This is a genomic window from Shewanella maritima, assembly GCF_004295345.1.
In the GTDB taxonomy this organism is placed as follows: Bacteria; Pseudomonadota; Gammaproteobacteria; order Enterobacterales; family Shewanellaceae; genus Shewanella; species Shewanella maritima.
This window is the reverse complement of record NZ_CP036200.1, coordinates 115,343-173,013: the sequence shown is the minus strand read 5'-3', so window position 1 is coordinate 173,013 and position 57,671 is coordinate 115,343. Positions and strand designations below refer to the sequence as shown.

42 protein-coding genes and 3 pseudogenes (2 of these 45 running past the window's edge) are annotated in these 57,671 nt (G+C 43.9%); 38 read left to right on the top strand and 7 right to left on the bottom strand.

Features of this window, described 5'->3' with window-relative positions; genetic code table 11:
• The 4 genes from EXU30_RS00855 to yqfB form a co-directional block, all read left to right on the top strand.
• A protein-coding gene (locus EXU30_RS00855; RefSeq protein WP_165398941.1) for an ATP-binding protein crosses the window boundary here: on the top strand, positions 1-1,914 show its 3' end. It extends 2,004 nt beyond the left edge of the window; 1,914 of the gene's 3,918 nt are visible here — the last part of the coding sequence; the start codon falls outside the window, past its left edge; its stop codon occupies positions 1,912-1,914.
• Entirely contained in the window at positions 1,911-2,975 is a 1,065-nt protein-coding gene (locus EXU30_RS00850; RefSeq protein WP_130597383.1) for an HD domain-containing phosphohydrolase, read from the top strand. Before EXU30_RS00855 ends, EXU30_RS00850 begins: the two co-directional genes overlap by 4 nt.
• An 18-nt stretch (positions 2,976-2,993) precedes the next feature.
• The gene (locus EXU30_RS00845) at positions 2,994-3,362 is read left to right on the top strand and encodes a hypothetical protein (protein WP_130597382.1); all 369 of its coding nucleotides are present in this window, start codon (positions 2,994-2,996) and stop codon (positions 3,360-3,362) included.
• A gap of 187 nt (positions 3,363-3,549) precedes the next feature.
• Positions 3,550-3,864 carry a N(4)-acetylcytidine aminohydrolase gene (yqfB, locus tag EXU30_RS00840; RefSeq protein ID WP_130597381.1) on the top strand — a complete coding sequence of 105 codons (315 nt, stop codon included), beginning with the start codon at positions 3,550-3,552 and terminating at the stop codon, positions 3,862-3,864.
• Between the two features lie 870 nt (positions 3,865-4,734).
• On the opposite strand, the gene EXU30_RS00835 is transcribed toward yqfB, so the two are convergent.
• Positions 4,735-6,021: a citrate synthase gene (locus EXU30_RS00835; protein ID WP_130597380.1), complete on the bottom strand. Its 1,287-nt coding sequence runs from the start codon at positions 6,019-6,021 to the stop codon at positions 4,735-4,737.
• Between the two features lie 428 nt (positions 6,022-6,449).
• Here EXU30_RS00835 and sdhC point away from each other — a divergent pair, with 428 nt between their 5' ends.
• The 8 genes from sdhC to sucD all read left to right on the top strand — a co-directional run bounded on the left by sdhC (position 6,450) and on the right by sucD (position 16,026).
• Positions 6,450-6,845, top strand: a complete 396-nt coding sequence (gene sdhC / locus EXU30_RS00830; RefSeq protein WP_130597379.1) for a succinate dehydrogenase cytochrome b556 subunit — start codon at positions 6,450-6,452, stop codon at positions 6,843-6,845.
• Complete coding sequence (gene sdhD / locus EXU30_RS00825; RefSeq protein WP_130597378.1) at positions 6,839-7,186, top strand: succinate dehydrogenase, hydrophobic membrane anchor protein; 348 nt, start codon at positions 6,839-6,841, stop codon at positions 7,184-7,186. Before sdhC ends, sdhD begins: the two co-directional genes overlap by 7 nt.
• Positions 7,187-8,953 (top strand): succinate dehydrogenase flavoprotein subunit, encoded by a 1,767-nt coding sequence (gene sdhA / locus EXU30_RS00820; protein ID WP_130597377.1) that lies wholly within the window; start codon positions 7,187-7,189, stop codon positions 8,951-8,953.
• 15 nt (positions 8,954-8,968) lie between these two features.
• Positions 8,969-9,676: a succinate dehydrogenase iron-sulfur subunit gene (locus EXU30_RS00815; RefSeq protein ID WP_130597376.1), complete on the top strand. Its 708-nt coding sequence runs from the start codon at positions 8,969-8,971 to the stop codon at positions 9,674-9,676.
• Between the two features lie 195 nt (positions 9,677-9,871).
• A complete protein-coding gene (gene sucA, locus EXU30_RS00810) occupies positions 9,872-12,697 on the top strand; it encodes a 2-oxoglutarate dehydrogenase E1 component (protein ID WP_130597375.1) in 2,826 nt (941 codons plus the stop codon).
• A 25-nt stretch (positions 12,698-12,722) separates the two neighbouring features.
• The gene (gene odhB, locus EXU30_RS00805; protein WP_130597374.1) at positions 12,723-13,913 is read left to right on the top strand and encodes a 2-oxoglutarate dehydrogenase complex dihydrolipoyllysine-residue succinyltransferase; all 1,191 of its coding nucleotides are present in this window, start codon (positions 12,723-12,725) and stop codon (positions 13,911-13,913) included.
• Positions 13,914-13,987: 74 nt separating this feature from the next.
• A complete protein-coding gene (sucC, locus tag EXU30_RS00800) occupies positions 13,988-15,154 on the top strand; it encodes an ADP-forming succinate--CoA ligase subunit beta (protein ID WP_130597373.1) in 1,167 nt (388 codons plus the stop codon).
• A complete protein-coding gene (sucD, locus tag EXU30_RS00795; protein ID WP_130597372.1) occupies positions 15,154-16,026 on the top strand; it encodes a succinate--CoA ligase subunit alpha in 873 nt (290 codons plus the stop codon). The genes sucC and sucD overlap by 1 nt, the downstream gene beginning before the upstream one ends.
• A 75-nt stretch (positions 16,027-16,101) precedes the next feature.
• On the opposite strand, the gene pepE is transcribed toward sucD, so the two are convergent.
• Entirely contained in the window at positions 16,102-16,812 is a 711-nt protein-coding gene (gene pepE, locus EXU30_RS00790) for a dipeptidase PepE (protein ID WP_130597371.1), read from the bottom strand.
• Positions 16,813-17,083: 271 nt separating this feature from the next.
• On the opposite strand from pepE, the gene htpX reads away from it, so the two are divergent.
• The 15 genes and pseudogenes from htpX (at position 17,084) to EXU30_RS00720 (ending at position 36,239) form a co-directional block, all read left to right on the top strand.
• Entirely contained in the window at positions 17,084-17,947 is an 864-nt protein-coding gene (gene htpX / locus EXU30_RS00785) for a protease HtpX (protein ID WP_130597370.1), read from the top strand.
• 240 nt (positions 17,948-18,187) lie between these two features.
• A complete protein-coding gene (locus EXU30_RS00780; RefSeq protein WP_165398940.1) occupies positions 18,188-18,538 on the top strand; it encodes a cytochrome c3 family protein in 351 nt (116 codons plus the stop codon).
• 260 nt (positions 18,539-18,798) lie between these two features.
• The gene (locus EXU30_RS00775; protein ID WP_130597369.1) at positions 18,799-21,591 is read left to right on the top strand and encodes a nitrate reductase; all 2,793 of its coding nucleotides are present in this window, start codon (positions 18,799-18,801) and stop codon (positions 21,589-21,591) included.
• Positions 21,591-22,460 (top strand): uroporphyrinogen-III C-methyltransferase, encoded by an 870-nt coding sequence (gene cobA, locus EXU30_RS00770; RefSeq protein WP_130597368.1) that lies wholly within the window; start codon positions 21,591-21,593, stop codon positions 22,458-22,460. The genes EXU30_RS00775 and cobA overlap by 1 nt, the downstream gene beginning before the upstream one ends.
• A gap of 72 nt (positions 22,461-22,532) precedes the next feature.
• Positions 22,533-23,852 carry a glycosyl transferase gene (locus EXU30_RS00765; protein WP_165398939.1) on the top strand — a complete coding sequence of 440 codons (1,320 nt, stop codon included), beginning with the start codon at positions 22,533-22,535 and terminating at the stop codon, positions 23,850-23,852.
• A 636-nt stretch (positions 23,853-24,488) separates the two neighbouring features.
• The gene (gene nirB, locus EXU30_RS00760; RefSeq protein ID WP_130597366.1) at positions 24,489-27,149 is read left to right on the top strand and encodes a nitrite reductase large subunit NirB; all 2,661 of its coding nucleotides are present in this window, start codon (positions 24,489-24,491) and stop codon (positions 27,147-27,149) included.
• Entirely contained in the window at positions 27,146-27,484 is a 339-nt protein-coding gene (gene nirD, locus EXU30_RS00755) for a nitrite reductase small subunit NirD (RefSeq protein ID WP_130597365.1), read from the top strand. The genes nirB and nirD overlap by 4 nt, the downstream gene beginning before the upstream one ends.
• Entirely contained in the window at positions 27,481-28,947 is a 1,467-nt protein-coding gene (locus EXU30_RS00750; protein ID WP_130597364.1) for a NarK family nitrate/nitrite MFS transporter, read from the top strand. Before nirD ends, EXU30_RS00750 begins: the two co-directional genes overlap by 4 nt.
• A gap of 9 nt (positions 28,948-28,956) precedes the next feature.
• The gene (locus EXU30_RS00745) at positions 28,957-30,873 is read left to right on the top strand and encodes a bifunctional protein-serine/threonine kinase/phosphatase (protein ID WP_130597363.1); all 1,917 of its coding nucleotides are present in this window, start codon (positions 28,957-28,959) and stop codon (positions 30,871-30,873) included.
• Between the two features lie 437 nt (positions 30,874-31,310).
• Entirely contained in the window at positions 31,311-31,850 is a 540-nt protein-coding gene (locus tag EXU30_RS00740) for a curlin (RefSeq protein ID WP_130603147.1), read from the top strand.
• A gap of 18 nt (positions 31,851-31,868) precedes the next feature.
• Positions 31,869-33,653, top strand: a complete 1,785-nt coding sequence (locus EXU30_RS00735) for a beta strand repeat-containing protein (protein WP_130597362.1) — start codon at positions 31,869-31,871, stop codon at positions 33,651-33,653.
• Between the two features lie 144 nt (positions 33,654-33,797).
• Positions 33,798-34,430, top strand: a complete 633-nt coding sequence (locus EXU30_RS00730; RefSeq protein ID WP_130597361.1) for a response regulator transcription factor — start codon at positions 33,798-33,800, stop codon at positions 34,428-34,430.
• Complete coding sequence (locus EXU30_RS00725) at positions 34,427-34,945, top strand: curli production assembly/transport protein CsgE (protein WP_130597360.1); 519 nt, start codon at positions 34,427-34,429, stop codon at positions 34,943-34,945. The genes EXU30_RS00730 and EXU30_RS00725 overlap by 4 nt, the downstream gene beginning before the upstream one ends.
• 13 nt (positions 34,946-34,958) lie before the next feature.
• A pseudogene (locus tag EXU30_RS20335) lies at positions 34,959-35,285 on the top strand (curli assembly protein CsgF); the annotation flags it as partial.
• 96 nt (positions 35,286-35,381) lie between these two features.
• Positions 35,382-36,239, top strand: coding sequence for a CsgG/HfaB family protein (locus EXU30_RS00720; protein ID WP_167869343.1), 858 nt, complete (start codon positions 35,382-35,384; stop codon positions 36,237-36,239).
• 187 nt (positions 36,240-36,426) lie between these two features.
• On the opposite strand, the gene dacB is transcribed toward EXU30_RS00720, so the two are convergent.
• Positions 36,427-38,142, bottom strand: a complete 1,716-nt coding sequence (gene dacB / locus EXU30_RS00715; RefSeq protein WP_130597358.1) for a D-alanyl-D-alanine carboxypeptidase/D-alanyl-D-alanine endopeptidase — start codon at positions 38,140-38,142, stop codon at positions 36,427-36,429.
• Positions 38,143-38,481: 339 nt separating this feature from the next.
• Between dacB and pssA the strand changes: the two are divergent.
• The 5 genes and pseudogenes from pssA (at position 38,482) to EXU30_RS00690 (ending at position 43,405) form a co-directional block, all read left to right on the top strand.
• Positions 38,482-39,793: pseudogene (gene pssA / locus EXU30_RS00710) on the top strand (CDP-diacylglycerol--serine O-phosphatidyltransferase).
• Positions 39,793-40,620, top strand: coding sequence for a tRNA-uridine aminocarboxypropyltransferase (locus EXU30_RS00705; RefSeq protein ID WP_130597357.1), 828 nt, complete (start codon positions 39,793-39,795; stop codon positions 40,618-40,620). Before pssA ends, EXU30_RS00705 begins: the two are co-directional and overlap by 1 nt.
• Positions 40,621-40,682: 62 nt before the next feature.
• A complete protein-coding gene (locus EXU30_RS00700) occupies positions 40,683-41,015 on the top strand; it encodes a hypothetical protein (protein WP_130597356.1) in 333 nt (110 codons plus the stop codon).
• Positions 41,016-41,098: 83 nt separating this feature from the next.
• Positions 41,099-43,072, top strand: a complete 1,974-nt coding sequence (locus EXU30_RS00695) for a RecQ family ATP-dependent DNA helicase (protein WP_130597355.1) — start codon at positions 41,099-41,101, stop codon at positions 43,070-43,072.
• 57 nt (positions 43,073-43,129) lie between these two features.
• The gene (locus EXU30_RS00690) at positions 43,130-43,405 is read left to right on the top strand and encodes a hypothetical protein (protein ID WP_130597354.1); all 276 of its coding nucleotides are present in this window, start codon (positions 43,130-43,132) and stop codon (positions 43,403-43,405) included.
• 150 nt (positions 43,406-43,555) lie between these two features.
• Here EXU30_RS00690 and EXU30_RS00685 read toward each other — a convergent pair.
• Positions 43,556-43,893: pseudogene (locus EXU30_RS00685) on the bottom strand (ecotin family protein).
• A 524-nt stretch (positions 43,894-44,417) separates the two neighbouring features.
• Between EXU30_RS00685 and EXU30_RS00675 the strand changes: the two are divergent.
• Positions 44,418-45,437, top strand: a complete 1,020-nt coding sequence (locus EXU30_RS00675) for a GGDEF domain-containing protein (protein WP_130597351.1) — start codon at positions 44,418-44,420, stop codon at positions 45,435-45,437.
• A gap of 117 nt (positions 45,438-45,554) precedes the next feature.
• Here the strand turns inward: EXU30_RS00675 and EXU30_RS00670 are convergent, their stop codons facing one another.
• From EXU30_RS00670 to EXU30_RS00660, 3 genes are all read right to left on the bottom strand, one after another.
• Entirely contained in the window at positions 45,555-48,272 is a 2,718-nt protein-coding gene (locus EXU30_RS00670) for a bifunctional acetate--CoA ligase family protein/GNAT family N-acetyltransferase (protein WP_130597350.1), read from the bottom strand.
• Positions 48,273-48,472: 200 nt separating this feature from the next.
• Complete coding sequence (locus tag EXU30_RS00665) at positions 48,473-51,649, bottom strand: efflux RND transporter permease subunit (protein WP_130597349.1); 3,177 nt, start codon at positions 51,647-51,649, stop codon at positions 48,473-48,475.
• A gap of 5 nt (positions 51,650-51,654) precedes the next feature.
• The gene (locus EXU30_RS00660) at positions 51,655-52,845 is read right to left on the bottom strand and encodes an efflux RND transporter periplasmic adaptor subunit (protein ID WP_130597348.1); all 1,191 of its coding nucleotides are present in this window, start codon (positions 52,843-52,845) and stop codon (positions 51,655-51,657) included.
• 359 nt (positions 52,846-53,204) lie between these two features.
• On the opposite strand from EXU30_RS00660, the gene EXU30_RS00655 reads away from it, so the two are divergent.
• The 5 genes from EXU30_RS00655 to EXU30_RS00635 all read left to right on the top strand — a co-directional run.
• Positions 53,205-54,989: a DUF885 domain-containing protein gene (locus tag EXU30_RS00655; protein ID WP_130597347.1), complete on the top strand. Its 1,785-nt coding sequence runs from the start codon at positions 53,205-53,207 to the stop codon at positions 54,987-54,989.
• Positions 54,990-55,297: 308 nt separating this feature from the next.
• The gene (locus tag EXU30_RS00650) at positions 55,298-55,969 is read left to right on the top strand and encodes a response regulator transcription factor (RefSeq protein WP_130597346.1); all 672 of its coding nucleotides are present in this window, start codon (positions 55,298-55,300) and stop codon (positions 55,967-55,969) included.
• A gap of 106 nt (positions 55,970-56,075) precedes the next feature.
• Positions 56,076-57,200, top strand: a complete 1,125-nt coding sequence (locus EXU30_RS00645; RefSeq protein ID WP_130597345.1) for a M14 family metallopeptidase — start codon at positions 56,076-56,078, stop codon at positions 57,198-57,200.
• Between the two features lie 29 nt (positions 57,201-57,229).
• A complete protein-coding gene (locus EXU30_RS00640) occupies positions 57,230-57,547 on the top strand; it encodes a zinc-ribbon domain-containing protein (protein ID WP_130597344.1) in 318 nt (105 codons plus the stop codon).
• A protein-coding gene (locus tag EXU30_RS00635) for a YeaC family protein (protein WP_130597343.1) crosses the window boundary here: on the top strand, positions 57,544-57,671 show its start. 154 nt of this gene lie beyond the right edge of the window; the window shows 128 of its 282 coding nt (coding positions 1-128); its start codon is at positions 57,544-57,546; its stop codon lies off the right edge, out of view. The genes EXU30_RS00640 and EXU30_RS00635 overlap by 4 nt, the downstream gene beginning before the upstream one ends.

Here is a 57,671-nt window from a genome sequence, read left to right as displayed (position 1 = left end):
GTAAACTCTATTGCCACCGTGCCGTTGACTGATGGTACGGAAAAGGTATTTAACTATCAGCGAAATGTGATCAAGTTTAACGGCAATAAGATGTTGGTGTGTTCATTTGCTGAGTTAACTTCTGAAGTTAAAGCCAAACAAGAAACTGAAACAGCGCTTAGTTATGCCAATCAAATGTTCAACATGGCACCTGACGCCATGATTATTACCAACAAACACGGCATCATTATCCAAGTAAATAAGGCCGCGGTTGCACTGTTTGGTTATGGTGAAAAGGAATTGCTGTTTGAACCCATTGAGTTGCTTGTGCCTACATCATTGCATCAGCAGCACCGTAAAAGTCGACGCAGTTTTATGGTTGAAGGTCAAACGCGTGAGATCACGGCAAGTCGCTCAGTCATTGCAGTGGGCAAGCATGGTAAAGAGCTGCATGTTGAGATCAGTTTAAGCCCAATTGATACTAAGGATGGCGTTCACGTTGTTGCATCGGTGCGTGATGTTTCGCAACGTAAAGCTTATGAGGCTGCAATTAATCTCGCTAAAAGCGAGGCAGAAAAAGCTAACCAAGCTAAGTCTGAGTTTTTAGCTAATATGAGTCATGAGTTGCGCACACCGATGAATGCGATTATTGGTTACACTCATTTGGTCAAACAAGGTGTACAAGACAGCGAGCATCAAAAATATGTTGAGAAAATCAGTTCGTCAGCCAGTACGCTATTAGCCATTATTAACGATATTCTTGACTATTCAAAAATCGAAGCCAATCAGCTTACATTAGAATCTACTCCGTTTTATCTCTATGACAATGTTATCAATACCGTGTCGAGTGTTTGCTATAACCAGGCAACTGAAAAAGGTTTGTCGTTTACGGTAAGCACGCCATTTGATATGCCGTTTAAACTGCAAGGAGATGCGCTAAGGATCAATCAGGTGTTAAGTAACTTGCTTGGCAATGCCATCAAATTCACTGAAGCAGGCTCAATAGAGCTAAACATTAACCTTATCGATGAAACATCTAGCTCGATATTAGTCACGTTTGAAGTAAAAGATACTGGTATAGGCATGAGTACCGATGTAGTAGAAAACCTGTTTGTTCCGTTTACACAGGGCGATGCTTCAGCAACCAGAGCCTATGGTGGCACCGGTCTTGGGTTGTCAATTTGTCATAAAATTTTGCGTATGATGGGCAGCGAATTACACGTAAGCTCAACTTTTGGTTTAGGCAGCACCTTTAGTTTCACCATAGAGCTCGCTAAGGCTGCGCAAGCAAACCTAATAACATCCCCAAACCAAGACGATGAAAATAGTAAATTGGTGACATCATTAGGCCAGATTGGTTTAAAGACAGATAACGCATTAGAAAGGCTTAATGAGCAACAGGAGCTATATCTAAAGCTTATTCGTAAGTTTAAAGCTCAACTTCCGAGTCGGATCAAAGGGCTTAACAGTGATAGAGATCAGGATTATCCCACAGCCGAACTCAGGTTTGAATTGCATAGCTTAAAAGGGCTATTGGCTAACGTTGGTGCAGAAACATTATCTGCTGACTGCCAGCAGCTAGAGATCGATCTTCACAATCAAGTGCTCGATATAAGTAGATTAGAACGTTTCAAGAAACAACTGCTTCAGTTAAATATCGCCCTTGAAAAATGCCTGCCTTTACAAAGTGACAAGCACGCGAAAGCCAGTTCTAAATTTGAGTCTAAACGGGTGAGTGATATACAACTCACGCGCTTACGCCAGTTGCTGCAAGATAATGATACCGAAGCAATTGAGCTCCTAGAGCAATTAATATCTGAAAATGTTGCGCCTATCGAGCGGTGGCAAAAGCTGTTGTTACTGTGCGAGCGTTATGATTTTGAACAAGCTTTATTTGAGCTTGGCGCAATTGATAATACGAGTGAACTAGCATGACATGTGATGTAACAGTACCAACAAAACATACTATTTTGGTCGTTGATGACCAGCCAGAAAATATCGATATATTACGAAATATCTTAAAGCACCAGTATAAGGTCATCGCAGCCACCGATGGTCAAGCGGCCTTGAAGCTAGCGCGCAGGGCAAAGCCTGATCTTATCTTGCTGGATATTATGATGCCAGGGATTGATGGCTATTGTGTGTGCAAACGGCTAAAAGAGCACGAGCAAACTGCTGAGATCCCGGTGATTTTCGTGACAGCGTTAGGCGAGGAGCGTGACGAAAGCCGTGGGCTTGAAGTTGGCGCCGTTGATTACCTAGTCAAACCTATTAGCGCGAATATTGCACTTAAGCGTATTAAAGCGCATTTGGCGCTGCACTATCAGCAGCAATTGCTTGAGCTTGAAGTAGACAAGCGCACGTCAGAGCTAGCTCATACTCAACTAGAGGTTGTAAAGCGTCTAGGTCGTGCTGCCGAATATAAAGACAATGAAACCGGTATGCACGTGCAGCGTATGAGTCGTTATTCACATGCCCTTGCTTTAAAAGCAGGCTTCAGCCAAAAACAAGCTCAATTGATTTTAACTGCAGCGCCGATGCACGATGTCGGTAAAATTGGTATACCCGATCATATTTTATTAAAGCCAGGAAAATTAACCCCGGAAGAGTGGAAAATCATGCAAGCGCATGTGGATATCGGGTTAGATATTCTGTCCGGCGCTTGTTCTGAATTACTAGCGCTAGCAGCCGTCATTGTCGCAACACATCACGAGAAGTGGGATGGCACCGGTTACCCAAAACAGCTTAAAGGGGAGCAAATCCCGTTGGTTGGTAGAATTGTAGCCATTGCAGATGTTTTCGATGCGCTCACCGCTGATAGGCCTTATAAAAAGGCGTGGGCAACTGAAGATGCAATCGCCTTTATCAATGAACAAAGTGGTAAGCACTTTGACCCGCATATTGTTAGGTTATTCAACGAATCTATTGAAGATATATTGCAAATCAAAGAGCAGTTTAAAGATGAACCTGATATCGTTATTGCGACAGACGGTTAAAGAACTAAGAAGGTAGCGGTGAAGCGGCTTAAATTGTGGCAAAAAGTGTTGCTTGTAAGCCTATTGATACTAATCGGTATATTCATACTGCTAGTTAGCGCTACGCCAAAAGTGTCCGTTATTAATCTGTCAAAGCATCAAGTGAATGCTGTAGTTACACTGCCTTCAAGCCGACTTGACTTTGGCGTCATTGACTCTGAGCAAAGCAATAGCATCTATTATGATGTAAACCAAGCTGATGGCGTACTTGCCTACAAGGTGCTGTTTGTAGATAGCAAGTCTCAGGGTGTAGGGAATTGTGGCTATATTACCCACAGCATGTACTTTGAACATTGGCAAATCATAGTTTCTGGTAGTGATAAGCTTAAAGTGATCTGTACTCAATAACGCATGCGACTAGATAATCAATAAACTAACCAACATTATTCGTCATCAACAAAAACTATTAATTTCAATCATTCATAAGCTGCATTCAGTTATAACTTTGATTATGGCTCACATACATAGCGTGTCATCCCATGTATGCTCAGGCGTAAACTTATCAATTTGAGCAGCGCTTAATATAGGATTTTCCGTGTCACATCCCACTAAAATAACCTTCTTCAAACGTTTTATGACCGATATCCAAAACGGTGCTAAGACAATAACCATACGTGATTTTTCAGAGTCTCACTATCGTGTTTCAAGTATCGTTGATGTTTACGCATTAGAAGATCAATCCTATATCGGCAAGATTAAAGTATTGGCTGTGAAACCGATAAATTTCGATGAATTGAATGAAAAGCATGCACTACAAGAAAACATGACTTTGTGTGAGCTACAGTCAGTAATTAGAGATATTTACCCAGGGATAGAACAATTATTTGTGATTGAATTTGAGTTAGTGTAAGTCATTTTTGATAAATGAATAGATATTCAATGGTCTTTTTGCGTGGAACGGAGCGAAGTTTTTTATCGAATTGTTAGGGAGAGAAGATTTTTGATTCGTTTTAGCGAATCAATAGCGCTTCAGTTGATGAATTATATTCAAGTAAACATGCACTGAACTAGTGCAAGCTAAGTAATTTGTGTCGCAGATGAATGTGATTTTGCGTGTTAAATTCACTCTTTTTGGTTTTTTATGCGTTATTTTTATAATTAAAAGATTTTACTTATAGCGATAATGTAGGAAGTTTTAGTAAAAATTTACCTAGTAAATATGCTTGGCTGGGTCAGGGTGCCTAGTCGCTGTTATTCATTGCGCCGTCTTCCTTTGCTGGTTGAACGCTAGGATTGTAAGGCTTAAGCGGGGCTAGGTTAGGGATGAGGAAGTGAGACAGAGCTTTAGTAACGATTGCAGTGAGCCTTAATGTGAATGCCTGTTATAAGCCACGCGGGCCCAAAGTAACTACGCTTCTTGGAATCTCCTGATGCTTATACCTTAAGTTAGACAGTAAATAATCCACCTTTTGAAGAAGGTAGCTTTGTATTCTCAAAAACATCTATTAGTACTGATGTATAAAGCCTTTGAAAACATGGGCTTTTCGTTGAGTCTACTAATAAAACTAAGGGTGATGCGCTTGCTGTGTGCTTTAAATATCTTTACATAGCAGGCTCAACCTAACATGTCATGTAAACAGAAATACAGGCAAAGCCTATATGATGATCACCATCTACTGAAGTAGATGGTTTAGGGGAAAATAAAAAAGCGCCTAACGGCGCTTTTTTTATTTGAGATTATTTACACGCACGATAGCGCCAACTCATATCATTAAGCCTTTTATCGCTTGTCTAAGTCCACAAAGTCTCTGTCTTCAGAACCTGTGTAAAGCTGACGAGGGCGGCTAATACGATGGCCAGGCTGATCTAGCATTTCTTTCCAGTGGGCAATCCAACCAACTGTGCGTGAAAGCGCAAACAGTACGGTGAACATGCTCGTAGGAATACCGATAGCCTTCATGATAATGCCTGAGTAAAAGTCTACGTTTGGATAGAGCTTCTTCGATACAAAATACTCATCTTCAAGCGCGATACGCTCAAGCTCCATCGCTACGTCTAGCAGTGGATCTTGAATGTTTAGCTCTTCGAGTACTTCGTGACAAGTTTCACGCATTACCTTGGCTCGTGGGTCAAAGTTCTTGTAAACGCGGTGACCAAAGCCCATTAAGCGGAATGGATCTTCTTTGTCTTTAGCGCGATCGATAAACTCAGGAATACGATCTACCGAACCAATCTCTTCTAGCATGTTTAAACATGCTTCGTTTGCACCACCGTGAGCAGGGCCCCAAAGAGAAGCGATACCAGCTGCGATACAAGCGAATGGGTTAGCGCCAGATGAACCGGCTAAACGAACCGTAGACGTTGATGCATTTTGCTCGTGGTCCGCATGAAGAACAAAGATACGATCCATTGCTTTTTCAACAACAGGATTAACTTTGTACTCTTCGCAAGGAACAGCAAACATCATTGACAGGAAATTGCCCGCATAGCTAAGGTCATTACGTGGGTAAATAAACGGTTGGCCAACCGAATACTTGTAGCACATAGCTGCTAACGTAGGCATTTTGGAAATTAGGCGGAAAGCCGCAATTTCGCGGTGTTTTTCATCATTAACATCAAGGGAATCTTGATAGAAAGCTGAAAGGGCACCGGTAACACCACAAAGCATCGCCATTGGATGCGCGTCACGACGGAAACCGCGGAAAAATGCAGTTAACTGATCGTGGATCATGGTGTGGTTTTTAACCATTGATTCGAATTCTTCTGACTGCTGTTTATTTGGCAGTTCGCCATCTAGCAGTAGGTAACACACGTCTAAGTAGCTTGATTGCGTAGCTAGCTCGTAGATTGGGTAACCTCGATGAGTAAGAATACCTTTTGCACCGTCGATATATGTAATGGCAGACTCGCAAGAAGCAGTAGCTAGAAAGCCTGGGTCAAAGGTGAAATAACCTTTTGAGCCAAGTTTGCTGATGTCGATGACATCATGTCCAGCAGTGCCTTGTTTGACTGGTAATTCAATTGAGTCGTTATTTGGTAACTCTAATTTGGCTATTTGATCAGCCATACCCCGTTCTCCTTACTTCATTCTTATCTTATGAGTGCGGCATGTTAAGCGGTCATTACTTTACAGCGAAATCAGTTTACATTTCAATTCAAATAAGCGTTTAAATTGCTTAGACCATGGTATATATCTTGCTAGAAGCCAGTTGCTGTGCGGTTTACAGCTGAATTTGAATAATTTTTTTCTAAAAAATTAGAATTTGCATTATGTGATGTTTGTATTTGACAAGTCGCCCGAGTATACTTGCAGTCGCCCGCAAGGGAGACAGACATCACAGTTTAAGAATAATTTTTTTACTTGGCTAAATTAGTTAATTCTCAAACATTTAGGTGTTTGGTAGTCATCAGTAATTAGTGGATCATTTTGTTAACAATTTTAACGTTTCCGGAACTGGTCAAATTAACTACTGACAATAACAAAAATAATGCTCAATGGAGCTGAGTGAGCAGAACGTGAAAAAGCAAAGACCTGTCCATCTAGACCTGCAGACGATTCGCTTTCCTGCAACAGCAATCGTGTCGATCCTACACCGTATTTCCGGTGTCATTATGTTATTTGCTACCGGTATTCTTCTGTGGTTGTTAAATTCATCTTTAACTTCTGCTGAAGGTTTCGCTAGCGTCCAATCTCTTTTTGATACTTTCATTATGAAGTTCATTTTATGGGGCATCTTAACCGCACTGGGTTATCACATTTTAGGTGGCTTACGTCACTTAGTGATGGATACCGGTCGTTGGGAAGAGTTAGCTTCAGGTGCAGCTTCTGCTAAAGCCGTATTCGTTTTAGCGATTGTATTTTCAGTACTAGCGGGGATTTGGGTATGGTAACCAATGCAGCAAGTTTTGGACGCAGTGGTGTTCATGACTTTATCTTAATTCGTGCAAGCGCAGTTATCTTAGCTTGCTATGCCATTTTCTTAGTGGCATTCATTGCGTGTAGTGCACCTTTAACTTTCGAAATTTGGCAAGGCTTATTTAAATCATTGCCAATGAAAGTTTTCACACTTGTCGCTTTATTTGCTTTGCTCGTCCACGCGTGGATTGGTATTTGGCAAGTTCTGACTGACTATGTAAAACAAACAGCTTTACGCGGCGTTTTACAGTTTACCTTTGTCGTGACCGCACTTAGTTACCTTGCGGCAGGCATCATCATTGTGTGGGGTGTATAAGTGAGTATTCCAGTTCGCGAATTTGACGCAATCGTAATTGGTGCTGGTGGTGCAGGTATGCGCGCAGCACTGCAGATTTCTAAAGAAGGTAAGAGCTGTGCGCTTTTATCTAAAGTATTCCCAACTCGTTCTCATACAGTATCTGCTCAGGGCGGTATCACGGTTGCATTAGGTAATGCCCATGAAGACCACTGGGAACAGCACATGTATGACACTGTTAAAGGCTCAGACTTTATTGGTGATCAGGACGCAATTGAATTCATGTGTCAAACCGGCCCTGAAGCCATTATTGAGCTTGAGCACATGGGTTTACCTTTCTCACGTTTTGACAATGGTAAGATTTATCAACGTCCATTCGGTGGTCAGTCTAAAAACTTTGGTGGCGAACAGGCTGCTCGTACTGCAGCGGCTGCTGACCGTACTGGTCACGCTTTACTTCACTGTCTTTACCAGCAAAACGTAAAGCATAAAACCGAAGTGTTTTCAGAATGGTACGCGCTAGATTTAGTAAAAAATGAAGACGGCGTAATCGTAGGTTGTACCGCGATCGAAATCGAAACGGGTGAGATCGTTTACTTCAAAGCTAAAGCTACAGTATTAGCAACTGGTGGTGCAGGGCGTATCTACGCTTCTACTACTAACGCTCACATTAACACTGGTGACGGTGTCGGTATGGCGATGCGCGCTGGCGTGCAAATGCAAGACATGGAAATGTGGCAGTTCCACCCAACGGGTATTGCTGGTGCTGGTGTACTTGTTACCGAAGGTTGTCGTGGTGAAGGTGGTTATCTACTAAATAAAGATGGCGAGCGTTTCATGGAGCGTTACGCACCAAATGCTAAAGACTTAGCATCGCGTGACGTTGTAGCTCGTTCGATGATGACAGAAATCCGCGAAGGTCGCGGCTTAGATGGCCCATTAGGCCCACACTGTCTGCTTAAACTTGACCACCTAGGTAAAGAAACGCTTGAAGCTCGTCTTCCTGGTGTTTGTGAACTTTCTCGTACGTTTGCTCATATTGACCCTGCAGACGGTCCAATTCCTGTACTTCCTACCTGTCACTACATGATGGGTGGCTTACCATCTAAGGTAAGCGGTCAGGTTATCCGTCAAAATGAAGATGGCAGCGAGCAAGATGTGACTGGTTTATTCGCAGTAGGTGAGATTGCCTGTGTATCAGTGCACGGTGCTAACCGCCTAGGTGGTAACTCACTGCTTGACCTTGTGGTATTTGGACGAGCAGCTGGTCAGCACTTAGGTAAAGCGTTAGATGAAACGCCAACGCCTAAAGATGCAACGGCTGAAAACATTGAAGCTTCTTTAGCACGTTTAAATCGTTGGGAGTCAAACCAAGACGGTGAAGACCCGGCTGAAATTCGTAAAGATCTGCAACTTTGTATGCAGCTAAACTTCTCAGTATTCCGTACTGGTGAAGCGATGGCTGAAGGTCTTAAGCAGCTAAAAGCGATTCAAAAGCGTCTAGACAACGCTAAGTTATCTGACAACTCTCGCGAGTTTAACACTCAACGTATCGAGTGTTTAGAGTTAGACAACTTGATGGCGACAGCACTCGCAACGGCATACGCTGCTAACTTCCGTACTGAAAGTCGTGGTGCGCATTCACGTGAAGACTTCTTAGAGCGTGACGATGACAACTGGTTATGTCACTCAATCTTTGACCCAGCATCTGAGTCAATGAAGAAGCGCGATGTGAACATGGAGCCAAAGCTTCGCGAAGCTTTCCCTCCTAAGAAACGTACCTACTAAGGCAGGAGTTGCACAATGAATTTAACATTTTCAGTGTATCGCTATAATCCTGATGTAGACACTAAACCTTACATGAAGGATTACACCCTCGAAGTGCAAGAAGGCACAGACATGATGGTGTTAGACGCGTTACTTAAACTAAAAGAACAAGATCCAGCATTGGCGTTCCGTCGTTCATGCCGCGAAGGTGTTTGCGGTAGTGACGGTATTAATATGAATGGTAAAAACGGTTTAGCGTGTATCACGCCTGTTTCTACTTTTAAAGGCAAAAAGATTGTTATTCGTCCATTGCCTGGTATGCCAGTAGTTCGTGATTTAGTGGTTGATTTAACTCAGTTCTATAAACAGTACGAAAAAATCAAACCTTACCTAATTAACGACGACAAAACACCTGCACGAGAGCATTTACAATCACCTGAAGAGCGTGAGCATTTAGACGGTCTGTACGAATGTATTATGTGTGCGTGTTGTTCAACCGCTTGTCCTTCTTTCTGGTGGAACCCAGATAAGTTTGTGGGTCCAAGTGGTCTACTGCATGCGTATCGCTTCTTGATTGATAGCCGTGATACAGCAACAGAAGAACGTCTATCTGAACTAGACGACGCTTACAGCGTATTCCGTTGCCATGGCATCATGAACTGTGTTGACGTATGTCCTAAAGGTTTGAATCCGACTAAAGCAATTGGTCATATCAAATCAATGTTATTGAAGCGAGCGGTTTAATGCACATAATTTTGTTAGTTTCTCACTCAAACTAGCTCTGTTTAAGAGTCACTTTCTCATTGAAGGTGACTCTTTTGTGTGTTTAAGGAAGTCCCTGTAACAATTCGTTTTTCTTGTTGCAGTTTCACTGTGATAGCGCATACTGTCACGGTAGTATTTGGCTAAATACGTGTACCCAGTTTGAAAGGAATAATAATGCACCAAGGCATCATGAAAGCCTGGCTCGAGTCGTCCCATTTGAGTGGCGCAAACTCGACCTATGTAGAAGAGATGTATGAAGCCTATCAAGAAGATCCGCAATCAGTGTCTGCTGATTGGCAAGTCGTTTTTGATAATCTCCCTCCTGTCAACGAAGCATCAGCGAGTGCTCCTGAAGCTGCCCACTCTAAAGTCCGTGATTACTTCCGAAGTTTGGCCTTAGAAACCCGAGGTAAGGGTGCTAGTCGCGTAAGTGATCCTGAACTTGATGCTAAGCAGGTTAAGGTATTGCAGCTTATTAACGCTCACCGTTTTCGTGGCCATCAAAACGCTAACTTAGACCCTCTAGGGCTTTGGAAGCGAGATGAAGTTAAAGAGCTTAATCCTGCGCATCACGGTCTAACTAGCGAAGATATGGAGCGCGAGTTTAACACTGGCTCATTCGCCCACGGCGGCGAGACCATGAAACTAGGTGATATCGTACACGCACTTAAGAGCACATATTGTGGCTCTATTGGTGCTGAGTACATGCACATCACTGATACCGAGGAAAAACGTTGGATTCAGCAACGCCTAGAACCAACCCTCGGTAAAGCAAGCTTTAACTCTGATGAGAAACTTCGCATTTTAGAAGGCCTAAACTCAGCTGAAGGTATGGAAAAATACCTAGGTGCTAAGTTCCCAGGTGCAAAACGTTTCTCGTTAGAAGGTGGCGATTCGCTTGTTCCTATGATGCGCGAAATTATTTATCGTGCAGGTGAAGCAGGTACCAAAGAAATTGTTGTGGGCATGGCTCACCGCGGTCGCTTAAACGTGCTAGTGAATATATTAGGTAAGCGCCCAGCTGAGCTGTTTGACGAGTTTGCGGGTAAGCATGCCGATGTTAATGGTTCTGGTGACGTCAAGTACCACCAAGGTTTTTCATCTGATTTCGAAACGCCAGGTGGGAACGTTCATCTAGCGTTAGCATTTAACCCATCTCACCTTGAAATTGTTAACCCTGTGGTAATTGGTAGTGTACGTGCACGTCAAGACCGCCGTGGTTGTCAAGATGGCTTGCAGGTAATGCCAGTTACTATTCACGGTGATTCAGCTATTACCGGCCAAGGTATTGTGCAAGAGACATTTAACATGTCTCAAGCTCGTGGTTTTAAAGTTGGCGGCAGTATTCGTATCGTTGTTAACAATCAGGTCGGTTTTACCACGTCTCACCATGCTGATGTGCGTTCAACTGAGTACTGTACCGACATCGCTAAAATGGTTCAGGCACCTATTTTCCACGTGAATGCTGATGATCCAGAAGCGGTTGCCTTTATTTCACAATTAGCTGTTGATTACCGTAATCAGTTTAAGCGTGATGTTGTGATTGATTTAGTGTGTTATCGCCGTCATGGCCATAACGAAGCTGATGAGCCGAGTGCAACTCAGCCGCTAATGTATTCAAAAATTAAAAAGCATCCTACACCACGTAAGATTTATGCCGACAAGCTGATTGCAGAAGAAACAGTGTCAGCCAATGATGTTACCGGTTTAGTTAATACTTACCGTGACTCATTAGATGCCGGCGACTGTGTAGTGAAAGAGTGGCGACCAATGACGCTACACACAGTTGATTGGACGCCTTTCTTAAATAAAGAATGGGATGAAGATTACGATGCAAGTTTGCCAATTGAAAAACTAAAAGAGTTAGCTGATAAATTAGTTGATCTGCCTGAAAACCATAAGCTGCAATCTCGTGTCGCTAAGATTTATGGCGACCGCAAGACCATGGCTGCGGGCGAAAAAATGCTCGACTGGGGTATGGCTGAAACACTAGCTTATGCCACCATTCTAGAAGATCAAAAACGTGTTCGTATCACGGGTCAAGATTCTGGTCGCGGCACTTTCTTCCACCGTCACGCTGTATTGCATAACCAGAACGATGCGACTACCTATTTGCCGCTGCGTAATGTTGCAGACGAGCAAGGCCCAATTGACATTACAGACTCAGTATTGTCTGAAGCGTCAGTACTTGCGTTTGAATATGGCTATGCAACTGCAGAGCCGGGTGGTTTAACCATCTGGGAAGCGCAGTTTGGTGACTTTGTTAACTGTGCTCAGGTTGTGATTGACCAATTCTTATCATCAGGGGAGCAAAAGTGGGGCCGTTTATGCGGTTTAACTATGCTGCTTCCGCATGGTTATGAAGGCCAAGGTCCTGAGCATTCATCAGCACGTCTTGAGCGTTTCTTACAGCTTTGTGCTAACCACAACATGCAGGTGTGTGTTCCATCGACGCCTGCTCAGGTTTACCACATGCTTCGCCGTCAGGTAGTACGCCCAATGCGTCGTCCATTGGTGGTAATGTCGCCTAAGTCGCTTTTACGTCACCCGTTAGCTGTTTCAAGCATGGAAGAGTTAGCAGATGGTCAATTCCATAACGTAATTGGCGAAACAGATGACTTAGATCCTAAACAAGTCGATCGCGTGGTTTTCTGTAGCGGTAAGGTTTACTTCGAGCTATTGGAAAAACGTCGCAAACAAGAAATCAACAATATTGCTATTGTTCGTATTGAGCAGCTCTATCCTTTCCCTGAAGCGGAAATGAAGCAAGTGCTTGAACAATACCAACATGTAAAAGATTTTGTATGGTGCCAAGAAGAGCCACAGAACCAAGGTGCTTGGTACTGTAGTCAGCATCATTTCTGGGCCAATATCCCAGCAGGTGCACAACTAACCTATGCAGGTCGCGAGGCATCAGCTGCGCCAGCATGTGGTTACCCTGGCTTGCATTTACGCCAACAAGAATCGTTATTAAACAGCGCACTAAAACTGTCGCAATAGATAATTTATAAAAGGAATGTGTTCCATGAGTATCGAAATTAAGGTACCTGTTTTGCCAGAATCTGTTGCTGATGCAACCATCGCGACTTGGCATGTTCAACCTGGTGAAGCTGTAGAGCGTGATCAAAACCTAGTTGATATTGAAACTGATAAAGTGGTTTTAGAAGTTGTTGCGCCAGAAGATGGTTCAATTAGTGAATTATTATTCCAAGAAGGCGACACAGTTCTTGGGGAGCAAGTGATTGCAAACTTCGTTGCTGGCGCTGTTGCCGGTCAAGAAGTAACCAAGGAAGAAGCAAGCGCGCCAGCTCCTGAAGCAGCAGAATCTGAAGAGTCAAACGACGCGCTAAGCCCATCTGTTCGTCGTCTGATTGCTGAGCACAATGTTGATGCTAGCCAAATCAAAGGCACAGGTGTAGGCGGTCGCATTACTAAAGAAGACGTTGAAGCTTTCGTTAAAGCCGCTCCTGCTGCTAAGAGTGCTGCCGCACCAGCACCGGTAGCTCCGCTTGAAGGTCGTAGTCAAAAACGCGTACCTATGACGCGTCTACGTAAGACTATCGCTAACCGTCTGCTTGAAGCGAAAAACTCAACTGCCATGCTAACGACGTTTAACGAAGTTAACATGAAGCCAATTATGGACATTCGTAAGCAGTACCAAGAAGTATTCGAAAAGCGCCACGGTATTCGTTTAGGCTTTATGTCTTTCTACGTAAAAGCGGTTACCGAAGCACTAAAACGTTTCCCTGAAGTTAACGCGTCAATCGACGGTGATGACATTGTTTATCACAACTACTTCGATGTAAGCATCGCTGTGTCTACTCCGCGTGGTTTGGTAACGCCTGTGCTACGTGACACAGATACGATGAGCCTTGCTGACATTGAAAAGAATGTGCGCGAGCTAGCAATTAAAGGCCGTGACGGCAAATTATCAGTTGATGACATGACTGGCGGTAACTTCACTGTGACAAACGGTGGCGTGTTTGGCTCGTTAATGTCGACTCCAATTTTAAACCTGCCACAAAGCGCGATTTTAGGCATGCATGCCATTAAAGACCGCCCAATGGCAGTAAACGGTGAGGTTGTTATTCAACCTATGATGTACCTCGCTCTTTCTTACGACCACCGTATTGTCGACGGTCGTGAGTCTGTTGGCTTCTTAGTCGCAATTAAAGACTTCTTAGAAGACCCAACTCGTCTGCTACTTGATCTGTAAGTTGTAGATAAACCCCTCGTTGCTGGCCCAAAAGGGCCAGCTGGAAATTACTAGAAGTATATGGATAGATCATCATGAATTTGCATGAGTATCAGGCAAAAGCACTATTTGCCGAATATGGTTTACCAGTGTCAGAAGGTTATGCATGTGATACTGCCCAAGAAGCAGTAGAAGCAGCTGGCCATATTGGCGGTGATATGTGGGTTGTTAAGTGTCAAGTACACGCTGGCGGCCGTGGTAAAGCAGGTGGCGTTAAGGTCACTGGCGACAAAGAAGAAATCAGAGCATTTGCTGAAAACTGGTTAGGTAAAAATCTAGTTACTTACCAAACAGACGAAAACGGTCAGCCAGTTGCTAAAATCTTAGTTGAAAGCTGCACTGATATTGCTAACGAATTATACCTAGGTGCGGTTGTTGACCGTGCGACTCGTCGCATCGTGTTCATGGCCTCTACTGAAGGTGGCGTTGACATTGAAACTGTTGCTGAAGAAACGCCTGAGTTAATTCATAAGGCAATTATTGACCCTCTAGCAGGTCCTCAGCCATATCAAGCACGTGACCTTGGCTTCAAGCTAGGTCTTGATGCAACTCAGCTAAAACAGTTCACTAAAGTGTTCATGGGTCTAGCGAAAATGTTCGAAGACCACGATTTCGCACTACTAGAAATCAACCCTCTAGTGATTACTGACGAAGGCAACATTCACTGCCTTGACGGTAAAATTGGTGTTGATGGTAACGCACTATTCCGCCAGCCAAAAATCCGTGAGATGCACGACCCATCACAAGATGATGCTCGTGAAGCACACGCAGCTAAGTTCGAGCTTAACTACGTAGCGCTAGACGGTAACGTAGGTTGTATGGTTAACGGTGCTGGCCTAGCAATGGGCACAATGGACATCGTAAATCTACACGGTGGTAAGCCAGCTAACTTCTTAGACGTGGGCGGCGGCGCAACTAAAGAGCGTGTTGCTGAAGCGTTCAAGATCATCTTATCTGATGACAATGTTAGCGCAGTACTAGTTAACATCTTCGGTGGTATCGTACGTTGTGACATGATCGCAGAAGGTATTATCGGTGCGGTTAAAGAAGTTGGCGTTGAAGTACCAGTTGTTGTTCGTCTTGAAGGTACAAATGCTGAATTAGGCCGTGAAGTTTTAGCGAACTCTGGCTTAGATATTATTGCTGCTGAGTCTTTAACAGACGCTGCTGTAAAAGTTGTTGCTGCTGCGGAGGGCAAATAATGTCTGTATTAATTAACAAAGACACTAAGGTAATCTGTCAAGGTTTCACTGGTGGTCAAGGTACTTTCCACTCTGAGCAAGCAATTGCTTACGGTACACAAATGGTTGGTGGTGTAAGCCCAGGTAAGGGCGGTCAAACGCACCTTGGTCTACCGGTATTTAACACAGTTAAAGACGCGGTTGCTGAAACTGGCGCAACAGCTTCTGTTATCTATGTACCAGCACCTTTCTGTAAAGATGCAATCTTAGAAGCAATTGACGGTGGTATCGAGCTAATCGTTTGTATTACCGAAGGTATCCCTACGCTAGATATGCTTCAAGTTAAAGTTAAGCTTGAAGAGACTGGCGTTCGCATGATTGGTCCTAACTGCCCGGGTGTTATCACTCCAGGTGAATGTAAGATTGGTATTATGCCAGGCCACATTCACAAGCCTGGTAAAGTGGGTATTGTTTCACGTTCAGGTACCTTAACGTACGAAGCCGTTAAGCAAACAACTGACGAAGGTTTTGGTCAGTCAACTTGTGTTGGTATTGGTGGTGACCCAATTCCAGGTACTAACTTCATCGACGTTTTAGAAATGTTCCAAAACGATCCACAAACTGAAGCAATCGTGATGATTGGTGAAATTGGTGGTACTGCTGAAGAAGAAGCGGCTGAATACATCAAAGCTAACGTAACTAAGCCTGTGGTTTCTTACATTGCGGGTGTGACTGCTCCTGCTGGTAAGCGCATGGGCCACGCTGGTGCAATTATCGCTGGCGGTAAAGGTACTGCTGATGATAAGTTCGCTGCACTAGAAGCGGCTGGTGTAACTACGGTTCGCTCTCTTGCTGACATCGGTCAAGCACTTCGTACTCGCACTGGTTGGTAATCTTAGATTATTAACTTATGCAAGTAATAGAAAAGGCGCCAATTGGCGCCTTTTTTGTAGCTGGATAAAGACTCGTTATTTCAAATATTCAGACAGATCGCTACCTGCCTTAATGACTTGCTCTTGAATATCGCCTTTAAACAGAAAACCATCTTTGTCTCCGACGAGAGTAAGTTTGTCACCTTGGCGAAGTAGGGCAGTGCCTTCTTGAATACCGATTACGGGTGTCAATGGATCGACTTTGGTGAACTCTAGCAGTCGCTGTGCACGAGTTTCGCCATTGTGGCCAGGCGCTTGATAGTTGGTGTAATGAGGGTTTAATTGAAACGGCAGTAACTTTAATGCAGTAAATGATGGTGGCTCAATAATTGGCATATCATTGGTGGTGCGAATGCTTAAACCGGTAATGTTTGAGCCCGCGCTCCAACCTACATAAGGCTTGCCGTTATTCACTTCATCATTAATCAGCTGAATGAGATCGTAACGGTATAACTCGTGCAGTAAATGGAAGGTGTTACCACCACCCACGAAGATACCGTCGGCATCTTTAATGGCTTGTTTAGGGTCTCCATACTGGTGAATGCTGCTGATAGAAAGGTTAAGTGGAGCTAGCCCATTTTTAACGGTTTCAAGGTAGTCATCGTATTCAATGCTTACGCCGGCATAAGGAATGAACAACCAGCTTTGTCCTGGTTTACAAAGTGGCTTAATAAACTCAATGGTGTGGGCTAGGTAAGGGGTATCACCAACGCGGGAGGCACTTAGCATTAGCGCAGTAACAGACATGATTACTTCCTTTAAGTCGTTGTTTAGTATTTTGTTTGATGCAGTGTAGCAAAAACGCTATGGGTAACTCTATACGCTTATTGCGATTAGCTGCTTAGTACTATTAAGAGAAACTTAATAATTAATAGGTAAACTTAGTCAAATCTTTCAAAATTTAGCCATCCAGTATTAGGTAAAGCTTTTTTAATCATTTCACCCTTGAATTTCTTTTTTACGGACATATTATGTCTGAAACAACCTTTCAATTGACTTAAGTCAAACAGGAGCTGCGATGAAACGCGTCTTTTTATTGATTGCCACTAACATGGCGATTTTAGTAGTAGCATCAATTGTGATGTCTATTCTTGGGGTGAATACCTCAACTATGGGTGGCTTATTAGTATTTGCTGCTATCTTCGGTTTTGGCGGCGCATTTATTAGCTTAGCGATTTCAAAGTGGATGGCTAAGAAGACGATGGGCTGTGAAGTTATCACTCAACCTCGTGACAATACTGAACGTTGGTTAGTCGAAACCGTTGCTCGCCAAGCAGAACAAGCGGGCATTAAAATGCCTGAAGTTGCAATTTATCAATCTCCTGAGATGAATGCATTTGCAACTGGCCCAAGTAAAGATAACTCATTGGTTGCGGTTAGTACCGGGTTACTTTACGGCATGACACAAGATGAGATTGAAGGCGTGCTAGCACACGAAGTAAGCCACGTTGCTAACGGCGACATGGTAACGCTTACCTTGATCCAAGGTGTGGTAAATACCTTTGTGATTTTCGCGGCACGTGTAGTAGCTGGCATTATCAACAACTTTGTCGCTAGTAATGATGAAGAAGGCGAAGGGTTAGGAACGTTTGCCTACATGGGTGTTGTAATTGTACTTGATATACTATTTGGCATTTTGGCATCAATGATCGTTGCTTACTTCTCACGTATCCGTGAGTACAAAGCGGACGCTGGCGCTGCTAAATTAGCGGGTAAGAACAAAATGATCGCAGCGCTCGAGCGATTGCGCCAAGGCCCTGAAACCGGTGCAATGCCAGCCCAAATGTCTGCGTTTGGTATTAACGGTAAGCGTTCAATGGCAGAATTAATGATGAGCCACCCGCCATTAGAAAAACGTATTGCGGCTTTACAATCTAGCTAATACGTGACGTAACTAAAAGGCGCAAGCTGCAAGCATAAGGGGAAGCATCGCTTCCCCTTTTTTGATCTTATCAGTTAGATCTTAGTTGGTTGATTGTTATTGGCTTGTGATTTGGATACTTGACCTAAAGCACATTAAGTTAATCCAATACCTGATAACTTATGCACTAAATCAAGTAATTAGAATAATAAATACATAACCTCTAGCTGTTGGTGATGTATCAAGTGTGTGGAGTTGGATGTGCATAAAAAGTTCTTGATGTCGTTAATCGTTGCTGCAATTGCGGCTAGTTCATTAGCCCCGGTTCAGGCTGAGCAAAACTTAGTTGATTTTCATATTGAGCGAGCTTCAAATGGCTGTGAAAGTTGCCATGAAAATGGTGAACCATCAGCAGATGGCCTTTATGAGTTTGACCAATGCCGGGCTTGCCACGGCACCTTGGATAAAATGTCAGGTATGCACCACCGGCCGCACAAGAATATGTATTCGTGCGCTGACTGCCACGCACCACATTACAACAATGTAGGTGAAATTCCTGGCTGTGATGACTGCCATTTAGATAAACGCAAAAGTAAAAGTCGTCGTAAATAGCTATTGAGTTTGATTAAGGCGCTAGCTGTATAGTTAGCGCCGTAGCAGCTTCAAATTTTCATAACCATTCTTTCCAATTGCTTTTATGTGCCAGTCTAGGATGAACATGATTGGTGCAATCTTGTGCACTTTAATTGCGCATGCAATTCAATTTTCCTAATTTTTTTTACTTAAATCACAATAATTCAATGACTTAACCGCTTGGCATAAGATTCGCTTTTAGTTGGTACGGCGTAATGTATTAACTAAAAAGGGATCAAATGACCAGTATCAATTCAAGCTGCGCATATTGTGGGGTAGGTTGTGGCGTTGAAGTGTCATCAAATCTCGATCAAGCATTACCTTTAGCGACGCATCAAATTGACAGTTTATCGCTAACAGGAATGGCTAAGCATCCAGCAAACCTAGGGCGTTTGTGTGCTAAAGGCGAAAATCTTCTCGCCAGTATTGAGCAGCCAACTAATCTTTTATATCCGCAAGATGCTAGCGGAAAGTCCATTTCATGGAATGATGCGATAAACACCATTAGCCAACGCTTTAATGAAGTCATTAGCGAGCATGGACCACAAGCGGTAGCCTTTTATTTATCTGGCCAGTTACTGACAGAGGACTATTATGTCGCCAATAAACTGGCTAAGGGCTTTATTGGTACGGCTAACGTGGATACCAACTCGCGCTTATGTATGTCATCAGCCGTGAGTGCTCATCAGCGAGCGTTTGGTGAAGACGTTGTTTCCGGCAATTATCAAGACTTTGAACAAGCAAGGGTTATAGTGCTTGTAGGTTCAAATGCAGCGTGGACACATCCTGTTTTATTCCAGCGCATGTTAGCTGCACGCAGTGCTAATGGGACTAAAATTGTCGTTGTTGATCCTATGGCAAGCGCAACCGCAAAACAGGCTGATGTTCATCTAGCGATTAAACCTGGTTGTGACCATCACTTGTTCAATGGCTTACTAAGTTATCTAGCCAAACATGATTTGATAGATGCCCCTTATATACAAGCGCATACTGAGCATTTTGACCAAGCGATTCAGCAGATTGCTACAGACTATCAAGATGCTGATATTGCCAAATTAACAGGGTTAAGTGCTGATCAAGTATTAGCGTTTTATCAGTTATTTGTTGCTCACCAACAAGTTATTACTGCGAGTTGTCAAGGGGTGAATCAATCAACCCTTGGGACTGACACAACCAATGCCATTATTAATTGTCATTTAGCCAGAGGTCAGGTAGGTAAACCAGGCAGTGGTTTTTTCTCTCTTACAGGTCAACCCAATGCCATGGGCGGGCGCGAAGTTGGCGGTTTAGCAACGCAGCTGGCTTGCCATCTAGGGTTCGCTGATAAAGAGCGCAGCCTTGTGGCCGAGCACTGGGAAGCCCCAAACATAGTCGGTCATAAAGGACTAACAGCGGTAGAAATGTTTGATGCAGTAGCAAGCGGTGAGATAAAAGCGATCTGGGTTTTAGGCACAAACCCTGCGGCGTCACTGCCTGATAGTCATAATGTATCCAAAGCGCTCGCCGATTGCCCGTTTGTTGTTGTGTCTGATGTGACGGCTGATACTGACACCGCTAAACTTGCTGATCTATTGCTGCCAGCACTGCCATGGTCGCAAAAAGATGGCACTGTCACCAACAGTGAGCGAACCATTAGTCGCCAGCGTGGATTTGTTATACCTAAAGGTGAAGCTAAAGCTGATTGGTGGTCATTGGCACAAGTTGCTAATGCGATGGGCTACGCTGGTTTCGAGTATCAATCTGCGTACGATGTGTTTGTTGAGCATGCCCAGCTATCGTCTAAGGTTAAGCAGGCCTATCCATATAAAGCATTCGATATCTCAGGTTTAGCATCAATATCCTATGAGCAATACCAAGCACTTAAACCTACTCAGTGGCCAATTAACGATACAAGCCAGGAGGGCACAACAGATCGCCGTGTATTTACTGACGGGCAGTTTGCAACTGAGACAGGTAAAGCACAGTTTGTTTATTCAAAGCAAACAAACCTTGAACGCAGTCCATCTCCAATAAACAAACAAAATCAGCTGCTTCTGAATTCAGGGCGCAGTCGCGACCAATGGCATACCATGACCCGCACGGGCCACATCGCCAAACTGCGAGGTCATCAAGTTGAGCCGACGATTGCTATGAGTCAGGCAACAGCTAATCGAGTCGGTGTTAGTCAAGACCAATTGATCCTTTGTCAGCCTGTCGTAAATTGTGTAAATGAAGACTATGTTTCTACAAAGAACAACGCGACTATTGCGCGTGTGGAAATTGACTCAAGTATCAGTGTCGACAGTGCATTTATGTCGATGCACTGGACCAAGCAGTTTAGCCGAGCTGGTGGTGTTAATCAGGCACTTGATAGCCGCTATGACCCATATTCAAAACAACCTGGATTTAAGCATCAAACCGTCGAAATTCTCGAAGCCGGAATAAAACTTCAGGGCACACTATTTGGCACTTTGGATTACGCACAAACTTCAGTCTATCAGGTGCAACATACACTGTATTCTGGCAGTTGTGTCCATCTAGGATTTGCCGTTGATCATGTTTCGCTGCTCAGTTCTCAGCGCAGTTTAAGCTGGACTGTGTCTTTGCCCCAGCAACAAATAAAAGTAGCTTGTGTAACTGAGAATAATTGTTTGTCGGGTTTGTTATTAACTTCGCAAGCTAAGGTGAATGTAGATTTAGAAGCGGTAGCAGCGTTAATTGGTCATGAGCTTGCGCCAGATTTACTTAAGACGCTGCACAGTTTGATCCGCGCAGGTAACAGTCCACTTGTTTGCTCGTGCACTGGCGTCTCGGTCGCAGACATTGATGCCGCTGTCCACCAGCAGTTAGATAATCAAGTTTTTGAGTCCGGCATTAAGTCTGCTGATTTTGGCAAGGCACTTGACGCTGTGCAGTCAAATTTAGGGTGTGGTCGTCAATGCGGTAGCTGCAACAGTGAAGTTAAACAATGTGCCGCAGACAGTTGGCAGATAGCACTGGGAGAAATGCAGCCGTATCAAGCCGAGAAACCTGCTAAGGAGGATGTTGCCTAATGACACACTTAACCAAATTAAATACAAGCAGACTTAGCGGAATTGAGGATAGATTTTGTAGCAGCCAACTCAGTTCGGGTGAAGTTGCTATTGTAGGCGCGGGTTGTGGTGAACTTGAGTTGCTCACTTTAAAGGCAGCGAATCGCGTACAAAATGCTGATGCATTGGTTTATGACAGTTTAGTTAGCGCTGAGATATTGACCTTAGCAACACCAGAGTGTGAGCGCCATTTTGTCGGCAAGCGATGTGGGCAAAGCAGCGCTAAGCAAGATGATATTAACGCATTGCTGCTTAAACTTGCGCTTAAAGGTAAAAAAGTCGTGCGTTTGAAAGGCGGCGATCCGCATATCTTTGGTAGAGGCGCGGAAGAAGCAATCTATCTTGCCAAGCATGGAGTAAAAAGCGAGTTTATCCCAGGAGTGACAGCCGCACTTGGCTGCGCATCGAGTACCAGTATTCCTTTAACTTATCGCGGCCATGCTCGTAGCGTTACCCTAATTACCGGTACGCGCATGTCTGAGCCGGGTTTCGAGCAAGCAGCAAAACAGTGGCGCGCTTTATTAGATGCAGAATCAACACTGGTTTTTTACATGGGCAAAGAGCAAGCACAGGCGATTAGCCATGGATTATTGAGTGCAAACTGTAAAGCTGATTTACCTGTTGCGCTGGTAACCAATGGCGGCAGGCGCGATCAAATTATTACCTACGCCAGTGTGAAAGATATGGCGAGCAAAGCTAAAACCATAACCCATCATGGTCCCACACTGATTGTTGTTGGTGAAGTGGTAAATGTAGGCCGCGCGCTAAATAAAATGCTAGGTACATTAGAGACACAAGCGCTAGAGACACAAGCACTGAAGCTAGCTTAGTTATTTGCAAATACCTTAATTAGATTGTACTCAGTCTCGCGCTTAATGTTCTTAAACTTGGAGTTAGCCTTAGTGATAAATACTGAAGCTGCACATACATCAAATCTTATAGATATTAAAAATCAGCTAGCAACAGTTGATTTTAAGCAATTGATCAAGGCGTTAGGCAAGGGCGTAAAAGGATCACGTAATTTAACCTTAGTCGAGTCGCAGCAGCTATTTGCTGGCTTTGCTTGCGGTTTAGTGTCGCAAGTGCAAATGGCCAGTGCGATGATGTTAATGCGCGTTCGCGGTGAGAGCGCTGAAGAAATTGCTGGTGCTGCAATGGCGCTCAAGCAATTGGTTTCACCTAGCTGGCAACAACTCAAGGTGGACATTGATTGGCCTGTTTATGCAGGCAAGCGAGAGCAATTACCCTGGTTGTTGCTCGCTGCAAAGCTGCTGGCTCAGCAAGGGCACAGGGTTTTGCTTCATGGCGATAGTTTATCCTTGGCTCATCGCCGCCACGTAGCCTGCAGTGTTAATGCGCTGGACATTAAAGCGGCTACCACAGCGGAAAAAGCACAATCTGCACTTACATCCGATAACATTGTCTATGTGGAAGCCCACGATATGTTACCTGTGCTTGATGATTGCCGAGCTTTGCATCAAGAGCTAGGTTTGCGCAGTTTAATTCAAATGGCGGTTCGTTGTGTGAACCCGACTAATGCAAGGCTGTCGCTGCGCAGTTACTTTCATCCAGGTCTGGATAAGCAGCATTTAGCGATCGCAAAAATCATGGCGAATGCGCAGCCTTTATCAAGTAATGGCCATAACAATTATGATCTGCTGGTCGCAACCTTTAAAGGGCTTCAAGGTGAAACCGAGATTAACCCGCGTGTGTCAACTAAGGTTAGTTGGCTAAATACTCAAGGTTGTTCGAATCAGTCACATTACCAAAAAGGTGTGATTAATGTTGGCACTCGTTTAGAAGCGTTTTTCGGTGCCAAAACAGGTCAGGCAGATCTCGATAGTGCTGAGCTTATGCATATTTGGCAACATGGTGAATTATCTGGATCAGCTAGCAAGCTTGAAAACGCGACTGAGATTTTTGAACAAGCGATGAGCAGTGTCGAGTCTAGCCTAGCACTGGTAATTAAACTGCTCGAATTAACTCAAACCGTGAAAGCCAACAATCCTACGATTACTAATTGTAGTGAGATTGAGTTAAGTACTGATGATTACGTCTATGTTCAAACGCTATGGCAACAACGGTATCAGCAAAAATGTAAAGCTAAACTGCAAGTTGCTCAGATGTACTCGCTTAGATGCACTTGCTTAGAAAGTATGAGTATTAAACCAGCGCGCAACGCTAGACCTCAATATCAAAGTTTAATAAACGTCTTATTATAAATTGGGTTGCGCTACCTTGACCTTCATCCCTAAATTAGGCTGATAGCTTATGGGCTGTATTAGTACTTGTAGACTTAATTTGTAAAGTACAGCTCTGTAGCATCACAGCTTCTCACCAAGCATATCTTTAACTCTTTAGTATTTACTGTTTTCAGCGATTACTCATTGCCTATTTTGACTATTTGCATGAACCGAGTCATCGCTTATTCCATCCTATCTAATTTCGCCTCTAATGAATATTTATTGTTACTCATCTCTGTTACACCCAACTATTCCTGTGGGGGGAAACTAAGGAGCAAATGCTTTGAATACGCCCCAAGCTACCCCTAAAGTGGTAGTTGCATTTGATTTTTATAGATATAAAACAGTTGGTTACGTGTTTTTGTTGTCGCATTCATTTGGTGCAGTTGCTCTCAATCGGAGCATTCTTTAATGCCTGGAAAATTGAATGTTTTGTTTTAACCTTTATTTAACAAGTGTTTAGTTGAACGTGCGCCTTGGCATGGTCGCTGCAAAGTCACAGCAGGATAGTTCAATAAAAGCACGGCGATAGTGAATAGCTATTCATTTGCTGGCCGGGCTAAAAATTAATTTGAACATAAATCGTGTGTGTAGTGGGGACAGAAGGAGCCGGAAATGGCAGACATAAAACCTAAGTTAGTCGTGATAGGTAATGGTATGGTTGGCCATCACTTTATCGAGCAAATTTGTTCGTTAAAGTTGCAGCAGAGCTTTGAGATACATGTATTTGGTGAAGAGCCTCGACCAGCGTACGACCGCGTACAATTATCTAAGTACTTTGAAACAAATAGTGCTGACCCATTGATGTTGGCAAGTATTGATGACTATCAAAGTCAGGATATCAATCTGCATTTAAATGCCAAAGTCACTGGCATAGATACCGAGTCTAAAACACTTACAACAGAGTCGGGCGAGTGCTTTTGCTATGACAAGTTAGTGTTAGCCACAGGCTCATTTCCTTTTGTCCCGCCAATTAACGGTAACGAACGTGAGCAGTGTTTAGTATACCGAACCATTGAAGACTTAGAGGCGATTACTGCCGCAGCGAATAAGTCTAAAGTCGGGGTTGTTGTTGGTGGTGGTCTACTCGGGCTTGAAGCTGCTAACGCTCTAAAGCAGTTAGGGGTTAAAACCCATGTGGTGGAGTTTGCACCTCAATTAATGCCAGTACAATTGAATGACAAAGCAGGTGAGCTGCTATGTAGCAAGATTGAAGATCTGGGTGTAAGCGTGCATACCTCTAAAGCTACCACAGCGATTATAGACGGCGAAACCGCGCTGCACCGAATGACTTTCAATGATGATACTTATCTTGAAACTGACATGATCGTGTTCTCAGCCGGTATTCGACCTCAAGATAGCCTTGCTCGCAGCTCAGGGATCGCGATTGGTGAGCGTGGCGGTGTCGAAATTAACGATGACTGTTTAACCTCGGCTAAAGATGTGTACGCGATTGGCGAGTGCGCATTGTGGCAAGGGCGCATATTTGGACTTGTAGCACCTGGTTATCAAATGGCTCGTGTCGTAGCATCACATATTGCGGCGGGCACCGATAGCGCGGCTCAAACTCAACAGTTTAAAGGCGCCGACATGAGCACCAAACTTAAATTGTTAGGTGTTGATGTCGCTGCCATTGGTGAAAGTCGCGGTTTTGATAATGCCCAATATGTTGAGCTTTCAGACAATCAAGCTGGCATTTATAAAAAGCTTTGGTTAGATGAGTCAGGCACGCTACTCAAAGGTGCAGTGCTAATTGGTGATAATGCTGATTACAACAAACTGTTAGATCTGTATTTGTCTCAAGATGAAATTGAAGGCTCAGCGGTAGATTTACTGCTAGCTGGCGCTGAAAGTGAAGCCGATTTAAAAGATACCTCGATTGTATGTTCCTGCCATCAAGTGACCAAGGGCGATATTGTTGAAGCGGTAAAAGCCGGTAGTCACAACATGCCGGAGATAAAAGCCTGTACCCGCGCGGCTTCAGGCTGCGGTGGCTGTGCGCCTTTAGTGCAAAAAATTATTGATCAAACGCTGGAAGCTGAAGGACTCGATTTCAATAAAGGCATTTGTGAGCACTTTGAGCATGACCGCCAGGCTTTGTACCACATTTGTAAAGTTGAAGGCATTAAAGACTTTGAGACCCTGATTAAAACCCATGGTAAATCAACAGATGGCCATCACTATGGTTGCGATATCTGCAAGCCAGCTGCTGCGTCGATATTCGCCAGCCTAAGTAACGACTATGTGCTCAATCAAGACTTATCACACGTTGCCTTGCAAGACACTAATGATGCTTATTTAGGTAACCTGCAAAAAGATGGCACTTACTCGATTGTGCCGCGTATTGCTGGTGGTGAGATCACCCCAGACAAGCTGATTGAAATTGGTCAAGTCGCTAAAGAATATGACCTCTATACCAAGATTACTGGCGGTCAACGTATCGACTTGTTTGGCGCTCAGTTAGCGCAATTACCTGAGATTTGGAAACGCCTTATTGATGCAGGTTTTGAAACGGGCCACGCCTATGGTAAGTCATTGCGAACGGTCAAATCATGTGTGGGTAGCACCTGGTGTCGCTATGGCGTACAAGATTCAGTTGGCATGGCGATCGCACTTGAAAATCGCTACAAGGGTCTTCGCAGCCCGCACAAATTAAAGTTTGCCGTATCAGGTTGTACCCGTGAGTGCGCTGAGGCACAAAGCAAAGATATCGGCGTTATTGCTTCAGATAAAGGCTGGAATCTATATGTTGCTGGTAACGGCGGTATGCGTCCACGCCACGCAGATTTATTTGCAACCGACTTAACCACCCAGGAGCTGTATACCTATATCGATCGTATCTTGATGTTCTACGTCAAAACAGCAGACAAGCTGCAGCGTACCTCAACCTGGATGGAATCATTAGAAGGTGGTCTTGAATACTTACAATCCGTAGTCATTGAAGATGCGTTAGGTGTTAACGCTGAACTAGAAGAGCAAATGGATCTGATTGTTGAACGTTATCAGTGTGAGTGGAAAACCAGTCTTGAAAAACCTGAGTTCCTGTCGAGATTCAACGAGTTTGTTAACCCAGACAGTGCACCTAAGGTTGCAACTCATCAATATCAACGTATTAGGGAGCAGCGCTTCCCTGCAGTTAATGCCGACAACTCACAAGGTGCTGGCAATATTGCGATTAAACAAATTCTAGATACTGATCCACAACAGCATGACCCACAACAGAATGATCAACAAAAAAATGAACAAAAAGCAGAGCAAATGGAGGAGCTAGTATGAGCTGGGTAGATGTATGTGACGCAACTAGCTTACCAAAAGGTACTGGTATTGCAGCTTGGGTTGAGGGAAGTGCAGTTGCTATTTTTGATCTAGGCGAAGATGGTTTGTTTGCGCTAGATAATATTGACCCAGCAACTGGGGTGAGCCTGCTCGCGAGAGGGTTAGTGTGTGATATGGACGGTAAGCTGTGTGTCGCTTCACCACTTTATAAGCACCATTATCAATTAAGCAGCGGCGTGTGTTTAGAAGATGACGCCTTGGTTGCCAAGCCTTATCAGATAAAAAATCAAAATGGCAAAATACTCATTAAAGCGAATGCTCAGGGGGATGTATGAGTAGCGAAAAATTCAATTTGTTTTCATTTAGTGGAAAAATGAAAATCATGCACCTTAGCTGGATGGCATTTTTTGTCACCTTTGTAGTGTGGTTTAACGCAGCGCCATTAATGAGCGTGATTGCCGACAGTTTAGGGCTAACCAAAGCCCAGATTAAAACGCTGCTTATTTTAAACGTGGCATTGACCATTCCGGCACGGATCATCATTGGTATGGTCACAGATAAATACGGCCCTCGATTAACTTATTCTGCATTGCTGGCGATCTGTTCCATCCCTTGCTTTATGTTTGCAGTAGCTGACAGTTTCGAGCAGTTAGCGATAGCGCGCTTTATGCTTGGTTTTATTGGTGCAGGCTTTGTGATTGGCATTCGTATGGTCAGTGAGTGGTTCCCTGCTAAAGAGCTAGGTACAGCTGAAGGAATTTACGGTGGTTGGGGTAACTTTGGCTCAGCTGCAGCAGCCTTTACCTTACCTGCAGTGGCATTAGCATTTGGCGGTGATGACGGCTGGCGTTACGCCATTGGTATTACCGGCCTAATGAGCTTGAGTTTTGCATTTATCTATTACTTTAATGTTACCGATACGCCAAAGGGGTCAACTTATTTTAAACCTAAAAAAGCAGGTGGCTTAGAGGTCACTAGCAAGAAAGACTTTATTTTGCTGATCATTATGAAGATCCCTATGTATGCCACTTTGGCGTTGCTGGGCTGGAAGTTATCTCCTGCAGGTGTCTCTATGCTAAGTAATGAGATGACCACAGCGATTTATGTTGGGCTTGTGGTGGTGTTTGCGTTTGATTTCTTTCAAACCTATCAGGTAAATAAGCATATCTTTGAAAAAGAAGTACCTGAGTTTGAGCGCTACGAGTTCAAGCAGGTTGCTGTGCTCAATGTGCTGTACTTCACTACATTTGGCTCAGAGTTAGCGGTTGTGTCTATGCTGCCATTATTCTTTGCCGAAACCTTTGAATTGGGTATGGCGCAAGCCGGTATGGTTGCATCGAGTTATGCGTTTATGAACCTCATGTCTCGTCCTGGCGGTGGGTGGTTAAGTGATCGCTTTGGTCGTAAGTCGACTTTGCTTATCTTAACTGCGGGTTTAGCGTTAGGGTATTTCTCGGTAGCGCAAATTGACGGTAGCTGGGCGTTGCCGCTCGCTGTAATTGTTGTGATGGCATGCTCTTTCTTTGTACAAGGCGGTGAGGGCGCAGTATTTGCTGCGGTGCCACTGATCAAGCGCCGTTTAACTGGGCAAATTGCGGGTATGACTGGCGCATACGGTAATGTTGGGGCGGTGTTCTTTTTAACCGTTTACTCTATGGTGTCAACGCAAACCTTCTTCTATGTCATTGGCGCCAGCGCAGTGTTTGGCTTTGTTACCTTGCTGTTTATGAATGAGCCAAGTGGTCATATTGCTGAGGTCAATGAAGACGGTGAAGTGACCCTCATTAGCGTGAGTTAGTTTTACTGTATGACAGTAAATAAGCTATCTAAACAAGTTACAGATAACCAGGCCTTAGGGTCTGGTTTATCTGCTTGTGATAGTTTTCACCCTCAATCCGTTCCTTCAAATCAATCTAATAGCACAGAGCACAATGACATCGAGCTACCAAGCCCTAACACAGGGTGTGAACAGACGATCGATCACTTAAGTCACGGTCAGTCATTAACCGTCACCGTTGGTCAAAGCTCTAACGCGGGTGTGAAAGCAGAAAATCAAGACGCCATTGGTATACGTATACCTGAAGGTCTGGCGCTTACTACCAAAGGCATTGTTAGTGTAATTAGTGATGGCGTGAGCACTGCTGAAGCTGCAGCTCAAGCATCGCAGATTAGTGTGACTAACTTTATTGCCGATTATTATTCCACACCCGATACCTGGGGGGTACAAACTTCAAGTACCAAGGTGTTAACCGCGCTCAACCGCTGGCTTTACGGCTTAGGTCAAGATTACCGCGATGCTCGCCGTGGCTTTGTGTGTACCTTTAGTGCGCTGGTACTTAAGTCTTGTTCAGCACATATTTTACATGCCGGAGATTCGAGGGTTTATCTATTTCGTGATGGTCAAATAAGCCGGTTAACACAAGATCATGTTACTGAGGTTAGTGGTAGCAAAACGTATTTGACACGCGCCTTAGGCATGGATGTCAAACTTAGCGTCGATTATCGCAAGCTGTCGATACGACAAGGCGATGTCTTCCTGCTCACGACTGATGGTATTCACGATGTGTTGACTGACAATGAGCTTGCAAGTCGGCTCAGTCGGTTTGTTCAAACTAACCAGTTCCAAGACAATGACTGTGAGCATTTTTGTCAGCAGTTGATCGCTAAAGCACTTGACTGCGCCAGTAATGACAACCTTAGTGCGCAGCTGTTGTTTATCAGTGACTTACCCGATCAACAAATAGAAGATGTTTACCAGCAACTTTCTGACAAACCGTTTCCTCCACCGATGAATGTCGGTAATAAGCTTGATGGCTATCAGGTTACGCACATCTTGCACCAATCTCAGCGTAGTCAAGTTTATCGAGTGGTGGATTCAGACGGCAATGCTTATTGCATGAAGACGCCTTCGGTTAATTATCTCGATGACGCGGCATACATTGAGCGCTTTGTACTAGAAAGTTGGGTAGGTAACCGGATTCAAAACCCAAACGTGGTTAAGGTTTGCCACAGCTCTCGGCACAAGTCTGCAGTGTATTACTTGACTGAGTTTCTGGGCGGTGTGAGTCTATCGCAGTGGATTGAGCATAATCCAAAGTCATCAGTCGAAACTGTATTTACATTTGTAAAACAAATAGAAGCAGGTGTCAGAGCATTTCATCGAAAAGAGACGCTGCATCAAGACTTAAAGCCGGACAATATTTTTGTTACCAGACAAGAACAGGTAAAGATTATTGACTTTGGTTCATGTTACATCAAAGGCATAGCAGAGATAGCAACGCCGCTGGTGCGAGACAAAATCCTTGGTACTGCTGACTATAGTGCACCAGAGCTAATACTTGGGTATCAGGCAGATAGTCGAGCCGATCTGTTTTCATTGGCAGTAATCACTTATGAAATGCTCGCAGGGCAATTACCTTTTGCGGGTAAACTTGCGCAATGCAAAACTCGTCATGATTATCTAAAACTTAGCTATATACCCGTGTATCAACCAAATCCTATGGTGCCAGAGTGGGTTGATGATGTATTACGTAAAGCACTATCAATAGAACCTAGTTTTCGTTTTGCTGATACTCATGAGTTTGTTCATGAGTTAACCCGCGTTAATTATCCAAGCCGAAAATCTGAATTTGTGCCGTTAATTCAGCGAGACCCAACACGGTTTTGGCAAGCTGTAAGCGCAATATTGCTAATGTGCTTACTATTGTCGATATTCTTCTTTTAAAAATCCTACTTATCACCTTTGAACATCACTATAGGGCGTAACATGTCGGTTGTTACAGGCTAAATTGCCCACTAATTGGTTTAGTTTTTTGCATAAGGGTTTACACCCTTTATGACTGTTTGGTCATAAATCTGCACATTTTTAGCGCAAAACGAACACTAAAAACCCGCGAAAGTAGTACTTGAGTTTACTTAGAGCGCTAAGGCAAGTTTTTCTTCACCTCTAATGTACTGATTTTTATCTAGTAAAATCCATCACTAATACTAAGGTGGGGTGATCAGATAAAAATAACAGTTAGGTCTATCAGCGTTTAATACTCGCAGCCGATTCAAGGCAGAATTTCCAGCGTCATAATATTGACACTCTCAACAACATTGTTGAATCAGCGTTTGAAAACAGGGGTTTTTAAACAAGGTTTAACGCAAGGGGCAGGACGCATGACCTTGAATAAACGTGAAAAGTTTAGTCACGTTACAGCTAGAGCAGGGATGCTTGCTTTAGCGTTGTGTTTGAGTTCCTTTCCAAGTTGGGGTCAGCAAGACTTAAGTGAGGTGGATGAACTAGGCCTGTATAACAACAGCGCTCGGGTCAACCAAGTGGGTGATGGTATGTCTACATCCCTTACTCAAGTCGGTGGCGATAATCTTGCGATTATTAGTCAATCTGGCTTTTCAAATCAGCTAGTGACAAATCAGCAAGGTTTTGACAACCAATTGTCGGCTACCCAATTTGGTAGCGATATAGAAGCAACTATTTTGCAAGCAGGTTTTGGTAATCGTGTGTTATCTAGCCAAAACGGTGAGCAGCTGTTGCTACATATATCTCAGATTGGAACGGACAATATTGCGGTCGTTAATCAGACCGGAATCGAGAATGCAATTCGGATCCAGCAGTACGGCTCTGGAAATGCTGTAGGTGTGACACAGTGGGGAAATTCACAAAATGTTGTGGTTACCCAAAGTAGTTTATCTAACTAAAGTAAAGGGAAATACGTGATGAAATATTCAAAAATCGCATTGCTAGTATCATCAATGATGATGGCATCTGGCGCTTATGCAAGTAATACAAATACTGCCACAGTTGGTCAAAATGGTGCTGGTAACTCAGTCACTGTGACTCAGCAAGTCAATAGCTCTGATAACACTGCTGAAGTTGACCAAACCGGTGATAGCAACGTCGCGACTGTAAGCCAGGCTGATACCAGCAATACTTTGGCCGACATTGATCAAACTGGTTCTTCTAACACTGCTAGCATTAGCCAGTTTAGTTCTACACAAACAGCGACAGCGACAATCAGCACAACTGGTGACAACAACGACGCATCAATTGTTCAGCGTTTTAATAATGGTGACAATGCTCAAGCATTAGTTAATCAAGTAGGTAGCGATAATGATGCAATCATTGATCAAAACAATGGTGATGGCGCTAACTCAACGATTAACCAGTTAGGCAGCGGCGACATGGCTGAAATCAGCAACGTTTGGTCTGATTATGCCGATGCAACCATCAATCAAAGTGTTGGCGGTGGTAACAACGCGTTTATTAGCCAAGACTCTTCAGATTATGCTTCTGCTACTGTTAATCAAGATGGCACTGGTAACCAAGGTACTATCACTCAATCTACTTCTACTTTCTTCCAGTCGAACACCGACGATACAGTAGCAACGCTTTCACAAACTGGTGATGGCAACATCGGTACTATCGATCAAACTGGTGTGTCTAATGATGCAACAACATCACAAAATGGTGTTGGTAATGACTCAGCAGTTAATCAGTCTGGTGATGATAACATGAGCATGCTGACACAAATGGGCGATTCGAATATTGCGACAGTTGCGCAATCTGGTGGCCTGAATGAAGCAACGGCTTCTCAAGATGGCATGGGTAACCAGTCTTCAGTCACACAGTCTGGTGACGATAATATGAGCATGTTGACTCAAACTGGCGATACTAACGTAGCAACTGTATTGCAATCTGGCACGCTTGCCTCTGCAACATTAATGCAATCAGGTATGGGCTCAATGGCTTTCGTTGACCAGTCTGGTGCATCAAACTCTGCAGATGTTGAGCAATCAGGTTCTATGCAAACAGCAACTGTGACGCAACTTGATAGTGAAAACATTGCTGATATCGACCAGCAAAACACAGGCAACTCTGCAACTGTTATGCAAAGCGGTAACTCTGGCGCAGGCTTTGGTAACTTAGCGACAATCAACCAAGTGGGTGATGGTGATACAGCTTCTGTAACTCAATTTGGTGATTCGAACGAAGCAGTTGTACAAACTTCTGGCGATAGCTTCTCAAATAACATCACTGTTTTACAAACCGGTGTGTCTAACTATGCTGGTGCCGCTTCTGAATTAGGTGGTTCGAGCTCTATCACTATTACACAAACAGGTAACGGTAACTCTGTAGGTAACCTTCCAGGTGCTGCTAACTACTATGGCGCTTCTATTGGTGCGGGTACCTATGGTAGTGACAACATTATCACGGTTGACCAAGTAGGTAATGACAACCAAGCATATGCTGATTCAGCTGATGTATCTTCGGTTGTTGATATTGACCAAACTGGTGACTTGAACACCGCTGTTGCTGAGTCTTGGGCTGGTACTGACAATGAGATCTTAATCTCTCAAACAGGTATGAGCCACAACTCTGATGTATTTGTTAGCGGTGCGGGTAACAACATGGTGAGCATTACGCAAACTGATGCGTCAAACAATGCCGCTGTGAATACCTTAGGTTCAGGTAACACAGTAACTATCGTTCAAGGTATGTAGTAATACTTTAGTCTAGGTAAGGGTGCGTAAGCACCCTTTAGACTAATTGTTACCCCCTAATTGACTTGATAATCTATGCGGGTGTTTTAGCACTTACTCCGTACTTAGTGTACTTCTACCATCGTTTCACATGGAGTGTTTAAGATGTTTAAAGTCGTAAATTGGATGATAGTTTCTCGTTCGCAAATGTTAGTCGATTTGCTTGAATGTCGTTGGCCACAGGAGTTTTTGGTTAACCTTTCAAAGGCAACACCTGGCGAGATGGCTCGTAAGTTACCCTTAAAAGCTGTATCTATGGTTGTGTTTGATTTATCAACGATTGACCTACAGCAAGCGTACCAACTACAGCGCTTAGTCGAGCGCGAGTACAGCCACACCCACACTGTATTTATTAATTTCCCTAAGCAAGTGGATGCGAAGTTTTTAATCCATCCAGCTACGACACTAGGGGCGTTTTACGCAGAGGCAAGTTTGGCAGAGATCAGCGCAGGCTTTAATGAGTTATTAAAAGGCCGTAGCGTGTTCCCTCAGGATTTACAGCAGTCAATGACGTGTAACGACATTGATGATGATTCAGAACAATTAACCATTCGCGAGCGCGAAGTACTCCAAGCATTGCTTAGTGGTAGTACCAATCTTGATATTGCGAATCGCCTATTTGTGAGTGAATCAACCATTAAAACCCACCTTTACCGTGCATTTAGGAAGATTGGTGTTTCTAGCCGCGGTCAAGCAATTGCTTGGGCGCAAACCCATATGCATGAGGTGAGAGTATGAAACCCCTAGTGTGGACAGCGCTGTGTTTTGCGCTTGTCCACACCAGTGTGCTTGCAGGTCCGGTCAACCACACCCCGCCTGAAGAACCTGAGCAAACGGGTAAAGCTGACGATAAGTATCTAAAACAGAAGCCTACTCAATCTCAGAGTATTAGTGATGCCACGCCCAAAGCAGAATCTGACTTAGTTGATGGGCTCATTCTCAATCGCGCCATGACCCGATTTGGACATCGATTTTATCGAGAATTTGTGAGTGCATATCGAGACATTAACGGCACAAGTCAGCATTCAGGGCTCACTATTAAAGAATTCGCTACTGCTCGCAGCGGCAGTAAGCTCAGCGTGATGCACAACCGCAAACCGATATTTGTGACTTTCGTGTCACCCGCGTCACGCAATATTGATCGACAAGCTGCAGGAGCGGCTAAGCATGTTGATGCCTTATTAAAGAAGCATCAGCAGCAGTCAAAGTGGAGCGCATTTACCGACCCGGATCTTGCGCCAGACGAAATATAAGCAGGGACAGCACATGAAAAAATTCACATTAATTGCAGGCTCTACAGCCTTGCTATTATCAGTAACGCTTTCGAGTTCAACTCAAGCGACACAATTGGTATATACCCCGGTTAACCCAGCTTTTGGTGGCAATTACCTTAATGGCTCGTACCTGCTTGCCAACGCGTCGGCTCAAAACGAGCATACGGGTGGTTCGGGTTATACGCCGCCGTCAGCACTTGACCGCCTTGCGAGTTCATTGCAATCACGATTAATGAGCCAGCTGTTTAATGATGCAGCCAACGGCGGCGAGGGCTATTTAAAAACAGATGACTTTGAGATCAACGTCGTCAATGAAGACGGCTCACTACTTGTGCATATTACTGACTTACTGACCGGTGAGACCACCATTATTGAAGTAGGCGGAATTGTCGGTAATGAGACAACCGGGGGTAATATGAAAAAGCTAATCGTATTATCGATTGCGGCTCTATTGGCTGCATGCTCATCGGTTGAAAGCGAGTTCGAAGGTATTGAGGCGACAACCAGCTTGATGCCAAAGGGTGAGACCTATCAAGACTTGGTGAGTTTACCTATGCCTCAAGGAGTTATGGTTGCTGCGGTTTATGACTTTCGTGATCAAACGGGGCAGTATAAACCGATCCCATCGAGTAACTTCTCGACCGCAGTACCTCAAAGTGGCACGGCATTCCTTTCACAAGCATTGAACGACTCCTCATGGTTTGTACCAGTAGAGCGTGAAGGACTTCAAAACCTGTTAACTGAGCGTAAGATTGTTCGCGCAGGCTTAAAAGGTAATGCTAACGGTTTACCGCAACTTAATAGCGCTCAGGTGTTAATGGAAGGCGGCATTGTTGCCTACGACACTAACGTAAAAACTGGCGGTGCAGGCGCAAGGTATCTTGGTATTGGCGCTTCTGGGCAATATCGTGTTGATCGTATCACTGTAAACCTACGCGCCGTTGATATCCGTACAGGTCGCTTGCTGAGCAGTGTCACTACTACAAAGTCGGTGATATCAAAAGAGATCACCGCTGGCGTGTTTAAGTTTATTGATGCTCAGGAACTATTAGAGGCCGAAGCTGGCTTTACCTCAAACGAGCCAGTGAGCCTTTGCGTTGCAGCCGCCATTGAAAGCGCCGTAGTGCATCTCATCGCAGATGGTATTTGGAAAGGGTCGTGGAACCTACTCGATGAAAAGAGTGGTCATGCAAATCCTGTATTACAAAAGTATTGGTTAGAGGCGCACTCAGAGTCTAAAGTGAGCATGCGCATTAACCAAAGTAACAGCTAATCATTTAGGTAAGTTAACCGTTCAATTATCTATGCAATTAAGACTCTCGACGTTATGTCATCCTCTTTGCCCAATCAAATGATTGGGCTTTTTTTGTTGTTATTACTGTGAGTAGAGGGGACTTCAACTGTGCGAATTTTTGTGGTCTCAGTTGTGAATGCAGTTGTGATAGTGGCTGTAGTGTTAGTTAATCAATAAACAGCTCAGGCAACATATTTTCTATTAAAGTTGGCTTGGCTTCATCGGCTGGATTTATGCCATTTTCAAGTAACACAAATAATATGTCGCCGTGGGACTGTGTTTTGGCAAGTCCAATAAGGTTGTTAACCCCATGCATACTGCCTGTTTTGGCAAATACTCGACCTTTAATTGCTTGTTGTTGATACAGAGGTTTGTGCTTAAGTGTGCCAGATAAGCCACTCACCGGCATAAGATTGTAAAACTCATCGCCATATTGACTGTATGCCGTCTGCAGAATTTGCTTAAGGTGTTGAGCGCTTGTCATGTTGTAGCGCGATAGCCCTGAACCATCGACAAAATGGCTGCCACTTGATTCAATGCCAGCTTTCTTTAGTAACTGCTTTATTGCTGATGTTCGATTGAAATAGCTTCCTTGTTGGGTCAGGCCTGACTGCATTGCTACTGACGTAAGCAAGGTTTCTGCAATGAGGTTGTCTGACTTTTGCAACATGGTGCCAATAAGGACATTTAGTGGCTCAGATTGATGTTCAGCAACTAAGAATGGAAAAGTATTTCGTTCGTTGTCATTAACTTGTGGAATTAAGTTTGTACCTGCTAATAAGCTCGGCGCGTTGGCGTTGGCGTTGGCGTTGGCGTTGGCGTTGGCGCGGGAGTAGGGAGAGTTAACAATAACCCCGCCATCGGTATTGTTTGAACCAATCACAAACGCTCGAGTCATACCATCAATTAAGGTTAACGCATAACTGTCTGGGTCTGTGATTGCCAAGTTCAATGGCAGTTTGAGGCGATTAGCAAAGCAGCCCTTAATTTGATACTCGTTGTCGGTGGCAAGACTCATCGACAGCTCACAAGGGTTATATTGCGTATCACTATACCTTTCAAACCAAGCGTCAGATTTGATATTTATCACTTGATTTAACGCTTGCCCCAAGTATCGCTTTTGCTCGGCATTTGGTTTTAGTGAAACTTTAGCTTTCTGTTGGTAATCATTTGCTGTTAGTTGAGCGCGAATGCAGTTGCCATCGATAACCACACCTTTGTTAGCTGCGCCGTAGCAAATACCAAGGTCGTCCCACACCCAGCCAGCAGGGTAACTAGTGTCAATAAAGTCGCGCTCAACATACAAGTTACCATCAATTTTTTTCACGCCTAATGCGTTTAGGTGGTCGAATAGTCCCGCTAACTGTTTGCTGGTTAAACTTGGGTCGCCTGAAAATACTAGCTTCAAGTCTCCACTGTAGTATCCATACTCATCAGTATATTGAGTTATAGGTGTCGAAGAAAGAAGCTGGGTTTTATATCGAAAATTTTCATCTTTGTTTTGCTGTAGGTTATCTAGGGCAAGCAGCGCGGTGAGCGTTTTAGTAACGCTAGCAGGTTGCATTATGTGCTTGCTTTGATAGCTCACTAGTGTCTGATTTGACTCTGGATGCCAAATTAGCGCGCTTACGTGGCTGCTCGAAGCACTGGTATATGACTCAACTACAGCTTGTAACCGCTTAGATAAATTATCGGTTTTAGTTAGGCTTGCCAACTCAAGTTTATCTGCGCCGAGCGGCTTAGCATCGACAGTTTTTACAGGGCTACTAGCCTTGGCTGTGGGAGTGGCTAGCAGCAATGCTGTGGTGAAAATAGCCACTGCTTTATGGATTATAAAGGCAGGGCGGGATGCTGGAGTTAGTACCTTAGATTGCTTAACCACAAGAATGAGCCTGAAATGTAAAATTACCTAAGATGGTAACCAATGCAATCAAGACTTGCCATAAATGTTAGTTAACATAGCAATACTGTATAAAAAGGCGACAAAAAACAAAATATTGCAGTTTGATGTCAGAAATTACTTGTCCACGCCTTGCTATATGAGTAGGTTGTAACTCAAAATTGATTTAATAATATTTATTAGTGCACCAACAGCAATTAGCAACTAAACAAATTCCGTTTATTGCTTGTATTTTGCGTGGTTGTTTTCGAGTAATTCGCCTTTTAAAAGTATCATCTTTGATACCTTGCGAGACTCAATGTGCAAGTTAAGGAGGATGCCTTGCTGAATAAGCTAGGTGGAATTGCAGTTAATGCTGATGCATTAAGCTGGTTACTTACCCGAAGAATTTCAAGCAGACGCTGCTGGATAAAATCCAGCAGGCTAAGCATTCAATCTCTATCTCTGCTTTGTATGTCGAAGATGATGAAGCGGGCCGCGAAGTATTACACGCACTTTATGCAGCGAAAGCGAATAACCCTCTGCTTGAGGTTAATGTGCTGGTGGACTTTCACCGCGCTCGTCGTGGACTAATAGGCCACAAAGGCGATAGTGGCAATTATATCCTTTATCGCAAGCTAAATGACGCTGCTGCTCACCCAATTAATATTGTTGGTGTACCGGTTAAATCACGTGAGTTCATGGGCGTGTTGCACCTAAAAGGATTCATCATTGACGATACTGTGATCTTTAGTGGTGCGAGTCTTAACAATATTTACCTGCAACAAGGTGACAAATACCGTTTCGATCGTTATCACATGGTGGAATCAGCAGAATTAGCCAAGTCGATGAATGATATGATCAAGCGTTACATTCTGTCTGATCCTGCAGTCACTTCGTTAACTCAGTCTGCTGACACCGAAGTCTTGCCTGATAAACAAACGATCCGTAGTTTTAAACATCGCTTATCAAAAGCGCAATATGAGTTTGAAGCTACGCGTATTGGCAACCGGATCACGCCGATTGTTGGCCTTGGGCCAAAGAAAAACAAACTTAATGATGCCGTAGTTAACATCGTGAATCAGTCTGAAGATCATTTATTTATCTGTACCCTTACTTCAACCCACCGAGAGCACTTAACCGAGCACTTTCAAAACATTTAAGAGACGGTAAGAAGATAGATATTGTGGTTGGTGATAAAACGGCTAACGATTTTTATATTCCGCCAGAAAAACCGTTTTCTACCATCGGTGCATTGCCATATATGTATGAGCAGATGTTACGTAAATTTGCTAAGCGTCAGCAGTGGGCGATTGAAAATGGTCAGCTCAATATTCATTTGTGGCGTCACGACATCAATAGCTATCACCTTAAAGGGATCAGCGCCGATGACAAAACACATCTGATCACCGGCTCTAATCTTAACCCGAGAGCCTGGGCGTTAGATCTAGAAAATGGCCTGATGGTGCATGATGAGTCAGGTGTGTGGAAAGAGCAGTTCAAGCAAGAGCAAGCGCATATTCTTGAGCATACTCAACGATTGTTCCATTACAGTCAGATAGATACCTTGCAAAACTATCCAGCGCCAGTGAAGAAGATCATGAATCGTATTCGACGCATAAAAGCTGACTTTTTACTACGCCGTATCCTCTAATGCGTAGCTCCAATAAACCACCTCAAGTAGACGTTGTAGAGCAGCTGCTAAAAACGTCTCCTGCAATTAAAGAGCCTGTGCATGCTGTGCACAGGCTTTATAATTATCGCAAGGCGTTATCAACTAAGCCGTTTACTGCGCGTGGTAAAAAGTTAATACGCTGCCCTAAATGCCTACTTGGCGTGCAATTTTGTACCTGCGAGCATCGTAAGTTCTTGTCCACTAATATTAGTGTCATGCTAATTATGTACGACGATGAAGTGCTAAAACCGACAAATAGTGGTCGCTTGATTGCCGATCTTATTCCTAATACTTCGGCATATTTGTGGTCGCGCACAGAGCCAAACCCTGACATGCTAGCGCAACTTGCCGATCCGCAATATCAGGTGTTTTTGGTGTTCCCAGAGCAGTATATCGGGTCACAGCAGGCGATTTATAACCAAATAGATGCAAGCGTTTTAGCGCCAGATAAAAAGCCGTTATTGGTGTTTTTGGATGGCAGCTGGCGTCAAGCGATTAAGATGTTTCGTAAAAGCCCGTATTTGCATACACTTAGTGTACTTTCTATCGCGCCATCGCAACTTGCTACCTATGCGCTACGTAAAGGAAGCCATGAGTTCCAACTCGGTACTGCCGAGGTTGCAGCGCTTGCGCTCGAAGCCGCTGGTGAGCGAGAAAATGGTGCGGCGTTGACGGCTTGGTTTGATTTATTTGTAGAATCTTCATTGCTTGGGCGTAACCGCAGGCAAAAAGAGATAATCAAGCCAATTGAGCTATACATCAATAACTTTAACGATGCGGTTAAAAAGGCTGCCAGTAGAAGTTAGTGGTACTTATATAAGATTGCGTAAGATTGAGTAAAAAGAAGAATTACGAGAATAATTAGACCATGGCAAATGAAGCAGTTAAGCAACTTACCATCTTGTATCGGCTTGAACCTGGGTGTTTAGGGCCGGATGGTGTTGATCATATTGAAGCATTTTGCCTTTTGGTTCAAAAAGCGCTGGCAGCGAAAGGCAATGTTCACTACAAATGGCAGGTTGTGCCTAGGTTTGATAAATCAAAACCTGAAATTCAGTTTACGCTAAATGGCAAAAGTCTCACTGAACAACAAGCGCAAAAATACTTGAGCATGCTAACTATAGAGCTAGATAACGTCATCGATGGTTTTGAAGATATGCTCACTAAGATGATCAATCAGTATATTGCCCGTAAAGCTTAAATTGAGCAGTGGTTATACTCACTCGTTAAGCTGCTATTACCTAGCAGCTTACTTTTTACTTGAGGCAAGGGAGTATGCTCAACATGTCAAATAACACTTTCAATCAACCAGATAACCTTCATCTTGAGTCGCAGCTGCAGCAGTGGTTTGGCTTCAGCCAGTTTAATCTTGGTCAAAAGCAGGTTATCCAACACTTGCTCGCAGGGCAATCTTCACTGGCAATATTCCCAACAGGTTCAGGCAAATCACTTTGTTATCAATTCAGTGCTTTATGTTTACCTAATGTCACCTTGGTAGTTTCGCCGCTGCTTGCGCTGATGAAAGATCAACTGGCGTTTTTAGCGAGCAAAGGGGTTAGTGCCGCGAGTATTGACTCAACCTTAACGTTTGAGCAGACCAAAGATGTCATGCAAGGGGTTAGAGAAGGGCAAATTAAAATTTTGATGGTGTCAGTAGAGCGATTTAAAAATGAACGATTTAGGCGTTTTCTTAGCTCTATTGCGATTTCGATGTTAGTGGTTGATGAAGCGCACTGTATTTCTGAGTGGGGACATAATTTTAGACCTGACTATCTAAAGCTGCCGCAAATCCGTACAGAGTTTAATATTGCTCAGGTTTTATTGTTAACAGCAACGGCCAAAAGACAAGTTAAACTTGATATGGCTGCCAAATTTGGCATAAATGAACAGTGCATAGTGCAAACTGGATTTGAGCGCAGCAATCTGCACCTGCAAGTCATGGCAACACCTGAACATCACAAGCGTCAGCAATTACTGGCTTCAATTACACCTCATCAGCAACAAGGTAATGCCGGTATTGTGTACGTGACGTTGCAGCAAAGCGCTGAAGATCTTGCGAGTTTTTTAACGAGTAATGGCATTGAGGCTCAGGCATACCACGCAGGCCTGGATACGTCGCAGCGTGAACAAATTCAAGATGATTTTATGTCAGGTGCTGTGAATATAATTGTTGCAACCATCGCATTTGGTATGGGTGTAGACAAAAGTGATATTCGTTTTGTTATTCATTATGACCTGCCTAAGTCCATTGAAAATTATAGTCAGGAAATCGGCAGAGCAGGGCGTGATGGTAAAGATTCACAGTGTATTACGCTTGCTAACAAAGATGGCATTAATACCATTGAGAATTTTGTTTATGGTGATACACCTCAGAAAGATGATATAGCTGAACTAATCAAAATAATTCATCATAATGTTGATTCTGGCGTTTGGGAAATGCAAGAAAGCGCTATTTCTAGCCAAACCAATATCCGACTTTTAACATTAAAAACCTTGTTGGTTCAGTTGGAAATTCGCGGCGTGCTTCAGGCCAGTTACGCCTATTTCGCCGATTTTAAGTATAAGTTTGAGCTAAGCGAATCTGAGATCTTGGCTAAATTTAATGCCGAACGCCAGCAATTCTTAAAACAAATATTTGAGTTCACAGCATTTAAGAAAATCTGGGGACAGTTAGACTTTAATGCACTGCAACAAACCTTTGGTCACGAGCGCTCTCGCGTGGTAGCCGCGCTAGAGTATTTATCTGAAAAAAATATGATTAGCCTAGAGACTAAAAAAATCACCCAGGTCTATAAGGTGAATCAGCAGTTACTCGCCGAAAACAATTTAGTCGATGAGTTAACTGCGTATTTTGCTGATACCGAGCACAAAGAAATCGCTCGCATCCATGCGTTGGTCGCGTTTTTCGAAACTGACCAATGTATCAGTTATCGCCTAGCACAGTATTTTGATGATCATAACGCAGCGGTACAATGCGGGCGTTGTAGCGTGTGTCTGGGTAATGCTCAAGTGTTGCCTGAAACTCAGCAATCAGCTGTGTTGAACGATCAAATCATCAAGGGTTATATCGACGAATTTTGCCAGTTAGCCCAGGATAAAGGCTTTAGTGCGCCCGATGCTTATACCAAAACTAAATTCCTGATTGGCATGGTGATGCCAAGATATTCGAGGGCTAAAGTACGCCAGCTAACAGGGTTTGCCACATGTCAGCATATTCGTTTTGAACATGTCTTGGCTCAAGTGAAAAAACTGGCTTAAGTGCGCCGAGCAACATAAATTGAGTAACACAGTAACCTAGTAAAATATTCAATAACGATGAAACCACAAGCAGAAGAACTACTTAAAAAGCACGACAAATTGATCCACAGCGAAGGGTTAACGGTTGAATCTCATACTCAAAGAGAGCAGGGAGAGTGGTTTATTCAAACGTTAATGCTAAAAGGCTATCAAGTCCCATTTAAGTACAAGCGCACTAAAAAGTATAAAAGTCTGGCGGGGCAGAAAGTCAGTTTAGTGTACTACCCAGCAGTAGAACAGGTTGCGGGGTTTGAGGTTGAAGTGATGCAAGTAGTGCGTATTCGCCGCTATTAGCCTCATTACGGTTTGCACAAAAATAGCGAGACCAACCTTAGGTAGATTTGTCTCGCTATTTTTCACAAAGTAAACCTTGCTAGTTTCAACAGTTCAATACCGTGACGCTCAGCTTATTAAAACTAGTTTTATCTTTTGAACTATTGGTAGCTATTTGTTTGAGTCTTGGTATTGATCACCCGTTTGCCAAACTCGATACTTAAGTTCTACATCAGCTGGCAGGTAAAATACCTTAGGTAAACGGCTGTCGTATTTAATCGTAAATGGCTCATTGATTGGAATGAACTTGTTAGTTTTTGGTTCATTACACATCATCATGGTCGACATGCCAGGCGAATAATCGGTTAATTCATAGTAGCTATAACCCCAGCCCTCAAGGTTTCTTGTGGCTAGCTCCCCCAAAGACCGCGCAGATTACAGTCTGCAAGCATTGTTTTACCAAGTTGAAACTCAACCATATACCTGGACTCATCGGTTAACGGCGGCATTTCAATGATATGTTGCTTCATGCCAGAAACTGGTGCAGGAAACATCTTGATAGATTCGATAGGAGCATGAGTCGTAGGTTGGTAAACATATGTGTTCAACGATACTTGCTCACTTGAATCGGTACTTGCACAGCCCGAAAGCAGTGCTGTTGTGGCAATTGTCAAAGCAGCAAGTAGCTTTTTTGATGAGCCGATATAAGAGGCAATGCTTGATTGAATTGGTAGCGCAAAAGTAGTTGATGTCTTGTTATAGGTCATAATAGTTCCTTGCATAACATATCATTGGGTAGTTTTATTGCTATAAACGCAGCCGAACAGAAAAAGGGTTAAATAATTTAAAAATAAATATAGCTTAGCTTTCAGCATTCGCAGATACAAAAAAGCACCTAGTAAATCTGTGTGTTTAAAACATAATCTGTAGCCGGTTAGTTGTATTTATATCATTTGTTTTTTGTTTCAAAATATGACATAAAATATTGCATCTGCGTTATAAAATGCGCGTTATACTGGGTGACGTAACTACTATGAATAACAACAAAAACTTAGAACAAACAGCTGACATTCTGCGCTTGGCAGTGCCGCAAATGGCATCACTGAATATCCCCGTCACTCCAGCAAATTATGCTGTTTGGTTTGAGTATTTTGCTGAAACTAACCTCAATCTTAAACGTGCAATTGATGGATTAATCGCTAATGAAGTTGTGTTTACTGCTGAGGTCAATCATGGCTTGTATAATCGCTTTATTGAAGAGCGCTCACCTGAAGTGATTGAAAATGTTCAAATCGAGACGCAAATCCTGATCAACAGCCTATTTAACAAGATAGAGCAACTAAGCACAGGTACTGAAGCTTTTTCGACCAACTTGAACAAATTTGGTGACGAATTGCAGCAAGACCCAACACCAGAAACGCTTAATAACCTCATTGTTAGTCTTGCATCCGAGGTCGAAAGCGTGCTCGCGACAAATAAGGAAATGAAGCAATCTCTGGACACGCTCGGCAGTGAGCTTACAAGTTTGAAAGGTGAAATGGAAAACCTAAGTAAGGTTGCAATGACTGATGAGCTAACCTCGCTTAACAATCGTCGAGCCTATGAGATGTTCGCTACTGATCAAGTGACCTTGTTTAATGAACAGCATGTAGGTTGCAGCTTGATGGTGCTCGATATTGATCATTTCAAGCAGTTTAATGACACCTATGGACACTTAGTTGGCGACAAGGTGTTAGCCTATGTGGCGCTGGCGCTTAAACAAGCGGTTAAAGGTGAAGATTTTGTTGCACGTTATGGCGGCGAAGAGTTTGTTATTTTGTTGCCGGATACCAAACTTAGCGACGCGGTAACCGTAGCAGAGAAGATACGCCAACGCATTGCTCAGAAGCAATTAACCATTGGCAAAGAGAATAAACAGCAACTCGGACACATAACCATTTCAATCGGTGTTGCAGCGATTCAAAATGGTGATGATATGGACACCTTGTTAGCTCGTGCAGACGAGCAGCTTTATAACGCTAAAGCTTCAGGGCGAAACTGTGTTAAATACTAACTGTGTTAAATGCTAATTTCGAACACTTGGTACCTCATTAGATTGAAAAACGCTTTCGTGTAAAAAAGACCAGTATCTGCTTTAGGTGCTGGTCTTTTTTGATTCATGGCAATTCAATTACTTAAGCTTCATGTCCATTTTGATCAGCTGCTCTTCCATATCAAAGCTGACATCAAACCCCAGTGACTTTGCCAGGTTTGCCATACTGCGGTTTTCAAACATGGTAAAGCCAGTCAATACTTGAGTGTCGTTGTGCTTATAGTAACGAATTAGCTTCTCCAGTAATGCTCGGCCCAAACCCACACCTTGGTAATTGCTGCGCACCGCCATGGCAAACTCGGCTTCGGTATTATCGGGGTCGATTGACGCGCGGACAGCGCCTAAAGTAATCTCGTTACCCTTGTCATCAAACATAGTGGCAATAAATGCCATTTCCCTTGAATAATCAATTTGAGTCAATACTGCCATTTCTTCATGGGTCATCTTTGCTCGAACACCAAAATAGCGTTTGTATCTATCTTCGTCAGACAGCGAGTTATCAAAGTCCATATGCTTAGGCTCGTCTTCAGGCAGAATAGGGCGCAGCATTACTTTTAGTTCATTCTTTAAGGTAACCGTTTCTTCAAGTTCCTTGGGATAAGGCTGAATCGCAAGGCGGTTTGTTGGGATTTGTCCAAGAGGATTAAGGCTTAGCCTGACATCAAGCAAGGTTATATTGTCACCTGCGGCTAGCACGGGGTTAATGTCGATACCATTGATCTCTGGGCAATCGATAATCAGATGTGAAAGCTGAGTCAACATGACGCAAAGCGGGGTCATTTTTAACCCTAGTGGCAGGTGGCGATCTCTTAATTTATTGCTCTTTAATGCTTGAATGACCATATAGCGGGCAAGGGACATATTAAGCGGTGGCAGTGCAACGGCCGCATCGCGTGTTGGATCCCAGTCTGAGCCGCCTTCACCCAAACAAATCGCTAAGCCAAACACGCCATCGTTAATTACGGCCACTCGAAGCTCCTGTGCTCCGGCTGTGAGTGCCATTTTCTGAATGATAATCCCTTCAATGCGTGCCCGAGGGTTAGCTTGGTTTACACGCCTGAGCACTGACTCCGTGGCATTAGCAACGTCCTCATCTGAGCTTAAGTTAAGTACGACGCCATGAACATCAGACTTGTACATGACATCTTTTGATTGCACTTTAAGCGCGACTGGGTAACCGATAGCATTGGCGGCGTTAATAGCTTGCTGCGCCATGCTTTGGACATCATCATTACACTCGATAAACTCGGTTTGAATGGTATTGAGTCCATAGGCTGCAAGAATAGGCGCAGCTTGATGAGTTTCAATTTCCAGCTGTTGGTTAGCTTGGGCTTGTTGCAATAATTGCCGTGCCAGCTCACTATTGGTCGGAATGTTAGCCGGGATCGACTCAGGGATCTCTTGCAGCAATTTTTGGTTGCGACGAAACTCGACCATGTGCATAAAGGCTCTAATTGCACCTTCAGGCGTACGATAGGTTGGAATACTGGCCTGGTTGAATAGTTTCCTCGCAACATATGCTGAGTCCTCACCACTCCAGTTAGTAAGAATGTTAAGCTGATTGCGTTTAGGATGTAGCTTAATAGTATCGATGAGCGCATCGGCTATTTGTTGGCTTTCTCCTAACAATGACGGCGAGTGCAGCACTAACACTGCGTCGCAGTTTTCATCGTTCATCACGATTTCAAGTGCTTTAGCATAACGCTCACTGGCGGCGTCTCCCATCAAATCAACTGGGTTTTGTCTTGACCAGGTTGAAGGTAACACCGCATCTAGGGCACTAATGGTTTGTTGTGACAGCTTAGCAAGCTTGCCGCCTTTTATAATTAACTCGTCTGCAGCGAGTACCGCTGGGCCACCGCCATTACTAATAATGGCCAAACGTTCGCCTTTAAGCGGTGCAGAATGAGCAAGACTCTCAACTGCGGCAAACAGGTCAACCAAATCTTCAACTCTTAGCATACCGGCACGTCTAAAGGCTGCTTCATACACAGCGTCGTTACCGGCTGTGCCACCGGTGTGAAGCATTGCCGCTTGCATGCCTTCATTACTGCGGCCAGATTTAATCACCAATATGGGTTTATTATGAGAAGCTGCGCGGGCAGCAGACAAAAAGTGCTGCTTTTCACTGATGGAGTCTATGTAAAGTAAGATTGCAGAAGTCTTACTGTCGCGCCCGAGATAGTCGATAAGCTCGTCAAAATCTAAATCGGCAGCGTCGCCTAGTGAAATAAAACTCGAGAACCCAATACCTTTATTGTTTGCCCAATCAAGCACTGTGGTACAAATGGCTGCCGACTGAGAAACAAATGCAATTTTGCCGTTTTGTGCGCCTGTATGGGCAAGGCTGGCGTTTAAGCCAATGGGGGGCAAAATCATACCGAGACTATTAGGCCCAAGAATACGCATGCCTTTAGCTTTCGCTTTGGCTTTAATTTGCTCAAGCACATTGACGTCGCTATTCGTATCACAAAGCAGTTGCTCCATGCCTGACGCCATAATAACGGCAACTTTACAGCCAATATCAGCAAGTTGCTCTATGATGCCAAGGACTTTATTCGCGTGGGTACAAACTACGGCTAAGTCTGGCACCATTGGTAAGTCTGCGATGCTTGGATAAGCGAGCACGCCAAGCACGGAAGTGTAGTTAGGCGTAACTGGCATAATAGGTCCTGAAAATCCGCTCGATAGCAAGTTTTTCATCAAACCTTTACCGGCTTTTTTATCGCCATTAGAAGCACCAATCACCGCAACTGACTTAGGCTTGAAAAGGGCATTGATATTACGCTGACTCATAAGGCTCTCATTTATCGCAACTAAGTGATTCTATTATTCAATGTTTTGTTGAAGATTAATAGCTAGTTTGCACGATATGCTTCACATGCTTTAGTCGAAATTAGCGCAAACAAATCCTTATGCAAACAGCAATAAAAAAGGTCACCGTGAAGGCGACCTTTGTATTTAGAAAGCTACAAGCTAATCGATCAAGTCATTAATTATGCTTTTGCCTGTGTAGGTTCTTTCTGGGGCGCGTATATCCCAATTAGCTTAGCAACCATAGCTTTCATGTCCTCAATTGCCAGGTACAAACATGGGATTAAGCACAGAGTGACTACCGTTGCGAACAATACACCAAATGCCAGTGATACCGCCATTGGGATCACCATCTGCGCCTGCATGCTGGTTTCTGTCATGATCGGCACTAGACCGATGAAGGTGGTTAGCGAGGTCAACAAAATTGCGCGGAAGCGGCGACAACCAGCATCGAGCACAGCTTGCTGCATCGGCACACCTTGCTTACGGGAGTTATTGATATAATCGACCATCACCAGCGAGTCATTCACCACCACACCGGCAGCGGCGATGATACCAAATACCGACAACGCACTTAAGTCGATCCCCAATATGATATGGCCAAGCATAGATCCAATAATACCAAATGGGATCACTGACATGATCATAAATGGCTGAATGTACGAGCGTAGTGGAATCGCTAACAAGCTGTAGATCACCAGCATAGACACCACAAAATCACGCATTTGGGTATTTGCGCTATCAAGCTGCTCTTGAATGCTGCCTGATACTTCACTTTGAACAGTAGGGTACTTGGCTAGCAGCTCAGGAATAAAGTTGTCACGAATATCTTGCGCTAACTTAAATGGCTCAGCTTGCTCTGAATCAACCGTCGCCCACACGTTAATAGTACGGTTACCGTTTTCACGGCGAATGCTATTAACGCCTTGAACAACCGCAATTTCAGCAACCTCAGATAATGGCAGCTCAGCACCTTGATTGGTCTTGATTATCACGTCTTGTACTAGAGCAATTGAGTTTCGTTGCTCTTCAGGGTAACGCAGCATGACTTTAATCTCTTCACCGTTACGAATAATACGCTGGGCTTCAAGACCGTAGAAGCTATTACCAACTTGACCCGCGATATTCGCCAGGGTCAAACCGAGTGAGTGTGCAAGAGGTTTTAAGTAGAATTGAACTTCTTTGGTGCTTGACTGGCGTGAGTCGTTGACGTCACTGACACCTTTAAGTGTGTTCAATTTTTCCTTAAGTGCGAGTGACGCAGCAATTAGCTGCTGCTCATTGTTACCTTCAAGGCGGAAGCTAATATCTCCATCATCGCGACCGCCACCAAATAGGCTGTCTTGAATATTAAAAGACTTAACCCCAGGTATTTGTGGAATGGCTTGGCGCCAAAGTTCGGCTACTTCAAAGGTATTGAGTGGACGAATTTCAGGGTCAACCAATTTAGTCATGATTTCAGCGCGGGTGCGACCGCGAAGGTCGACTTGCATCTGCGAAATCATGTTTTGGCCATATTGCTTTTCTAAATCACGGTCGACCTTATACAACGCAGCTTCAATTGCAAGCGCGGCTTCTAGGGTTGCTGACTCAGAAGCATCTACATTCATTTCAACGGTGACGCGAGGGAAGTCGTGAGGGATCTTCGGCTGGCCGATAAAACGTACCAATCCACCCTGATATAAACCAGCGCAAACTAAAATAAAGCTGACGAATAACATAATAATTGCGTAGCGATATTTAGTAGCAAGAACTAGGCTGGGCCGATAAACATTGGCGATAAACCACTTTAAGCCACTATCAATATTACCCTGAACAAAGTTAACCCCGTTGCGCAGCCAATCTAATGGGTTTTTAGAGCCAGGCTTAACAGCTTTGGGCTTTTTCATATGGGCCAAGTGAGATGGCAGAATTAGCTTAGATTCTACGAGTGAAAACAGTAGACATAAGATAACGACGCCACCGATCGCGCGTCCAAAGGCTGAAGATGGGCCATCATCTAGGGTAATAGGCAAGAACGCGGCAATGGTGGTTAATACGCCAAAGGTAGCCGGGATCGCCACACGTTTAACACCGCGGATCACGCTATCAATATTTTGCCCACGCTCCTGACATTCACTGTGGGCGCTTTCGCCCATGACAATGGCATCATCAACCACAATACCCAGTACCAGAATAAAGGCGAACAGACTAATTACGTTTACCGTTATGTCAAGAAAGCCCATCGGCATGAATAAGATGGTTCCCAAGAAACACACAGGTAAACCCATCATTACCCAAAACGCTAAGCGCACACGCAAGAATAACGCCAGCATCAAGAAAACTAACACCGCACCACTTTTCATGCTATCAAGCATTAGCTGCAGGCGGCCATCTAGGTAATAGGTCATATCAACCCAAGGCTCTAATGTTACGCCTTGTGGCAGCTCTGTTTGCTTTTTATTTATGTATTTGTGCATCACAGACGCGACATCAGTAATACTTTGGTTTTTTGATGCGCCAACAAAGAAGGTAACAGAGTTCATGCCGTCAAACTTTGAATATTGAATGCCTTCTTCAAACCCATCATGAACGGTCGCCACATCCCCCACCAGCAGTGTGGTGCCATCTTCAAGTGTTAATAAAGGTAAGTCTTCAAATTCGTAACCTACATAAGCCTGATTTTGTACGCGTAAATTGATATAGCCGTTTTCAGCTTTAATTTGCCCGGCGGACATGTTGCGCGAATAGCCGCGAACTGCATTGGCTACATCGTTAAAGGTTAAGTCAAATTCGCGCAGGCGATCTTTACTGACTTCTACGCTAATTTCATAACCTAAGCCGCTGTAGTAATCAGAAATGTTCACGCCGGGAAGCTGCATGATCTCGTTGTGAATCGTTTCACCTAGATCTTTAAGCTGACGCTGAGTTAAGTCGCCATAAAGACTTAGGTACATGACTTCCTGACGGATCTTGATCCGCTCAACCTTAGGGCTTTCCATACCACCTGGGAAGGTTGAGATAGAGTCAATTTCAGATTTTACTTCATCTAGCACCACTTGCGGATCGTAATCATCTTCGATTTGAAAATAACCACTCGCAAAGTTGCGGTTAGAGTAGGTGATTACCCGCTTTAAGCCCTGAACGCTTTCGAGCGCTTGTTCAATCTTGATGGTAATGCCTTCTTCCACTTCTTGCGGCGCAGTGCCTGGATATTGAGCGCTAAATTCAATCCAGTTGATATCTACAGCAGGGAAGAACTGTTTACGAATGGTACTAGCAGTTAAAAGTCCGCCAAGCAAGATGATGATCATTAGCAGGTTCGCCGCAACGCTATTACGGGCAAACCAGGCAATCAAGCCTTTATTGGTATCTTCCATAATCCTTATTGCGCTCCCATCGCTAAATCAGTTTGCGGCGCTTGTTGCTCTGGCTCTGATTGAAGCAATTTATCTTGTGGTAGGGCAACAACCATACCTTCAACCGGGTAATCAAGGGCTGATGTGATAACCCGCATGCCAGATTCTAAACCACTGCTAACCACCACGTTTGACCCTTCCTGGCGAATAATGTCGACAGCTTTGTATCGTAGGGTGTTATCTTCATCCATTACTGCAACTTTGCCGTTCACCACTAAGTAGCGTGGAATAATGGTGACATCGCCGGCATCAGAACCATTAATGGTTGCTGTTACATAGGTGCCGTATCTAAGTTCAGGCTTTGGTGAGTTTAGTCCGTATGGATCATCAATTTGCGCCACCAGATAAGTCATGCGACTTTTGCTGTCTACGACGCCTTCACTTCGGACGATTTTACCGGCCCATTGTTGTTTGCTACCGGCATAGCTGCCGACTAGCTGCACCTTGGCATCTGCGCCGCGGCTTTCAAGATACTGAATTTCTTTATCTGCAAGCGGCAGTCGTACTTCGGCAACTTCTGTTCCTAGCATCAAACCAATGGCTGAGCCCGGTGCCACGTACGAACCTAGACCAATATTACGCGTGGCGATAAGCGAGTCGTAAGGCGCTTTGATAATCGTGCGCTCTAAATCACGCTCAGCGCGGTGCAAGCTGGCTTCAGCACTTTTTAGGCTTGCAATAGCTTGAGCCAGTTGAGGCTTGCGCAAGCTTAACTCGGTTGGCTTGCCTTCAGTGATGCGCGACCATTCTTGCTCTGCAACTGCAGCGTTGGCTTTCTCTTGGATAAGACTCGCGTTAGCCGTAGCTATCTTAGCTTGAGCATCAAGTAGGTTGGACTCGTAATCGCTTGGATCAATCTTGGCGAGTATCTCACCTTTTTTAACAAAACCACCTTTGACGAATTTATCTGACAAGTAAACAATTTCGCCGTTAACCTGCGAGATAAGCTCAGTTTCATATTTAGCATTAACCACGCCGTATGAACTTACCGAAAAGGTCATAGGTTTAAATTCAATATTTTGTACGGACACCAATGGTGTGTTATCGACAGGTGGTTTTTCCTCAGGTGGTTTTTTTAAAGAAGAAATGCCAATAAACGCGCCAATCCCTATAGAGATAACGACGATTGGAAGAATGATCTGAGTTTTAGTCGCCACGGTACAGTTCCTATTGTGGTAGCTCGCTTCTGTCATAGAAGCACATATAAAAAGAGAGCATGAGATATGCTTTTTTATCACTATCCCTATGGTAAATGAAATGTAAAGGCAAGGTAGTGACAATGTGTAAATGAGTGTTGCAACCCGAAGCAAATTTTACAACGAACACGGTGTATCCGTTGCAGCAGGCTTTTGGGCTATTGACGAATTTACCTACCTAACAGGCACTAACTAAAGTGTGTCAAAGCATGTCAATGGGATAAGATTTGCTGAACATTAACACGCAACATGTTTTACTTAACCGGCAACCAACAGCTGGCGTGAATTGACTTCACGCAAATAAAATTCAAGGGATAATAATGAAAAAAGCACTGCTACCTTTGGCCGTCGCCATGGCAATTGGCGGACTCACCGCATGTCAAAATACGAACACCAACACGGTGGAACCAAGTCAACAAATCTCCCCCTTTATTGCTCAGCAGCAGGCATTTGAGCAACTTACCTCTCAGTTTATTGATGATCTTTGGCAGCTTTCACCAACTTGGGCACTGTACAACGGTAAACACGTTAATGATGGTTACCTTGAAGTGCCTAACGAGCAAAGTCGTAGCAAAACACTGGACTTTATTGCCAAGCAGCAAGCTAAATTTGCTGCTGTTGATACTGCGACTTTAACGACCAACCAGCAAATAGACTTTGAGCTTATTAGTAACCTGCTTGCTAGCATGAAGTGGGAAATCACTGAGTTTAAAGCCTGGCAATGGCAGCCATCTAACTACAATGTTGCCGGTGGCTTTGCACAAATCATCAATGAAGATTTTGCGCCATTAGATGAGCGTTTAGCCTCGGTTATTGCCCGACTAGAAAATGTCCCAGCATATTACCAAGCGGCACAAGCGAGTATCGACAACCCAACGCTTGAGCATACCCAGCTTGCGATAATGCAGAATAAGGGTGCCTTTAGCGTGTTGAGCGATGACTTAGCGGCCCAAGTTGCAGAATCGGGATTGTCTGATGAGCAAAAGGCATTGTTTACTACACGTTTTGATTTAGCGGTTAAAGCTATTAATCAGCATATTGAGTGGCTTGCTAATCTTGAAAGTGACCTTAAGCAAAACGGCGCGCGCAGTTTCCGCATTGGTGAGGCACTCTATGAGAAGAAGTTTGCTTTTGATATTCAAGCAGGCATGACGGGTAAACAGTTATATCAAAAAGCGGTTGACGATAAGAATCGCGTGCAGGCAGAAATGGCAAAGATTACTAAAGAGATCTGGTCGAAGTATATTGATACGCCAATTCCACCTAACGATAAGCTTGCTATTCGCCAGTTAATCGATGTGTTATCGGCAAAACATGTCGAGCGCGATAACTTTGTTGAAGAGGTGCGCAAACAAATTCCAGAGCTAGTCCAGTTTGTTAATGATAAAAAGCTGATAACTCTCGACCCAACTAAGCCTTTGGTGGTGCGTGAAACGCCTGCATACATGCGCGGTTTTGCTGGTGCGTCTATTAGTGCTCCTGGTCCTTATGAAAAAGGTGGTAATACATACTATAACGTGACGCCGCTTGATGGTATGTCAGATGAAGCCGCTGAAAGTTACTTGCGAGAGTACAACCATTGGATTTTACAGGTGCTGAATATCCATGAAGCCATTCCTGGTCATTACACTCAGCTGGTTTATTCCAATGAATCACCAAGTTTGGTTAAAAGCCTATTTGGTAATGGTGCAATGATCGAAGGCTGGGCTGTATACACCGAGCGCATGATGCTTGAAGAAGGCTATGGTAACTTTGAGCCTGAAATGTGGCTGATGTATTACAAGTGGAACCTAAGGGTAATTTGCAACACTATCTTAGACTACAGCATTCAAGTTAAAGGCATGGAGGAACAACAAGCACTTGATTTAATGATGAATGAAGCATTCCAGCAGCGCGCAGAAGCGCAAGGTAAATGGCGCCGTGCAACTTTAAGTCAAGTGCAACTAACCAGTTACTATTCTGGCTACCGTGAAATTTACGACCTACGTGAACAGCTAAAAGTAGAGCAGGGCGATGACTTTGACCTGCGTAAGTTCCATGAGCAGTTTTTAAGTTATGGCAGCGCTCCTGTTAAGCACGTTAAGCAGCTAATGACGAGTAACTAGTCTCACCCTTGTAACGTGACCGATGACTTACTGTGCGGTGGTCATCTGTAAGACGACAAATTTAAAATGCTCATTGATATTTGTATCAGTGGGCATTTTTGTTGTGTAGATCTCAATTTTGTTAATTGCTCTTAAAATTCTTGTCCTAACACCTAGTATCAAACAAAACTTCATGCTAACGTTAATGAAAATCATTCTTATTTGAGTCCTGTTCTTTTAAAGTACTAGGTTTAAATAATCGATTTAAGTTTTAGCTGATTAAGTCCGACTCTAAATAACAATATACGGACTCGAATACAGGGCCAGATATGACAGATATTCTTATCATCCAGCAGTCGCACAAAAATCACGACGGCATAGAGCGTGATTTAATTGCGCTTGGCTACCAGCCACATATTGTTAATAACGCGCTTGATGCCTTAGTTCGCATAGAAACGCTCGCGTTGGATGTTGTATTGTTAGACCTAAGCGTTGAGCAAATGGATAGCTTATGGCTATTACTATCTCAACGCGCCAATGTACCGGTTATCGCACTGGCACATGAGAGCAACGATGACGAACGTTTAACCGCATTTGAATCAGGTGCTGATGATTACCTGCCGCAGCCTTACAATCTGCGAGAGCTGCAACTCAAATTCAAAGTGCTGGCGCGCCGCTTTAAAAAAGATGTTGCTCATAGCCAACCAATGGCATTGTTCTTTGATGATTTAAGTTACACAGTTCGGTACAACGATAAATCCTCGACATTGACGCAAACCGAATACCGACTGCTGAAATATTTATACGATCAACAAGGGCAGGTGGTCACAAAAGCTGAGCTGCAACGCAATGTCTTATCAAAAGATTACGGTAAATTTGACCGGAACTTAGATATGCACGTAAGTAATACCCGTAAAAAACTAGCTCTTGGTAACTTACCCCGTGAACTAATTAATACAGTTCGCGGTCGAGGTTACAGTTTTACCTTTGTCGCCGCTTAAACTCCTGCGCGGTATTTGCTAGAATCCCTGCGACCTAGGGCAATTGTTCACTCGCTATTGCCCAACACAAATTCTCGACAGAGATAACAAGTACAAGGGATGCACTATGCGGATCAGCGCAAATTTCGACGGTGGTAATATTGAAGTTGTAAATATCGATAAAGCCGATGATATTCAACTTAATATTCGCCCAGATGTAGGTAACGAATTCTATCAATGGTTTAACTTCCGCTTTGAAGGCGAAGTTGGCCAAAACTATACCCTTAATATCCTCAACGCTGGCAGTGCGTCTTACCCTAAAGGTTGGGAAGATTATCAAGCAGTTGCCAGTTACGACCGTAATCACTGGTTCCGTCTGCCAACAAGTTACGACAATGGTAAGCTAACCATTCACGTTGACCTTGATTGTGAAGCGATTCAAATCGCGTACTTCGCTCCATACAGTTACGAGCGTCATTTAGATCTAATTAGCGAAGTTCAGCTACATCCATCTGTGAGTCTTGAGCATTTAGGTTTAACCCTTGATGGCCGTGACATGACCTTACTTAAGGTTGGTGATGGCGATCCGGCTAAGAAAAACATATGGATCACCGCGCGCCAACACCCAGGTGAAACTATGGCTGAATGGTTGGTTGAAGGTTTACTTAACCAACTGCTTGATAGCGATAACGCCACAGCTAAGACTTTGCTCGATAAAGCTAATTTCTACATTGTGCCTAACATGAACCCAGATGGCAGCGTGCGAGGTCACCTGCGTACCAATGCCGTGGGTACAAACCTTAACCGCGAATGGCAATCACCAAGTTTGGAGAAAAGCCCTGAGGTTTATTACGTTGTAAATAAGATGCACGAAACCGGTGTCGATTTATTTTACGATGTTCATGGTGATGAAGGCTTACCTTATGTGTTCCTAGCGGGCTGTGAAGGTGTACCTGTTTATAATGACAAAATGGCGGCAGTGAATAAGAAGTTCAATGATGCCTTATTACTTGCAAGTGCCGACTTCCAAACTGAGTTTGGTTACGACAAAGACGAGCCTGGAAAAGCAAACCTAACAGTTGGTTCAAACTGGGTAGGTAACACATTCTCTTGTTTGGCAAACACCTTAGAAATGCCATTTAAAGATAATGCTAACTTGCCTGATCCGCTGGTGGGCTGGTCACCAGAGCGTAGTGTATACCTAGGTGAAGCATCGCTTATTGCAATGCTTGCTGTGGTTGATGATCTGTAAGTTATCCTTGTCGTTATTAGGAGACACCAATGGCATTGATTAATTGCCCAAATTGTCAAAAACGCATTTCAGATAAAGCTAAGACTTGCAGTCACTGCCATACCTCTATGGCGGGCGAAAGCGAGTCGAAAGCCACGATCCGTCATATTGAGAAAAGCAACAAGTTGATGAATCACAGCTTTATCTTTATGACCTTATTCGTTTTTGGTGCCGTATTGTGGTTTTGGGGCGGTGAAGTTGCGCAGGGATATAAGTTAATAATCTCAAGTGCATGCTTTGCCATTGGTTTTATTGGTTATTTGATCACTCGAGTGCGGATTGTGCTCCACAAACGGAAATCAGTATGAAGGATCTAAATCAAGTTATTGATGAAATGCCTTTTGAGGTATACGAGCGTCTGCGCACAGCATCAGAACTGGGCAAGTGGGAAGACGGCTCTGTATTAACAGACGAGCAACGCGAGCATACCTT

What these genes read in the sequence shown, in the direction of transcription:
- EXU30_RS00705 (WP_130597357.1), top strand. Translation starts at nt 39,793, where the DNA reads ATGCGTAGCTCCAATAAACCACCTCAAGTAGACGTTGTAGAGCAGCTG.
- nirD (WP_130597365.1), top strand. Translation starts at nt 27,146, where the DNA reads ATGAGCTGGGTAGATGTATGTGACGCAACTAGCTTACCAAAAGGTACT.
- EXU30_RS00750 (WP_130597364.1), top strand. Translation starts at nt 27,481, where the DNA reads ATGAGTAGCGAAAAATTCAATTTGTTTTCATTTAGTGGAAAAATGAAA.
- EXU30_RS00640 (WP_130597344.1), top strand. Translation starts at nt 57,230, where the DNA reads ATGGCATTGATTAATTGCCCAAATTGTCAAAAACGCATTTCAGATAAA.
- EXU30_RS00645 (WP_130597345.1), top strand. Translation starts at nt 56,076, where the DNA reads ATGCGGATCAGCGCAAATTTCGACGGTGGTAATATTGAAGTTGTAAAT.
- EXU30_RS00725 (WP_130597360.1), top strand. Translation starts at nt 34,427, where the DNA reads ATGAAACCCCTAGTGTGGACAGCGCTGTGTTTTGCGCTTGTCCACACC.
- EXU30_RS00730 (WP_130597361.1), top strand. Translation starts at nt 33,798, where the DNA reads ATGTTTAAAGTCGTAAATTGGATGATAGTTTCTCGTTCGCAAATGTTA.
- EXU30_RS00835 (WP_130597380.1), bottom strand. Translation starts at nt 6,021, where the DNA reads ATGGCTGATCAAATAGCCAAATTAGAGTTACCAAATAACGACTCAATT.
- EXU30_RS00690 (WP_130597354.1), top strand. Translation starts at nt 43,130, where the DNA reads ATGAAACCACAAGCAGAAGAACTACTTAAAAAGCACGACAAATTGATC.
- EXU30_RS00815 (WP_130597376.1), top strand. Translation starts at nt 8,969, where the DNA reads ATGAATTTAACATTTTCAGTGTATCGCTATAATCCTGATGTAGACACT.
- sdhC (WP_130597379.1), top strand. Translation starts at nt 6,450, where the DNA reads ATGGAGCTGAGTGAGCAGAACGTGAAAAAGCAAAGACCTGTCCATCTA.
- nirB (WP_130597366.1), top strand. Translation starts at nt 24,489, where the DNA reads ATGGCAGACATAAAACCTAAGTTAGTCGTGATAGGTAATGGTATGGTT.
- EXU30_RS00850 (WP_130597383.1), top strand. Translation starts at nt 1,911, where the DNA reads ATGACATGTGATGTAACAGTACCAACAAAACATACTATTTTGGTCGTT.
- EXU30_RS00695 (WP_130597355.1), top strand. Translation starts at nt 41,099, where the DNA reads ATGTCAAATAACACTTTCAATCAACCAGATAACCTTCATCTTGAGTCG.
- pepE (WP_130597371.1), bottom strand. Translation starts at nt 16,812, where the DNA reads ATGTCTGTTACTGCGCTAATGCTAAGTGCCTCCCGCGTTGGTGATACC.
- EXU30_RS00665 (WP_130597349.1), bottom strand. Translation starts at nt 51,649, where the DNA reads ATGGAAGATACCAATAAAGGCTTGATTGCCTGGTTTGCCCGTAATAGC.
- EXU30_RS00745 (WP_130597363.1), top strand. Translation starts at nt 28,957, where the DNA reads ATGACAGTAAATAAGCTATCTAAACAAGTTACAGATAACCAGGCCTTA.
- EXU30_RS00740 (WP_130603147.1), top strand. Translation starts at nt 31,311, where the DNA reads ATGACCTTGAATAAACGTGAAAAGTTTAGTCACGTTACAGCTAGAGCA.
- EXU30_RS00735 (WP_130597362.1), top strand. Translation starts at nt 31,869, where the DNA reads ATGAAATATTCAAAAATCGCATTGCTAGTATCATCAATGATGATGGCA.
- EXU30_RS00700 (WP_130597356.1), top strand. Translation starts at nt 40,683, where the DNA reads ATGGCAAATGAAGCAGTTAAGCAACTTACCATCTTGTATCGGCTTGAA.
- sucD (WP_130597372.1), top strand. Translation starts at nt 15,154, where the DNA reads ATGTCTGTATTAATTAACAAAGACACTAAGGTAATCTGTCAAGGTTTC.
- sdhD (WP_130597378.1), top strand. Translation starts at nt 6,839, where the DNA reads ATGGTAACCAATGCAGCAAGTTTTGGACGCAGTGGTGTTCATGACTTT.
- EXU30_RS00775 (WP_130597369.1), top strand. Translation starts at nt 18,799, where the DNA reads ATGACCAGTATCAATTCAAGCTGCGCATATTGTGGGGTAGGTTGTGGC.
- EXU30_RS00670 (WP_130597350.1), bottom strand. Translation starts at nt 48,272, where the DNA reads ATGAGTCAGCGTAATATCAATGCCCTTTTCAAGCCTAAGTCAGTTGCG.
- sucA (WP_130597375.1), top strand. Translation starts at nt 9,872, where the DNA reads ATGCACCAAGGCATCATGAAAGCCTGGCTCGAGTCGTCCCATTTGAGT.
- odhB (WP_130597374.1), top strand. Translation starts at nt 12,723, where the DNA reads ATGAGTATCGAAATTAAGGTACCTGTTTTGCCAGAATCTGTTGCTGAT.
- EXU30_RS00650 (WP_130597346.1), top strand. Translation starts at nt 55,298, where the DNA reads ATGACAGATATTCTTATCATCCAGCAGTCGCACAAAAATCACGACGGC.
- sucC (WP_130597373.1), top strand. Translation starts at nt 13,988, where the DNA reads ATGAATTTGCATGAGTATCAGGCAAAAGCACTATTTGCCGAATATGGT.
- EXU30_RS00655 (WP_130597347.1), top strand. Translation starts at nt 53,205, where the DNA reads ATGAAAAAAGCACTGCTACCTTTGGCCGTCGCCATGGCAATTGGCGGA.
- EXU30_RS00720 (WP_167869343.1), top strand. Translation starts at nt 35,382, where the DNA reads ATGAAAAAGCTAATCGTATTATCGATTGCGGCTCTATTGGCTGCATGC.
- EXU30_RS00675 (WP_130597351.1), top strand. Translation starts at nt 44,418, where the DNA reads ATGAATAACAACAAAAACTTAGAACAAACAGCTGACATTCTGCGCTTG.
- cobA (WP_130597368.1), top strand. Translation starts at nt 21,591, where the DNA reads ATGACACACTTAACCAAATTAAATACAAGCAGACTTAGCGGAATTGAG.
- htpX (WP_130597370.1), top strand. Translation starts at nt 17,084, where the DNA reads ATGAAACGCGTCTTTTTATTGATTGCCACTAACATGGCGATTTTAGTA.